Below are 57,671 nucleotides of genomic sequence, written 5' to 3'. Positions count from 1 at the left end.
AGTCGGCCGAGGAACTCGAGTCGGTGATGGAAAAAGCACTGAACACCGTCGGTCCGTCGCTTGTGGACGTCCAGACGGCGCAGGCCTTTTTCCCGGAGACGGAATAAAAAAAGTTGAAGGGGATCAAATGCCCCTTCAACTTTTTCTGCCTTGTGACAACCCAACATCCCCGGCATATGTATAGGGAGACCAAACGAATAAAGGAAGTGAACGGCATGCCGAGTCAGTCGGTGCATTCGCTGATCACCCAGACGCCCGAGGAAGGATTTGCGTTAGCGGTGATGCTTGCACAAAAAGGGGTCACCGTCACACAGCCATCGGAAGAAGTTCGGAAAGTACTGCGGCCCGCCTACTCCACCAACCCCGACAGTCTGATCAACGTCTCCCAAGTCATCGCCGTCCACTTCCAAACGGTTGCCGCCGCCAATAATTATTGGCGCCAGTGGACGCCTTATTATCAGTAAGATTGTTTGGGTTAAAAAAATCACTTTGCACAAATTCACAAAGACCCCCGTGCTGTTCGTCCGGGGGCATAGAATTCATTTCACTATTCACTTCAATTCTATCAACGCAACGGCTTCCACATGACTCGATTGCGGGAACATATCCACCGGCTGAACTTCTTTCGTCTTGTACCCGCCGTCTTCCAGAATCCGCAGGTCGCGGGCCAAGGTTGCCGGGTTGCAGCTGACGTAGACGATGCGCTTCGGCCGGTATTCGAGGATGGTACGGAGCAGGTGCTCGTCGCAGCCTTTTCTCGGCGGGTCGACGACGAGGACGTCGAATCGCTTGCCGTCTTTGTACCAGCGCGGGATGACGTCTTCGGCGGCGCCTGCTTCAAAGTGTGTGTTCGTAAAGCCGTTGAGTTCGGCGTTGCGCTTTGCGTCTTCAATTGCCTGCGGAACGATTTCCACCCCGTACACTTCCTTCGCTTTCTTCGCGAGGAAGAGGGAGATTGTGCCGATGCCGCAGTAGGCGTCGATGACGGACTCATCGCCTGTGAGATTCGCGTATTCGAGCGCCTGGGAATAGAGCACTTCGGTCTGGTCCGGGTTGATCTGATAAAACGAGCGTGCGGAGATTTCGAACCGGACGCCGCCGATTTCGTCGGTGATGACTTCGGGGCCGTGGAGCACGATCGTTTCATCGCCCATGATGACGTTCGTTTTCCGGTCGTTGACGTTCTGGATGATCGACGTCACGTCCGGCAGCACGCCCTGAATGAGCGAGACGACGGCGTCTTTCTGCGGGAACTTGCTCTTGCGCGTGACGAGGACGACCATCGTTTCCCCGGTCGCCTTCCCTGTGCGGATGACAACGTGGCGAAGGAAGCCTTTGTCCTTGTTCTCGTCGTACGCCTTGATGCCGAGTTCATGGAGGCCATGCTTGATCGTGCGCATGACGACATCCGCCTCGGTTGACTGGATGAGGCACGTTTCGGTGTCCATGATCGAGTGCGTCCCGCTCCGGAAGAATCCGGCTACGACCTTTCCGTCCCGCTCGGCGAACGGGATCTGTGATTTATTGCGGTAGCGCCAAGGGTGTTCCATCCCCTTCACCGGATGAACCGGGACCTCCGGCAATTTGGCGATCCGGTCCATCACGTCGCGGACCATCTTGCGCTTCCGCTCGAGCTGGCCTTCATACGACAAATGCTGGATCTGACAGCCGCCGCACTCCGGGAACACAGGGCAAGGCGGCTCGGCCCGTTCTTCGGATGCTTCAATGATGTTCAGGAGCTTGCCGAAGCCGTATTTCTTGAGTGTTTTTGTCACTTTGAATTCGACGGTCTCTCCCGGCAGGGCACCGGGAATGAAGAGCGGATAGCCGTCGATTTTCGCGACCCCCGCCCCGTCGTGTGTGAGGTCAACGACTTCGGCGGTGAGCCGGTCGTTCTGCTGGACTGCATAAGTCATGGATGAGTTCCTCCGTCGTATGTCTGTTGCCTTCATTTTACCAGAAAAGCGGAGGAAAGCAGAGCAGATGTGACGGCAATTAAATTGAAATGGGTTTAAGCTCGGAGTTGTGCTTCTACGGACAGAGGTTCACTGGTTCCACGGAAGCAGAAAAAGACGCAGTGACTGAGGGCTCGGTCACTGCGTCATATATTTAGGCAAGGTCTAATAGTACGGGTAGGGCTGTGTACCACCCTTTATTTTTTTTGCACCAACCAAATAATCATGACAAAAAACAACGCGAAGACGGTTCTGGCAAGTAAATTAAAAAGGATATTATATTGATTAAAAAAGTCGCTAAAAAAAGTGATTAGAAATCCGATCAAGAAAACAATTATATACCGCAATAAAACGTCACCTCAAATTTGTCCCGCTTCACTGTTCGCCGGAGAGTTCGTCAATTTGCCGGTCCATTTCCGCTCCGGTTTGATCAATCTTCTCTTGAAGCTCCATGTTTTCCTCATTCAGTTTTTCAGCTTTATGGTACGTTTCTTCGGTTACCGATTCAAGTTCGAGTGCCGATAACTCCGTGGTCTTATGAAGTGAAGCGAGATTCAGATCCACATACTTGATAGTCGTCTCGTTCAGTTCCCTAATCTCTTCATTCACCAGTCCATCACGGGCTTCAGAAGCGATTTTCTTGGTTTCTTCCATAAACGGAATTACTTCTTCCTTCAGATAGCGGTGGGCTTCCTCAGGTTGATCGATGATGGATGCAGAGTGGTTGAACATTTCTGCGAACTTGAATGATCGCTCATCCAGAGGCTCGAGGACATTCTCTCTATATTCATCAAATTCTTTTTCCACACTGATATTCTTTGATTCTGCTTCGTTGCCACTGTTGCAGGCAGCGAGTAATCCTATCAATAACACCATGAGAGTTAATTTCATGTATGAAGATTGTTTATCCATGATCAGCCTTCCCTCTGCAGTTTCCCATTAAATTTTTCCCAGCCGTTTCACTTCAAGACCCATATTTAGATTCAAGTTCCTTAACTTTTGTATCATACTCAGCTGTTTTTTCATCGATTTGTTCTTGCAGTTCCATGACTTCAGCATACACTTCTTCGGACTTGGCGTAGGATTCATCGCTGACAGGATGAATATGGAGTTCTAAAAATTCCGCTTGTTTGTGGAACGACTCAATCGTCAAATCCAGTTGATCGATCGTGACTTTATTTACATCTTGAATTTCTTTAGTAACCAGCTCATCCTGCAAACTCTCCGCGAGTTCCTTTGTTTCTTCAGCATATGGAATCATCTCATCCATAATATAGGTTCGGGCGTTTTCCGTTTCGGCGATCATGGAATTAAAATGCCCGCCCATTTCAGCAAGCTTCCACGATCGCTCATAAAGCGGTTCGATTCCTTCTGTCTTATAGTCCTCAAACTCATCTGCCGGATCAATGCCGCTCCCGCTTTCCGGACTGTTGCAAGCAGCCAAAAAGATCATCACCAGCAACAGCAGATTGACCGATACACTCTTTTTCTTCATCATTCCACTCTCCGATTCAAAACAAGCAGACAAACCTGATGCCCGCACGAAATTTCCTTTTCCTGCCGCAGCTTTAATCATACCAAATTGAAAGAGCTGGAAGTTCAGGAATAACGGCATGCGTCGAAAGACACCCCCATCCCGGCAGGAACCACTCCCAAGACTTTTGCCCCGCTAAACGCCTAAGAGACCGATTCTCGCTGCTAAGAGTCCGATTCCACTCTTTAAGAGACCGATTCTCCTCGCTAAGAGTCCGATTCCGCTCTTTAAGAGTCCGACTTTCCGCACACCCGCACACCCAAAAACCGCCCCGGCACAATCACCGGGGCGGTTCGCTTCGCCTTTATTTTTTCTTCCGTTCCTTCGGTCCTTTCGTCACCGCGTCATCAAATGGCGCCACGATAAAGGCCACTAAGATCACGCCGATCAGGACGATGAACGGGGCGTAGAAGATGAGAAAATCGTTCATTTAGGTTCCTCCTTCATTTCCTTCAGGCGTGCTCGTCGCTCTTTTTGCCTTTTACGTAGTCTTTGTTGAACAGGAACATGCGCAGCAGCAGGTAAAGCGACGGGATGAGCAGGCAGAGGCCGAGGATGAATGCCACGACGAGCGCGGTCGCCATCGCCGGGTTCGTAAAGCTGTCGTAGATCGTCAGGTGCGGGTACAGCAGGTACGGATAGTGCGAGAAGCCGTAGCCGTAGAAGGCGAACGCGAACTGGCCGAACAGCATCCAGAAGGCGAGCCCGTAGTTGCGGCGCTTCCAGAGCAGCCAGACCGTGCCGGCAAACAGAAGAGCCGAGACGGCGAACATCCATCCGAAGTCGAGCAGGCGCGCGTAGTGTTCCGGGTTATGCGCACGCAGCTCCCAGATGATGCCGCCGGCGGTGATGATCGTCGGCAGTGACCAGATGAGCGCGTACTTCCGGAGCAGGTCGGTCGCTTCCCGGTCGCCGGCTTTATTGGCGTACCAGGTGAGGAACACGGCGGATATATACAGCACGGCGGCGAGGCTCAGGACGACGATCGACCAGGTGAGCGGACTCGTGAACAGCGCATGGTAATCCAGCACCGGATTACCGTCGACGAGGTCGACAAAGCCGCCTTCGGAAATCGTGAGCACGATCGACATCGAGGCCGGCAGCAGGAGCCCGGCCGCACCGTACATGAATGAATAACCTTTATGTCCGCGGGCGCCGTACGTTTCAAACGCATAGTACGAGCCGCGGATGGCGAGCAGGATGATCGCCAGGCTCGCCGGCACGAGCAGCGTCGTCCCGTAGTAGAACGCAGAGGACGGGAAGAAGCCGACCATGCCGACGAAGAAGAACACGAGGAACACGTTCGTCACTTCCCAGACCGGGGACAGGTAGCGCTGGATGACGTTCGTCAGGATGCGCTCTTTGCCGGTGAGCACGCTGTAGGCGTTGAAGAAGCCCGCCCCGAAGTCGATTGAAGCGACGATCAGGTAACCGAACAGGAACGTCCAGAGCACCGAAATACCGAGGATCTCCAGGGTCATGACGGATCAACCCCTTTCGCTTTTTCCTCTGCAATCCGCTCTGCTTCACGGTCCGCGATTTCACGCTCGACCGGGTTGCGGCGGAACATTCTGCGGAGTACGACGACGCTGCCGACGCCGAGGACCAGATAGAGAAGCGCGAACAAGTACAGCATCAGATCAACCTGCCCGCTTGTTGTCGCTCCTTCCGGCGTCTTCATGATGCCCCGAAGAATCCACGGTTGGCGGCCGACTTCCGCATACCACCAGCCCGCTTCAATGGCGAGCACCGAGAGCGGGCCTCCGGCGACGATGAGCCAGCGGAACCAGCGCGAGCGGACAAACGCCCAGCCGAGGCGGCTGCCGAGCCAGTACAGGCCGGAAACGGCGATCATGAGCATCCCGATCGAGACCATCGTGTCAAACAAGTAATGAATGTAAAGCGGCGGGATTTCATCATCCGGAAATTCGTTCAGACCGGTGACTTCCGCTTTCGGGTTGGAGTGTGCCAGGATGCTCAGTGCGAATGGAATTTTAATCGCATACTTCACTTCTTCCCCGTCGAGCACCCCGTACAGCATGAGCGGGGCTTCCCCTTCGGTTTCAAAGTGCCACTCTGCGGCGGCCAGCTTCTCCGGCTGATATTCGGCCAGGTACTTGCCGGATAGGTCGCCGATGAGGAGTGCCCCGAGCGAGAAGACGAGGCCGAGCTTGACAGTCAGGTGCAGGGCCTTTTTGTGATAAATGTGATCCGAGCCCTTCAAAAGCCGGAATGCGGCAATCGCGGCCAGGACAAATGCCGAGGTCATGTAGGCCGTCACCACGACGTGCGCCACTTTCGTCGGCATCGCCGGGTTGAACATGGCGAGGATCGGCTGGATGTTGATGAGCTTTCCGTCGACAATGTCGAATCCTTGCGGTGCGTTCATGAACGCGTTCACGATCGTGATGAACACAGCCGAGAACGACGCGCCGAGCGCAACCGGGACAAGCAGCAACAGGTGCTTTTTCTGGTTGTCGAACCGGTCCCAGGTGTACAGGTAAATTCCGAGGAAAATCGCTTCAAAGAAGAACGCGAACGTCTCCATGAAGAGCGGCAGTGCGATGACCTGCCCGGCGAGTTCCATAAAGTTCGGCCATAAAAGCGAGAGCTGAAGACCGATCGCGGTCCCCGTCACGACACCGACGGCCACCGTAATGACAAACCCGCGTGCCCACCGGCGTGCGAGCAGGATGTAATGTTCATCGTTTTTCTTGATGCCCACCCATTGTGCAATCATGATCATGAGCGGGACGCCGACACCGATCGTCGCATAGATGATATGGAAGCTCAGCGTCAGCTCGGTGAGTGCCCGTGAAAAAAACACGGCTTCTTCATTGCCCATGCAGGTTTCCCTCCTTCAAAAGTGGAACGCATGTGAGTGTGTTTTCAAGTCCTCAAGGACGGGTATATATACTGGCAGTTCCGGCGTCATCCGCCGAAGATCCTGCCGACAATTGACAGCAGCATGATGGCGCCCACGATGAACGCGAGCCACATCAGCCACCGTTCCTGTTTCTTGTACATCGGCGCTCCTCCTTTGCATCTGCCACTATTATACCCCGGGGCGGATGTCCGCTAACGCGTAATCATGACGGAATGGTGGAAACGGCATGACAAATCCGTGGATGTCCAGTGACGGAATTTTGACACCGGTATTGAGAATGTTCGGACCATTTGGTATACTGAAAGAATCAACTATACAGGAGGTGCCGGCCATGGAACTCAGAAGAAAAGTACTGGCATATATCACACGCGGAGAAGGGCCGGACCAGCAGCTGCTCGTTTATACCGAGAAGAACCATCCCGAGTCCGGCGCACAAGTGCCCGGCGGGACGATTGATCGCGGAGAACTGCTGATGGACGCCCTTTACCGGGAGATTGAGGAAGAGACGGGCATTTCAAAACACGATCTCGTCCTCGTCGGCAAACTGGCAAAAAACACATTTTTCCCGAGACACCGCGACCGTAAATACGAACGAAACATTTTCCATCTTGCCTACACCGGCAATGGACCGGAGGAGTGGGGCCACACCGTCACCGGAAGCGGCAAGGACCGCGGAAAGTCACTGATCCTTCACTGGACGCCGGTCGACCACATTCCCGAACTAGCGGGCAAACAGGACATGGCGCTGGACGCGCTTTGACCGCAATACAAATGAAGGAGAGGCAGTGCCCGGGAATTCCGCGGGCACTGCCTCTTTTGAGTTGCCGGGTGACGAGTGTCCGAAGTCGCCGGGAAACACCCGCCGACTTATAGCCGTAAACGTAAAAAACGGGCTGCGGTGAAGCCGCACAGCCCGTTCTCAACCATCACTTTTCTTTTTTCACGACTTCCTCCCAGCTCACCTCGCCATTTTTCAGCTGCTCGCGCTTTTCCTTGTCGATAAGGTCGTTCGGCCGGCCGCCTTTTGGCCAGTCTTTGTCCTTGCCGCCCCATTCCGGACGGTCCTGCATGAGGATGAATGCCGCCAGGTCGCTCGCCTCCTGCTCGGTCAGGGAGCCGGGATCCGTCTTCGGCATGAAATCGTGGATGAAGCCGGCCATCTTGTCATGCCGGGACAGGCCTGCACCATCATTGAACGATTCGCTGCCCCACAAGGCAGGACCCGAGATTTCTCCGGTGCCCCCGCCGTCAGCCGCATGGCATGCGATGCAGGACTGCTTGAACAGCTCCTCTCCCGCGTCCGCATCCGGAACCGGAACATCCTTCATGGCAACGGGTTTCTTCCATTCCAGCTCGCCGCCTTCCGGCATTCCTTCAGAGATGTAAGCCATGTACGCGACGATCGCCTGCAGGTCTTCGTCACCTGTTTCGAACTCCTCGCCGTTCATACTGCGGACCATGCAGCCGTTGATCCGGTCTTCAATCGTCATGACGGCATCGGCCCGTTCATTGTAACGCGGATAAGTCACCGTCGTTCCCACGAGAGACATGGAACTCTTCTCAAGCCCCGCACCGGCATGGCAGCTCGCGCAGCTGAGCCCGTTCACTTTCGCTTCTCCCTCTTCCGCAGAGGCGGCTTCCTTCCTCAGTTCCGTCGAAGTCATATTCACCAGATCATATCCATGCTGGATCACTTCACCGTGCGGACCCTCCGGAAGGTCGTCCATCGACGGCGGCTGGAACGATGCGCTCTTCACGCCGGATTCTCCGGCCGTTTCCTCTTGATCGCCTGACGTCTCCGCCGACCCGTCGGCCTCCTGCTTGTCCTGCCCAAGACGGATGCCAAGAAAACCGATGGTCGCCAGCGACACGACAAGCAGGAAGATAAGTGTAATTCCCGTCGTTCTCTGCATTCACTTTCTTTCCTTTCCCTATGTATGCTCATCCCCTCTCTACCCTTTAACTAAATGGCAAAACACAACAGACTGCTCACAGGCGCAGTCTGCCGCAAGTTTATTTCTCCGCCTTCCTCAATACTTCTTCCCAGTCGACCGTTCCGTTCCGGATTTGCTCACGGAGTTCATTTGTAATGATGTCATTCGGACGCCCGCCATTCGGCCAGTCTTTGTCGTGGCCTTTCCACTCCGGACGGTCATGCATCAGCACGTAGGCGGCCAGGTCTGCGGACTCCTGATCAGACAAAGTTCCCTCGCCGCCTTTTGGCATATTGTTCTGGATGTAGCCGGCCATTTTCGTAATCCGGCCCATGCCCGCACCGTCGTTGAACGAGTCTTCTCCCCAGAGAGCGGGACCCGAGTTCGAACCGATGCCCGACCCGTCTTCCGCATGACAGGCGATGCAGGACTGCTGATAAAGCAATTCGCCGTCCTCCACGTTCGGCACCGGCATGTTGTCCATGCTGTTTGTGTGGCGCCACGGCATTTCGGCACCGACCGGCACGCCTTCGGAAATGTACTTGAAGTAAGCGACCATCGCATCAAGATCCTCGTCATCTTCGGCAAATTTCTCACCATCCATGCTCCGGACCATGCAGCCGTTGATGCGCTCTTCGATCGTGACGATCTGTCCTGAACGGCCAATGTACATTGGATAGGCGGCCGTCATTCCGACAAGCGACGAGGAGTCCTTCTCAAGCCCCGCCCCCGCATGACAGCTCGTGCAGCTCAATCCATTCACCCGCTCACGGCCGTCCTCCGCAGTTGCCGCTTCGCTCCAAAGAACTTCGGATGTATTGTTCACCAGCTCAAAGCCCCGTTTGATCGCGTCGCCGTCAGGTCCGTCGGGCACGTCTTCCATCGAGGGCGGATTATAGGCGATCTCTGCGGCATTGCCCGGATCCTCCGACGTTTCGTTGTCCTGAGCAGCGTCTTGGCCGGCAGCCGACATCTCCGAAGACAGCCGGATTCCCAAGAAGCCGATGATGAGCAGTGCCCCCAGAAACAGAGCCCCAAAAGTCAGTCCCGTTGATCTCTTCATCACGATCTCTCCTTTCAACTTTTGTCTGTCTTAAACCTACCTGAAACCGGCTCCCCGTGCGTTGACAATCCGGTGAGCATTCAGACAAAGCTTTGAAAGTGGATGAAAAAGGAAAACCTTATCAAACCGGCATTCTTCACATTCATTACCGGCCAAGGGCACAACTTCGGTGAAGAATCTGTGAGCTTTCTCACAATCCGACTCCTTTCCCCTGTTATCGACACAGACCGACAAGTGCCATCGCCGCTCCCTGCATCCGCCGGACAATAAAAAAACGCCCCCAAACGGGAGCGCATCCGGAATTTATTCGGTTCCCATCAACAGGTCCGCCGCCTGCGTCCGGTCTTTTTCCGGAATGCGTTCAAGCGGCACGAACATGCGGATATGCCTTGGCAGGTTCGTGAACTCGGCCGGCAGGAGCCCGCCGAACTCACCATCCAGGTTCAGCTGGACCTTTTCATCGGAAGACACGATGATCTTTGACGGTTTGGCAGAAATAACGAGTGGATCGTTCATATGCTCACCGCGCAGCGCCAGCGACACAACGCGGATGAACTCCGCAATGTTGCACTTCTTCAGGATGAACATGCTGAACTTCCCGTCGTTGATGCTGGCGTCTGGCGCGAGCTTCTCGAACCCGCCGACTGAGTTCGTCAACCCGACGAGGAACAGCATCGCCTCATCGTCGAACACTTCCCCGTCGTACTCCACCCGGAGCTGGGACGCCCGGATTGACGGCAGCATCTCGATCCCCTTCAAATAGTAGGCAAGCTGGCCGAGCACCGTCTTCAGCTTGCTCGGCACTTCATACGTCAGCTCGGTGATCTTGCCGCCGCCCGCGATGTTGATGAAATGACGGTCATTGACCACCCCGACATCGACCGGGATCGTCTCCCCGGCAATGATGATATCAAGCGCCTCGTCGATGTCACGCGGAATATGCACGGCCCGGGCAAAATCATTTGTCGTCCCGGTCGGAATGAGCCCGACGACCGGCCGCTGTGCCTCATCGTAGCCGCTGATCCCCGCAACCACCTCGTTCAGCGTCCCGTCGCCGCCAACCGCGATCACCGTGTCAAACTTCCGCTCAACTGCGGCCCTTGCCGCCTCGGTCGCATCCCCTTCGCACGTCGTCGCATGACAAGACGTCTCATATCCCGCCTCTTCAAGACGAACCAGCACCTCCGGCAGATGCTTCCGAAAAATTTCCCGCCCCGATGTCGGGTTATAAATGATCCGTGCACGTTTCATCTGGACTGTCCTCTCGCTTTGCAAAATTCTCTGTTAACTCATATGACGCCCCGGAGCCGCGGATGTTCCGCTGCCCCGCGAAAAGGAGCCGACACATTTCCGGCTCCCCCTGCTCTCCATCTTATTCCTGACTGCCCGGATGTGCAACCCGGAATGCCCGTTCAAGAAAGGCCGTGCACCGCCGCGCCGGATCCATTCCTTGCCGGATCAGAAATCTCACGCACGGATCCGCCAGGGCCCCGACGGTCAGTCCTGCTTCTGCAGCGCCGCCATGAACGTCTTGCGGATGTCTTCATACACCCATAGCCAGAAATCACCGTTCGTCGTATTCTGCTCCATCATGGAAGCGTACATACTCTTTTGCTTTTCTTCAAACGAAGGATCTTCCTTCGGCGGAAGGGAATTTTTCTGTTCCATGACAAATTCCTGGAGCTGCGGCGCACGGGGTCCCCATTTAACCAGCACCTCACCGGCTTCATCCAAAAGCAGATACACCGGGATCGAGCGGCCGCCGTTTGTCAGCCAGCGGTCGATCAATTCTGTGTCCGCATCCCGGTACACAACCCGCGCCTCAAGATCCGCCGCCTCCGCAATATGAAGCAAGATCGGATTGTTCATCATTGCGTCCCCGCACCAGTCCTCCGTAATCACGAGGATATGCGGCTTCTTCTCCTTGAGCAGTTCGATGAACTCATCGCCCTGCGGCAGTTTGAATCCTTCATACACCTTCCGGCTGTTTTCTTTGTGGGTCTCCATGCCGTCCAGGTACTTCCCGAGCGGAATCCCCTCTTCAAAATACTGCTGTTCCGTCTTCATCTGCATCCCCTCCTGCCTAAATTGTACGGATTGCCAAAGCGTTAGGCAAATAGAAGGACTGCAGAGGAAAGCGGGATTCGCTTTCCTCTGCAGTCCGATTTGCCGGATTTATTTTTCGATGACCCCGCAGGCGATGCGGTCGCCCGCGTCGCCGGACGGCTGGGACTTGTAGTCGTCTTCGTCCGCGTGGATGACGAGGGCCGTGCCTTCGTCGGTAAAGACACTGTTGTCCTCGCCTTCTTTCAGAGTGACCTGGTCGGTGTCAAACTGCACATTGGCGGTGCCGTCTTCACCGACTTCGATGTTGTCGAAGTCACCGGCATGGCTGCCGTTCTCACTGTCTTTCCCGTGTTCCTTGTCTTCCGGATTGTAATGCCCGCCGGCCGATTCGAAGTCCGGTGCCTCACACATTCCTTTTTCGTGGATATGGAACGCATGCTTGCCGGGAGGGAGGTTCTTGACCGCCAGATCCACATGAACGGTCCCATCTTCGTTTTCGCTGAGGACGGCGTTCGCCACCTCTGCCCCGTCTGCGTCTTTGAGCGGAACATTCACTTCCTCGGCGCCGTCGACTGCCGCGTCCGTCTCAGTTCCTTCGTCCGTTGCATCCGTTTCACCGGTTCCTTCATCCGTTGTCTGTTCGTCGGTCACAGCCGGATCCTCTTTCGCCGGATCGTCCGCCGTCCCTGCATCCTTATCGCCGCAGCCGGCCAGCAGCGCCGCCAACAGGCCGCCTGCCATCAATATCTTCCATTTGCTCATGGTCATTTCCCCTTTCCTATGTATCACCCTGTGTATTCACTTTCCGCCATGATTTAAACTGAGCGGGATGGCCTGTTTTTAATCCTGCCGCAGGGGGGCGGAAAGTCACCGGATTTAAAAGGCCGCCGGCGTATCCCCTTCACCGCCCAGGTTCATCTGTCGGATAATCCACCCGCTTTTATCCATTGTGGGCAGCAGACGGGACGACCATCCGTCCGGTTCAACCCCGGATCCGTACGGTTCAACCCTCGATCCGTACGACTCGGCGCCCGATCCGTCCGACTCACCCGCGACCGCCTCCATCCGTACGACTCAGCCCCGGATCCGTACGGTTCAACCCTCGATCCGTACGACTCGGAGCCCGATCCGTACGACTCACCCGCGACCGCCTCCATCCGTACGACTCAGCCCCGGATCCGTACGGTTCAGCCCTCGATCCGTACGACTCGGCGCCCGATCCGTACGTCTCACTCATGACAGCCACCATCCGTACGACTCGGGGCCCGATCCGTACGACTCACTCGCGACCGCCTCCATCCGTACGACTCAACCTCGGATCCGTACGGTTCAGCCCTCGATCCGTACGACTCGGGGCCCGATCCGTACGACTCAACCCCGACTGCCTCCATCCGTACGACTCAGCCCCGGATCCGTACGGTTCAACCCTCAATCCGTACGACTCGGAGCCCGATCCGTACGACTCACTCGCGACCGCCTCCATCCGTACGACTCAACCCCGGATCCGTACGGTTCAACCCTCGATCCGTACGACTCGGCGCCCGATCCGTCCGACTCACCCGCGACCGCCTCCATCCGTACGACTCAACCCCGGATCCGTACGGTTCAACCCTCGATCCGTACGACTCGGCGCCCGATCCGTCCGACTCACCCGCGACCGCCTCCATCCGTACGACTCAACACCGGATCCGTACGGTTCAACCCTCAATCCGTACGACTCGGCGCCCGATCCGTCCGGCTCACCCGCGACCGCCTCCATCCGTACGACTCAACCCCGCATCCGTACGGTTCAACCCTCGTTCCGTACGACTCGGCGCCCGATTCGTACGACTCAACCCCGACCGCCTCCATCCGTACGACTCAGCCCCGGATCCGTACGGCTCACCCCTCGATCCGTACGACTCGGCGCCCGATCCGTCCGACTCACCCGCGACCGCCTCCAGCCGTACGACTCACCCGCGACCGCCTCCACCCGTACGACTCAACCCCGCATCCGTACGGTTCAACCCTCGATCCGTACGACTCGGCGCCCGATCCGTACGACTCAACCCCTCACCTGATCAAGAACCGTCTTCTCCCACACAAAAAGACCGCCCGAGGGCGGCCGTTATTCCGGAATCAGCGTTTCCGGATTTCTTCGTTGATGAGTTTGTTGACGAGCGGCGGGTTGGCCTGGCCTTTCGTCGCTTTCATGACCTGGCCGACGAGGAAGCCGATGGCACGGTCCTTCCCGGCTTTGAAGTCTTCGATCGACTGCTCGTTTTTGTCGAGGATGTCGGTGACGACCTTCAGGAGTTCGCCTTCGTCGGAAATCTGGACGAGGCCCTTCTCCTTGACGATCTTCTCCGGATCTCCGCCGTTGTCGGCCAGTTCCTTGAATACTTTCTTCGCGATCTTCGAGGAGATGGTCCCCTTCTCGATCAGGGCGATCATGCCGGCGAGATTTTCCGGAGTCAAACCGGTCTCCCCGAGTTCCTTCTGGTTCGTGTTCAGATAAGCCGATACTTCGCCCATGAGCCAGTTGGATGCAAGCTTCGCGTCCGCTCCAGCCCCGACCGTCGCGTCGAAGAAGTCGGACATGTCCTTCGTGAGCGTCAGGACCATCGCGTCGTACGGCGGAAGGCCGAGATCGTTCACATAGCGCTCTTTCCGGGCGTCCGGAAGTTCCGGGATTTCGGCACGGACGCGCTCCATCCATTCGTCGTCGATGGAGAGGTCGGTCAGATCCGGTTCCGGGAAATACCGGTAGTCGTCGGAGCCTTCCTTGACGCGCATGAGGATCGTCTTGCCGGTGGATTCGTCGAAGCGCCGGGTCTCCTGCTCGATGATGCCGCCGGAAAGCAGCACTTCCGCCTGGCGCTTTTGTTCATGCTCCAACCCTCTGCGGACGAAGTTGAACGAGTTCAGGTTTTTCAGCTCGGCTTTCGTGCCGAATTCTTCCTGGCCATATGGGCGCAGGGAGATGTTCGCATCGCAGCGGAGCGAGCCTTCCTCCATCTTCACATCGGACACGCCGGTGTACTGGATGATGGACTTGAGCTTCTCCAAATACGCATATGCCTCTTCCGGCGTGCGGATATCCGGCTCGGACACGATCTCAATGAGCGGCGTCCCCTGGCGGTTGTAATCGACGAGCGAGTAGCCCTTGTCGGTGTGGTTCAGCTTGCCGGCATCTTCTTCAAGATGAAGGCGCGTGATGCCGATGCGTTTTTTCTTGCCTTCAACTTCGATTTCAATCCAGCCGTGCTCGCCGATCGGCTTGTCGAACTGGGAAATCTGATAGGCTTTCGGATTGTCCGGATAAAAGTAGTTCTTTCGGTCGAACTTCGTTTCCTGGTTGATCTGGCAGTTCAGTGCCATGGCCGCCTTCATGCCAAATTCCACGGCCCGCTTGTTGAGAACAGGAAGGACGCCCGGATACCCAAGGTCGATCACATGTGTATTGGTGTTCGGGCCGGCACCGAAATGCGCAGGCGCCGGGGAAAAGATCTTCGAATCGGTTTTCAGTTCAACGTGGACTTCAAGTCCGATGACGGTTTCAAAGTTCGTCATGCTTGCACCTCCCGGATTTCCGGCATCCGCTTGTGGTGGTCCGTCGCCTGTTCAAACGCATGGGCCACGCGGTATACCGTCGACTCGTCAAAGTGGCGGCCGATGATCTGCAGGCCGAGCGGCAGGCCTTCAGTGAAGCCGCATGGAACGGAGATCGCCGGGACGCCCGCCAGGTTGACGGGGATCGTCAGGATGTCGTTTGCGTACATCGTGAGCGGGTCGTCGATCTGCGTGCCGAGCTTGAATGCCGGTGTCGGCGTCGTCGGTCCGATGATGACGTCATAGTCTTCAAACGCATTCATGAAGTCCCCCTGGACGAGCGTGCGGACTTTCTGCGCTTTTTTATAGTACGCGTCGTAAAAGCCGGAGCTGAGCGCGAACGTGCCGAGCATGATCCGGGTTTTCACTTCGTCGCCGAACCCTTCGGCACGCGTGTTTTTGTACAAGTCTTCAAGTGTACGGACATCATCCGCACGGAACCCGTAACGGATGCCGTCAAAGCGGGCCAGGTTCGACGATGCTTCAGACGAGCTGAGCAGGTAATATGCAGGAAGCGCGTATTTCGTGTTCGGCAGCGACACTTCGGACACTTCCGCACCGAGCGACTCCAGCACGCGGGCAGCTTCGCGGACCGCGTTCTTCGATGCCTCGCCGACGCCTTCGCCGAGATACTCGGACGCGATGCCGATCTTCAGACCTTTGACGTCGCCGGTGAGCGCCGCGGCGAAATCCGGAACTTCCACGTCAAACGAAGTGGAGTCGTACGGATCATGGCCGGAAACGGCGGACAGGAGGAATGCGTTGTCCTCGACCGTGCGTGTGACCGGGCCGATCTGGTCGAGGGATGAAGCGAATGCCACAAGGCCGTAGCGGGACACACGGCCGTATGTCGGCTTCATGCCGACCACGCCGCAGTAGGCTGCCGGCTGGCGGATCGAACCGCCCGTGTCGGAGCCGAGCGAGAATGGCACTTCGCCCGCTGCGACGGCTGCGGCCGAGCCGCCCGACGAGCCGCCCGGAACATATTCCAGGTTCCAGGGGTTGGCCGTCTTTTTATAGAAGGAGTTCTCGGTCGAACCGCCCATTGCGAATTCGTCCATGTTCAGCTTGCCGACGGTGATGAGGCCGGCCTGGTCAAGCTTCGTGGCCGCCGTCGCGTTGTAGATCGGATCGAACCCGCCGAGCATGCGGCTGGCGCAGGTCGTCTCGAGCCCTTCCGTCACGATGTTGTCCTTCACGCCGATCGGCAGGCCGTGGAGCGGGCCGCGGTTTTCCGCAGGCGTTTCGTCAAGCTCTTTTGCACGCGCCGTCGCCCGTTCTTCGTCCAGGGCGAGGAACGCCTTGACGTCGCCGTCGACCGCTCCGATGCGCCGGAACGATTCCGCCGTCAGTTCCGCGGCGGACAGTTCTTTGTTATGTATCAGCGACTGGAGCTCCTTCGCGGATTTGTTGAATAGGGTCATCTGTTTCTCCTCCTCAGTGCGTCAGTCCAGGATCGATGGCACTTTGACCATGCCGTCTTCATGTTCGGGTACGTTTTTCATCATGAGATCACGGTCAAGCCCGGGAACCGGCTTGTCTTCGCGCAGCACATTGATGAGCGGCACCGGGTGGGTCGTCGGCGCGACGCCCTCCGTGTCGACTTCGTTCAGCTGTTCGGCGAATTCAATGATCGCGCCGAGCTTTTCGGCATAATAGTCGGCCTCTTCCTCGGTGATTGCAAGCCGCGCGAGATTGGCCACGTGCTTCACCTGGTCTTTCGTGATGTCCGCCATGTCGTTTCCTCCATTCTCTTAACTGTCTGTCTGTTCAAGCCTTGTTTATCATATCACGGACCGCCCGTTACCGGCAGTCCGATCAGTTCCCATAGATGTGAGTGTAAGGTTCGTCGGTGCCCGGTTCTTTGACGATCAGGGCGACGGGGCCGTTGACGGAGGTGATGCTCACTTCCACGCTGATCGCCGGGAAGTGGTCGACGACGAGCCCGGACAGGTACTGGGAGAAGCCGATCACTTCGGCCTCGCCGTAGAACTCGATCGGCACGTTGATCTTCAGCGAGGCGATCGTCCCGTTCTGATAAAACCCGGTGCCGATCACGTTGACGAAGCTGCTGAAGTACTTGTCCACGTCCTGCTTGAAGTTGCTGAAGCTCGTGTTCACGTCGCGGTACTTGTCGGCATTGGATGAAGTCGGGAAGATGATGTATTCCTCGTCGATTGCATCCCAGCCGGACAGGACGTCCTTGCCCTTCTCCGCCGTCGAGACGGCGAAGTAGGAGCCGGGGGAGATGTCGTTCTGCGGGCTCTGCTTGTACAGGCCAACCATGATAGGGACCTGCGACAGCCCTTCGATCTTGCGCATCCGCTTCACGATCTCGGCGGCGGCTTTCTTGCCTTCTTCCTCGATCTTCTCCTGAGGAATGGCGCCGCCCCCTTCCGTCGTATTGACGGAATTGAGCGCAACCCCGATCGAAACGCCCTCCAGGCGGATCTTATCCTCCGACGTCCGCTTCAGATAATTCTGCTCAATGATGTGCGCAACATATACCGGAACATCCCGGCGGGTTTCTTCGGCCGTGCCGGCAGCCGCCGGATTCAGGCCTTCCGGATTGTCCTCGGATTTATGGGCCAGCCAGGAACGGACCGTCTTTTCATCGAGGTACTGGCCTTCCTGGAAAAAGTGATCGTCCGTCGGGAACTTCCGGTGGGACAGGCGCATGAGCCCGCTCTCCGCCTCGACGACATTGTACTTGGAGTTCAGTTTGTTGACGACGAGGCCCCGTGACGCGCTTTTCTTGTACGGAAGAAGCGTCCGGTAATATTCGTCGCTGAGCTGCATATTCGGAATGATGACTCGCTGCTCCGCTTCCTGTTTGGGATCTTTCACGACATCCGGCTCTTCTTTCGCCGGCAGGCAACCGGAAAGCAGCACGGCAGTCAGTGCCGCCGCAGTGATTATCTTGATTTTCAACGAAGTAGAACCCCTTTATTCACGGATTGCCCGAAGAAGTGCCGCCTCGTCCCAAATTTCGATGCCGAGGCTTTCCGCCTTCTCGAGCTTGGAACCGGCGTCTTCTCCGGCGACGACGAGATCTGTCTTTTTGCTGACGCTGCCGGTGACCGAGGCCCCGAGCGATTCAAGGGCGGCCTTCGCCTCGTTGCGTGTCAGCTCCTCCAGCTTTCCGGTGAGCACGACCGTCTTGCCGGCGAGCGGGCCGTCCGACGGGATGTCCTGCTTGCGCGGACCGGTGTATTCGGTGTTGACGCCCGCGGACTCCAGCTTGCCGAGCACTTTCAGGACGTCTTCATTGCCAAAATACGTCACAACCGAATCGGCGACCTTTTCGCCGATTTCATGGATGGCGGTGAGCTGCTCCTCGTTCGCCCGGCGAAGTGCATCGAGCGTGCCGAATTCCATGGCAAGAATATGCGCAACTTTCTGCCCGACGTGGCGGATGCCGAGGCCGAACAGCAGCTTCTCCAGCGAATTTTGTTTGGACTGGGCGATGGCGGCAACCAGATTCGACGCCGACTTCTCCCCCATCCGGTCCAGCCCGATCAGCTGCTCCCCGGTGAGACTGTAGAGATCCGCGGCGTCCTTGATCAGCCCTTCAGCAAACAGCTGGGCGACGACTTTCTCGCCGACCCCCTCGATGTTCATCGCATTGCGCGAGACAAAGTGGATCACCGCTTCCTGAAGCTGCGCCGGGCACTGCGGGTTCACGCAGCGCAGTGCCACCTCTTCCTCGAGATGGACAAGCTCCGAGTCGCAAGCCGGGCAGTGGGTCGGCATCTCGAATGCTTCTTCCTCGCCCGTGCGCCGCTCCGCGAGCGCCATGACGATCTCGGGGATGATGTCGCCCGCTTTGCGGACGACGACTTCATCGCCGATCCGGATGTCTTTTTCGCGGATCAGGTCGCCGTTATGAAGAGACGCACGGGAAACGGTCGTCCCGGCAACGCGGACCGGTTCGAGGATCGCGGTCGGCGTCACAACCCCCGTACGGCCGACGGTGAGCTCAATATCGGTGAGCTTCGTCACGACTTCCTCCGCCGGGAACTTGTAGGCCGTCGCCCAGCGCGGGCTTTTCGCCGTGAAGCCGAGCTCTTCCTGCTTGTGAAACAGGTCGACTTTGATCACGATGCCGTCGATTTCATACGGGAGGTCCGGCCGGCGGTCCTGCCACGAATCGACGAATGCCAGCACTTCCTCGATGTCTTGGCAGCGCTTTGTTTCCGGGTTCGTCCGGAAGCCGAGCTTCGCCAAGTATTCAAGGGAGTCGGAGTGGGCGGAAAGTCCATAGTCCGCTCCGCTGCCGCCCATGCCGTACATGAAGACGGACAGGTTCCGGCTGGCCGCGATTCTCGGATCCAGCTGGCGGAGCGAGCCGGCCGCCGCGTTTCTTGGGTTGGCGAACACATCCTGTCCTTCTTCTTCGCGGGCTTCGTTGAGCTTCATGAAGCTCTTTTTCGGCATGTACGCCTCGCCGCGCGCCTCGATGTCGACCGGTTCGGAGAGGGTGAGCGGGATGGCGCGGATCGTGCGCAGGTTCGTCGTGATGTCCTCGCCGACCGTGCCGTCGCCGCGCGTCGAGCCCTGCGCGAACTTCCCATTTTCATATTTCAATGAGATGGCGAGCCCGTCGATCTTCAGTTCGCACACGTAGGTGACGTCGCCGGCATCCGCCCGCACCCGGCGGTCAAACTCCCGGATGTCTTCTTCGTTGAAGACGTTCGAGAGGCTGAGCATCGGGGTGTCGTGCACGACTTTGCTGAAGCCGGGGAGCACTTCCCCGCCGACCCGCTGCGTCGGGGAGTCCGGCATGATCAGGTCGGGATGGTGCTCTTCGATGTCGATCAGTTCGTTCATGCGCGCGTCGTATTCGGAGTCCGGCACGATCGGCCGGTCGAGCACATAGTAGGCGTGCCCGTATTCGTGGAGGAGCTTGTGCAGTTCCTTGACGCGCTGTTCAAGTGCCAGTTTATCTTCCATTCGGATCCCTCCGGATCGGTCGCTATTTGGTGTGAGTCAGCCTGTCAAAGAAAGGATACATAATTGATTTCCGCTTCAGGCCCTCGCTTTCCGCGGGCATGGCCTCAGCCTCCTCGCCGCTGCGCGGCTGCGGGGTCTTCGGCTCATGCTATTCCCGCAGGAGTCTCGGTCCTTCCGCTGCAATCAAACCCACAGAAAGCGATCAAGTTCTTTTTAACCCACGCGTGAGCGCCAGGTCATTATTTCAACTTGCCCCGACGAGCCGTTAGGCTTTTTCGATTGGGGCGAATTTGGCGAGGAGGCGTTTGATGCCGACGGGGTCCGGGAAGGCGATGTCGAGTTCTTTGTCTTCGCCGTTTCCGCGGACGCTGACGACCATGCCTTCGCCCCATTTTTTGTGTGTGGCTTTGTCGCCGACTTTCCAGCCGACCGATTCTCCGCCGGTTGTCTGCTGGACCGGGCGTCTGACGGCCTGGCGGACCGGGCGTCGGCTGCCGAAGCTGCTGCCGGAAATCGGCGTGCGTCCGGAGTCCGAAGAAGTGCCCCCTGTTCCGACGAACTGGGTGACGTCATCGGATATTTCGGAGATGAAGCGGGACGGGCTGTTGTAGTTTGTCCGTCCGTACAGCGTGCGATACTGCGCGCTCGTCAGGAACAGCTTTTCCTCGGCGCGGGTGATGCCGACGTAGGCGAGCCGACGTTCTTCTTCCATTTCTTCTTCGTCGCCGATCGAGCGGGAGTGCGGAAAGACGTTTTCCTCCATCCCGATGATGAAGACGACCGGGAACTCGAGGCCTTTTGCCGAGTGCATCGTCATAAGGACGACCTGTTCGGCGGATGTGTTTTCTTCCTTGTCGAGCGAGTCGATGTCCGCGATGAGCGCCAGGTCGGTGAGGAACGCAACGAGGGATTTGTCCCCGTCCGCTTCTTCCGCGTGCTTCTCGAACGATTCCGTAACGGACAGGAATTCCTCAATGTTCTCAAGCCGGCTTTCCGATTCGATCGTCTTTTCATTGCGGAGCATGTCGCGGTAGCCCGACTTGTCGAGCACTTCGCCGACGAGCTCGGTGACGCTCAGGTACTCCTGCATCTGCGTGAAGCCGGTGATGAGGTCGCGGAAAGCGGCCGCCTGGTTGATCGCCCTCGGCTGAAGGCCCTGGATAAAGTCGATTTCCTTCAGCGCCTCGAAAATCGACATGTCGTTGATGATCGCATGGGAGGCGATCTTTTCGAAGGTCGTTGCCCCGATGCTGCGCTTCGGCTCGTTGATAACGCGGGCGAGCGACAGGTCGTCATCATTGTTCGAGATGAGCCGCAAATAGGCAAGCAGGTCCTTGATCTCTTTGCGGTCATAGAACTTTGTGCCGCCGACGATCGTGTAGTCGAGGTTCGACTTAACGAGGTATTCCTCCATCATCCGCGACTGCGCGTTCGTCCGGTAGAGGATCGCGAAATCGGACAGCTTGCGGTTTTCCGTTTTCATGAGCTCGAGAATCTTCGAGACGACGAACTGGGACTCGTCTTTCTCGTCGGACGCCTTGTAGATATAGATGTGCTCCCCTTCGCTGTTGTCGGTGCGGAGGTTCTTTTCGTAGCGGCTGGCGTTGTTTTTGATGACGTCATTGGCCGCCTTCAGGATGCGCTGTGTCGAGCGGTAGTTCTGCTCGAGCAGGATGACTTCCGCGTTCGGGTAGTCTTTCTCGAACGACAGGATGTTCTGGATGTCCGCGCCCCGCCAGCGGTAGATCGACTGGTCGGAGTCGCCGACGACGCACAGGTTCTTGAACTTGCCCGCGAGCATGTTGACGAGCCGGTACTGGGCGTTGTTCGTATCCTGATACTCGTCGACGTGGATGTATTGGAATTTGTTCTGGTAGAATTCGAGCACTTCCGGAACCTGCTCGAACAGCTTGAGCGTCACCATGATCAGGTCATCGAAGTCGAGCGACTGGTTTTTACGGAGCCGTCTTTCGTATGCCTGGTATACGTCCGCAACGATTTTCTCGAACGGATTGAACGGGTTCACCGACTCTGCGAATGACTTGGCGTCGATGCACTCGTTTTTCGCGTTGGAGATCTGGTTCAGGAGCGAGCGCGGTTCGTATTGTTTCGGGTCGAGGTTCAGTTCTTTCAAGACGTTTTTCACGACCGTGAGCTGGTCGGAGCCGTCGAGGATCGAGAACGTCTTCGAGTAGCCGATCCGGTCGATTTCGCGGCGCAGGATGCGCACGCACATCGAGTGGAACGTCGACACCCACATCCGCTCGCCGGTGCCCGGTCCGAGCAGTCCGTCGATCCGCTCGCGCATTTCGCGTGCGGCTTTGTTCGTGAACGTGATCGCGAGGATCTTCGACGGGTACACTTGCTTTTCGACGATGAGGTAGGCGATCCGGTGCGTCAGGACGCGTGTTTTTCCGGAGCCGGCGCCGGCCATGATGAGCAGCGGGCCCTCCGTCGTCCGTACGGCTTTTGCCTGTTCCGGGTTCATGCCGTTGAGAAGGTTATTTGAAATGGTTTCCATGTTGGCTCCTTTCGTTGTTGGCGCGTGTTGATTTTCGTTCCGGGCGCTTGCTTTCCGCGGGCGTTGCTTTAGCCTCCTCGACGCTGGCGCGTCTGCGGGGTCTGCAGCTAACGCTTTTCCAGCAGGAGTCGCGCGCCCTTCACTCCGATCAACTTGTCTAAATGAATCATTCACCCTATATCAAATAAGTCAGACCATCGTCTTCCAAGTCAGGCCATTTTATCGGTTTCTTTCACCGCACGCACGGTTTTGAGGGCGGCGGGGAGGTTGTGGTAGAGGGCGTTGCCGACGATGATGAGGTCGGCGAACCGGGCCATTTCGGCGGCCTGTTCGGGACCCCGGATGCCGCCGCCGTAAACGAGGCGGGTCCGGTCGAGGACGCGGGACGCCGCACGGACGGTTTCCGGACCGCCGTATGTACCGCTGTACTCCAGATACAGGACGGGCAGGCGGAAGAAATGCTCCGCCATCCGCGCATAGGCGAGGACGTCTTCCTCGTCGATTCCGGCGTCCGCTCCGGTGAGTTTCGCCGCCTTGCAGTCCGGGTTGAGAATGACATAGCCCTCCGGAATGACTTCTTCAAAGTCCATGAGCTCCCCGAATTCCCGGATTGCCGCGTGCTGGTGGCCTTTGATCCAACGGGCGTCGTCGGTGTTCAGCACCGACGGGATGAGAAACCCGTCAAAGCCCGGCGTGATGGCGTCCGGCTCCGATACTTCGAGCATGACCGGCACCGAAAAACGCCGGATGCGCATCAGGATGGCCAGAACATTGTCGAGCGTGACCCCGTCGGTTCCCCCGACGATGATCCCGTCCGTCCCCGACTCGCACACCCGCTCCAGCGCCTCATCATCCAACTTTTTGGCAGGGTCCAGCTTGAACGCATGCCGCCATTCCAGAAAGTCCTTCATCTTGCACCCACCTGTCTTTGTTTGCGTCCCTCCATTATAACAAAAAAACGGCCGCACCGGCCGCTCAAAAGGAGGGATTGCGGAAAGACATGCCGTCCGCTTCTCTGAATGATTTAGCTTTTTAGAAGTTTATCCAGCCCAAGGAGAAACTTATCCAGCTTAAGTTGAAACTTATCCAACTCAAACGGAATCTTTTCCAACTCAAGCGGAAACTCATCCAACTCAAGCTCAAACTTATCCAACTCACACTCGAGGAAGTCGAGGTTCGATCGTTTCTGTCCCTTCGTGGAAGCTTTCGATCTATTCACGATGTCTTTCGGACTATTGGCGACGCCTTTCGGACTATTCGTGATGTCTATCGGACTATTCACCCGGCAACCGCATGCCGTTCCGACTTCAACGCATTTGGGATTCCCGGCCTTTCCGAATATCCGCCGACATGACGTCTTCCGGCACCATGCCTCCGCCGGTCGCCCAGGCAATGTGGACGGCTTCCGGCGTCGGGTTGAATCCGGACCGGGCGACCCGGACGGCTCCGGGGACGCCGGCGAGCGCGGACGGCTCGAGCCGGATGTTTTCGAGTTCGCTCATCTTTGTGAGCAGGCGGTACAACTCTTCATCACGGACGGTGAAGGAACCGGCGAGCAGCTTGCCGACTTCCCTGCCGACAAATCCGGACGGGCGGCCGACTGCGAGACCGTCTGCATCGGTTTTATTGTCCAGTCCGAAATCCCTGACCGACACTTCGTCGTGCTTGCCGGTGACGAGGCCGAGCAGCATGCACGGGGCGTGCGTCGGTTCTGCGAAGAAGCAGTGCGCATGGTCGCCGAACACCTGCTTGAGCCCGAACGCAATGCCGCCTGGTCCTCCGCCGACTCCGCAAGGAAGATATACAAACAGCGGATGTTCGGCATCGACTTGGATTCCCTGTTCTTCGAGCTGATCCTTCAGCCGCAGCGCCGCTACCGAGTAGCCGAAAAACAGCGTCCGGGAGTTCTCGTCATCGACAAAGTGGTCGTTCGGATCCGCTTCAGACTGGCGCCGTCCTTCCTCGACCGCCTTGCTGTAGTCGTCTGGATGCTCGACAACCTGCACGCCTTTTTCCCGCAGCAAGTTCTTCTTCCATTCCTTCGCATCCGCCGACATATGGACCGTGACGCGAAAGCCCATTTTCGCGCTCATGATGCCGATGGAAAGCCCGAGATTGCCGGTCGAGCCGACGGTGATCGAGTATCCGGAAAAGAAATCCCGGAACCGGGGTTCGGTGAGACTGGTGTAGTCATCGGTTTCTTTCAACAAACCCTTTGAAATCGCCAAGTCTTCCGCGTGCTTCAGCACTTCGTAAATTCCGCCCCGCGCCTTGACGGAACCGGAGATCGGCAGTTGGTTGTCGCACTTCAGCATCAGCCGGCCCGGAATCTCGGTGCCGGATTCCTGCTCCAGCCATTCTTTCATGGCGGGGATCTCCTTAAGCGGCGATTCGATGATCCCTCCGGCCGCTTCCGTCTCCGGGAACACCTTTGCGATATAAGGCGCAAACCGCTTGAGCCGGGCTTCGGCATCCCGTATATCGGCCATCGACAGGCCGTTATTGGAGATCGCTTCGTTCATCTGGGCGTAGTCCGGGTTTTCCCAGAACACTTCCTCCGCCGCCATGATTTCTTTGATGACCGGATGGGCTTCGGTCCATTCGTCGATTGTCTTTCCTGCAACCTCCACTGTTCAGTCCCCCTTCGAGTAGTCTGTCTCTATTAAAACAGGATTCCGTCTCGAAAACTAAAAAAACCGGCAATCCGCCGGTTTTTTAGCTCGCTGATTGGACATCTGCATCAACGAAATCAAAGCCGGATGCCGAAGTCCCGTTCAAGAATCGCGGCCCGTTCCTCGTCCGTGATCGAGACCGTGTCCTTTTCCCCGTTCCGGCTGATCGTCAGAGAATTGCCCGACAGAGTCAGCCGCCCATCAGGCGTCGCAATGGTCACAATCTCTTTCTGTGTGAAATTCGAATCAGGCGACGTTTGGTTGAACCGGCACGCCGCTTCGAAATCCGGCAAAGCTTTCGCAGACAAATCAAACCGGAGCAGCGTCCGCCAACTGGCTTCCTCTTTCCGCTGCAGTTCGTAAAGGCCCTCTTCCGTCTCAAGTGCCCGGTACGTCCCGCTGACATCCTCTTTCTCTTCACCGGTCAGCGGAAGCGGCACGCGGGCCGAATCTCCGAAACCGACATCGACCAGGTACGGCCCGTCCAGCTCAACGATCTGTGCTGCATGGCTTCTTTCCATCGCCCAAGTTCCATCCGGCCGCATCACCGTCGCCGAGATCAGGCGCGTTTGGTAGCCAATTTCGGTCAACAGCCAATGGAACAGGCCGTTCAGCTCATAGCAAAAACCACCGCGATGATTCCCGATGATCTTTTCGTAATAACCGGCGGGATCCAGCCCGATCGGCACTTTGCGCATCACGTCGAGGTTTTCGAAAGGAATGTGGAGCAGGTGCTGTTCCTGGAGTCGACTAAGCAGTTCCAAGTCTCCAGTCCCGGAGTCTTTTACACCAATCCGTTTTAAATATTGATCTACGTTCATGCAAGAGACCTCCTTTTTATTATGTTAGTGACTATTGCTGAAATGAGTAGCAGGCAACTTCACTTAAACCCCGCCAATTTCATTTTACAATGCTAACATCGTCTCTCCACTCTCGAGAGATCACATCCCCGGTCGTCATACATATGAAAAATCGTCCGCTTTGTCTCATTCAACACAAACACATCCGGCGGGTACACACTGCCGGCTTTGCGCAGTTGCGGATGCCGGCCAAAGTCTTGGCCGGATATCGCAAGCAGGAGCGGGCGCCAGCGGATGTCTTCCGCCCTGCACGGAAGGATGAGCCGGGTGACCGGAATTCGATCCTCACCGTCGGGCCAGATGGTTTGCCGGGAGTCCATGCGGTATTTCAGTTCGGGGTGTTTCAGGTATTTTGGGATCACGCCTGGACGTCCGGGGTAGCCGTTCAGGACGAGGAGGAGTTCGTCTTCCGGTCCCATTTCTTTTTCGAGCACTCGGACGGCTCGCCGGGACACTTCCTCAAAGTATTCCGGATCGGTCCTGCCGTCCTCCCTGAACGGGTCCAGTCCTTGGTTGAGCGGAATGTGAACCGTTTCCGGCCAGTGAACGTGAAAACCCGGGAGCAGGTCCACTCCCGGGAATTGTGTCATGAAGGCGGCCAGCCGTTTTGCTGCGGGGAAGTTCAATCCCCTTCCTCCTCGCCCATCCGGCTCAGGATCTCGTTGTAGCCGCCAGAGCCGTAGTCGAAGCAGCGGCGGACGCGGGAGATGGTGGCGGTGGAGGCGCCGGTTTCGTTTTTGATGTTTTCGTACGTGTAGCCTTTTTTGAGCATGCGGGCGACGTTGAGCCGCTGGGAAAGCGACTGGATCTCGCTGATCGTCGCGAGGTCGTCGAAGAACCGGTAGCATTCATCGAGATCGCGCAGTTCCAGTATGGCTTCAAACAGGGCATCGGTCTGCGGTCCGCGTAGTTTTTCGAGTGCCACGGGCGGTCCCTCCTTTATTTTTGGATGAAATTATGGTGTGTAGCTGACGCTGTCCTCCATGCCCGGCGAGTCCGGCACGATGTGGATCCACGTCTTGCCGGGTGCAAGCGGGAACGGGAGGCTGCCGTCCATGACGGTCGGCACGCCGTCCCGGCTCTGCCATTCCGTTTCGAATACCTGTCCTCCGCGGAAGACGGCGGCCGCTCCGCCGGCGCCGAAGTCGATCGCCCGGCGGCCTTTATCGTCGATGATCCGGTGCGGGGCTTCGAGAACGAGGATGTTAGCCAGCGCCGGTTCCTCGCCTGATTCGGCATCTGCCGTGGCGGTGCCTCCGGTCGAACGGGAGTACGTTCCTGCGTGCGGGTCGAATGAGTAATGGCTTTCAAACGCCGGATCACGTCCGTACGAAACCTCGATCGTTCCGGCGGACCCGGCCGACACTGCCGGCTCCTCGCCGAACCGCCAGCCGGGGTCAGACCCGATCTTCATCCGGAATCCGTTCTGGTCCGCGCCGTTCCGTACGGCGTCTTTGGATATATAGGAGTTGTGCGGCGCCACCCGGTCGGATGAGCGCTTGAACAGTGTACCGTCGTACCTCATGCCGTTCAGGTGGTCGACCGCCCCGGTCTCGAGCATCGCCTGGGCATCGGGGCTGTAGCCGTGCGCGATGTAGAGTGCATCGTGCGCGCCGGCCAGCCCGACGAAGTAGTCCCGTGCACTGCGGACCGGGCCGATTTTCTCGGGCAGTTTCGACTGATACAGTGCGAGCAGACGAGTGATCTCCCCTTCGGCGAGCATCTCATACACGACGTCTGCTTCGGCTAGACCCGACTGAGGACGGGCTTTCGGGTGGTTGTTGATCGTCACGAGCACGGGGCGCATGTCCGGACTTTCCGCCATGCCGAGCCCCGTGTACGGTGCGGTATAGGCGTGTTCCTTGATGACGCCGGCGGATTCAAGTTCCGGCCGGTCCAGATCCGATGACTCGGCGGCCGTTTCCCCCGGTGCCGCGGGACTTCCGGGATCCGCCGCCTCCCCGCCTTTGTCCTGGCACCCCGCCAGGAGGACCAGCGCGGCAAGCGCCGGCATCCAGCGTGTTCTCATTGTATTCATATCCCCCTAAATGCTTCTCTCTCTAAGTCTATGTCCTCGTCCGGTCAGCGCATGAGCGACGGGAACAGGACTTTTCGGTTCATGACGTCGTAGATCCCTTTTTGGGTGATGCGGACGTACGGAAGGTGCGTCGACATGAGGAACAGGAGCGTGTAGACCGCGTCGCCGTGCTTGTAGCCGCGCGCCCGCAGTTCAGTCTTGATCGAGCTCTCTTCTTCCATGAGTTCCCTCATCGGCTTGGCCGACAGGACACCGCCCAGGCCGAGCGGAAGTTCCGCGACGACTTCCCCGTTTTCCGCAAGCACGAGGCCGCCCCCGATTTCCTTCATCCGGTCGAATGCGAGTTTCATGTCTGCGGCGTTTTTTCCGATCATGATGATGTCGCCGGTGCTTGAATAAGACGAGGCGAATCCCTGAACATTGTCGGCAAATCCTTTGATGAGCGTGTTCACCCGCCATTTGCCGTTCCGGTCGATCAGGATGAGGAAACTTTGGTCTTGCCCGGCCGGAAGCCGCTGGTCGGACGGATCGACGTCGACGCTGTACGGTTTCGTGATGACGTCGTTCACCATCTCGATGCCGAACGGGAAGGAGAACTGGAAATCACCGTCGTCGAGTTCATACGGCACATTGAATGGCTCCAGCCATGACCAGTCGATATTCTCGAACGGTTCGGTGTCCTGCCCGTCCCGGCGCAGCCAGACGCCCTTTGAGAGAACATCGGTCGGCACCGGGTTTTCCGGGCTTTCCAGGAAGTTCAAGTTCGCATATCGGCCGGTCGCAATGAGTCCGTGCAGGTCGTCCATGTCGTAATAACGGGCAATATTGTATGTAGCCATCGCGTACGCATCTTCCGGCTTCACGCCCGCTTGGAGCGCCACCCGGATGCATTTGTCCATGACGCCGTCCTCGTGGAAGCCGGGTGTTGAGCCGTCGGTCGTCATCATGAGCTGGTCGAACACGTCGAGTTCCCGCTCAAGGATCCCTTTCAGGAGATCCGGCAGGTCGGGACGGATCGATGAATACCGGAGCGTCACCGCATAACCGTGCAGGAGCCGGTTTTCGACTTCTTCGATCGTCATCGCTTCGTGATCGCCGTCTGCACCGAGCAGCTTGAGCCGGGCGAGCGTCCGGGCTGAAGCGCCCGGGAAATGGCCTTCCACTTTCATGCCGGATTCCTTTGCCTGCTGGATCCAGAGAAGCATCTGATCGTCGCCCGCGACCAGTCGCGGCCACGCGGTCAGTTCCCCGCCCATGAGGACATCCGGGCGGGCGATCCATTCGCCGACCGACTGGTTCGTGTACAATTCCTCTTCCCGGTCGAGCTGGGTCTGCGAATCAAACCTCGCCCACCAGTAGAAGGAAAACGGCAATTCCTTGAGCTGGTCGAGGATTGCAAACGCTTTCCAGTTTTCCATCGACAAAAACAGCACGCTGTTGTCTGCGATGAACGTCGTCGTTCCCCGTCTTGCCGCATAATCCGCAAACGTGAGGGGATTATAAAGCTGGAACGGGTGGACATGCGGCTCGATATAGCCCGGCACAATCACTTTTCCGGAGGCGTCCATGAATTCCGTGCCGTCTGTGTTTTTCGGAAGGTCGGGACCGGCGTAGATGATCCGTTCGCCCGATACCCAGATGTTGCCCTCGATCCACTTTTTCAGGATCCCGTGGAGGTACGTCGCGTTTTGAATGACGAGTTCCGGTGCCCGCTTGCCGTCGATGACCTCGGCCTGTCTGCGGAGCTCGTGGATTTTCCATGGTGAATGAGCCATCGTTCGTTCCCCCTGTCTCTCTGCTTGCTTTATCTTATCACAGTGTGAAAGCGAAAAAAAGACGCGCAGTCCCTCTGCGCGTACGGAAAGGTGAATGAATGATGAACGACCAAACGATCAACATCGGCACGAAAAGCGCGTACATGCGGTTCGGCTCGGGGATGGCGATGCTCGCCTGGGGCACCGTGCGCATGATCCGCAGACCCGATGAAACGGCCGGTCCGCTCCTCGTCCTGTTCGGCGCCTGCAAAGCGGCGGAAGGCATCGCCCGCTACTGCCCGATGAAAGAGATGATGAACGGCGGCGCCGAATCTCTCATGCGGCCCGAAGTGAGCGGCGGCGCGCTCCCGGAAGCGTCGGTTTCCGAAAGCTCGGACGGCGGATCCTCATCGGGCGACTCCGGCTCAATGATCCAGGCATTTCTGCACGGCGGCAACGACGGGGCAACCGGGCAGAGTTCCGGACAAAACAGCCCGTCTTCTTCCTCAGAAAAGAAAAAAGACCCGATGCAATCGATCTGAATCAAAGCTTCGCACCTGAACGGACGGCCTCTAGCCGTCCGTTTTCCGATGGGCTCCGGCACGCCGTCTGTCCAGGAACAGCCATCCGAAGAAAAGCACCTGCCACCCGGCCATCATGGCGAACGCCGGACCGGGCCTTGATTGCAAGTAAAGCAAGATCATCAATAGGGCTGCCGGAATCGCAGTATAGACGTACACCCGAACTTTCGGGTTCCGGAAACTGAGTTCAATCATGGCACCCACTCCCTTTCCATCATCTTAACATATCTTTTCATTGATCTGTTAGAATATTTCAGACAAATGAGGGCGGGAGGAGCAGTTCGTGATCAGCGGGGGTCGGCCCCCTCCCAGGATCTATCGAACAGCCATGAATGCTCTATGGATACTCCAGGTTTAGGATTTTTGGTGGAGCGTTGATGAAACGTTGTGGATCTCGTCAATTCCGCGGATAAAGATAACGCTCGGCCCGATAAAAGCAACGCTTCTCCGGATAAAGATAACGTTTTGCCTGATAAAGATAACGCTCACTCTGATAAAAGCAATGCTTCGCTCCTGGGGAGACATTGGGTGGCGTTACACCCGTAAAAAGAATAAAGAGACGGGAATGCGGCCTGCTCAAAGGCGCACTCCCGTCCCTCCTTTACATGTTTTCAGTCGATTGCCCGGCGGCCGATGTCGGAAAGCCAGAACACTCTCCGTCATTCAATCAATTTTGTTTAACTTGTTCACTCTTCACTGAACCCCGATAATCTTCTCTGCCTTCCCATCCCTCACATAAATCTGATCCTCTGCTCGTTCGGCGAGAGACGGGTCGTGTGTGATAAGCACGATCGTCGCGCCGTCATCTCTGTGGATTTCCTCCAGCAGGCTGATGATCCGGCTGCCGGTTTCCGTATCAAGGTTTCCGGTCGGTTCATCGGCCAGGATGATTTTCGGCTGCGTGATCAGCGCGCGGGCAATGGCGGTGCGCTGCTGTTCGCCGCCTGACATCCGGGACGGCAGGTGGCTGGCACGGTGGGCGAGCCCCACACGATCGAGCGCCTGTTTTGCCCGGACTTTCAAGTCTTTCGGAGGCTTGGTTGCCAAGAGCGGCATCATGACGTTTTCCAGCGCGGTTGCTGTCGGCAGAAGCTGAAACTGCTGAAAAACATAACCGACGTCTTCAAGCCGGAGCCGGGCCAGTTCCGTATCGTTCATTTGGTGCACAGGCTTTCCGGCGACCCTGATCTCCCCAGTATCCGCAGGCTCGAGCCCGCCGATCAGGTGAAGCAGCGTCGATTTGCCAGAACCCGACGGACCGGTGATGGCGGCATAGCGTCCCTTGCCGATTTCAAAGGAAACGTCATGCAGCACTTCGACCCGGCTGTTGCCGTCCGGATAGCTCTTCCTTACATTCTTCAGTTCAATCATTCAACTCTCTCCTTATGCGGCCGGTTTTCCTTTCGTGATGCCCCGTCCCCTCAGAGCGGCCAGGACGGGAACGGGCCAGACGGCAAGCACTAAGGCCGGGATGAGAAACGCGGCGAGATACGTCCAGGCCGGCAGGGACAGATCGGACAGGGCATTCACGGCCAGCCAGGCGGCCAAGGTGCCGGTCCCGGCGCCAAAAAGCCCGATGGCCGCGGATTCCGCGATCAGGTAATTCCGGATGCGCCGGACCGGCCAGCCGATGGCATGCAGAATATAAAATTCACTCCGGCGCTCGGAAATGTTCAGCCAGAGGAGGAGAAGGACCACGCCGGCCGTGAGGACCATGCCGGTCACGAGCAACGCCATCTGATATCCTTCCAGCGCCAGGTCGATCGTTTCCCCGAGGAAGCTCAGGAACAGGAAATCCGACAGGCTCTGCTTTGTTGCCAAAAATAAAATCGACATAAATGAAGTCAGCGCCATCACCAGCAGCAGGAGTCCGAAGCGCGCCGGACGGCGAAGCATCTGGCTCACCACATAAGACGGGATCGAACGGATCGGCACCCTTCCTCCCGCAGCCGTTCCGCCCGCTTCGCCTTCCAGTCCCGCGCGCGGCGTGCCGCCGAGCGACCGCCGTGCGCCCGCCGCGTAGCCGAGCCCCACCAGCGCGAACAAAATCAGCGGGATCGGCCAAAGCTGTTGCCATGGAACCTCGCGCGTTGCCGCGTTTACCGCAACCGGAACCGCTGTGCCGAGAAGGGTGAGCAGAACGGCTTCCAATACAAGGGACCAAACAATCCGCTTCCTCGGCCAACCGATCGACCGCAGCATCGCAAACTCGGACACCCGGCGGAGAAGACTGTGCCGGATAACCGTGAAACAAAACACAGTGCCGATTATCAGGAGGTACCCAAATAAGAAAAGATTCGACTCTTCCACTTGTTCCTCAATCGACCAGCTGACGCCTGACTTTCTCCATGCTTCTTCGATCAGACCTGGCTGGGAAGCATCGTCCGCATCCAGATCAACATGGACCTTTCCAAGTGCAGAACCCAGCATGATTTCTGCACGGTGTCCCGTCGCTTCCATAATGCGTTCCGCCGTCTCCGTAATCTTCCGCTGGCTCTCCGCCGATCGTCCGTCCACTCCGGATACTAAGACGCGGATCGAAGAGATCGGAGGACGATCCCCGTAGAAGAATTCCGCTGCATCCAGCGTAGTGATGGCATCCGGCGCACCTGTGTAGTAAGTGTTCTTATATGGCACCGGAACAAGCGGTGTCGGATCAATCGGCTCGCCCGCGCCATTTTCGATGATCATCGCCTGGTGGGGGGTATAGAGATCGAGAAGGTCTCCGGGTTGCCAACTGTCCTGGTAGGTTGGAATAAGCCGGTCAGTATCATAAAGATCAATGATTCTTAAACCATAAGGTTGGGTTTCTTTTATTTCTTCCATCGCTCGGTATCGGAGAAGGCCTGCGCTTTTACCAGAATGGAGAATATTTGTTTCACCAATGACTTTTTTAGTATGGACAGTTGGTATGGTGCCCCCTATCGTGTCGGCTTCCGTATATTGAATGGGAGAATATCGGTACAATTCCATTTCCCCCACACTCGGGCTTTTCTCTTCAAATGAAAAGTTGCTGTCCCCTTGCAAAACTAGTTGAATATCTTGATTGCGCCACTCCTCCGAAAACGGCTCGATTGAAAGATCCACCAGTATTTCATGGGGGAGATTCGCAAGGTATCGGCGTGGCCCGCCAAGAAATGCTTCCTCATCTACGTCACTCGGCAAATTGATTTTATATACTTGCAAAGACTCCGACACTTGATATTTCTGGTCCTTCAACACGATAAGAGGAATAATCGGATCACCAAGCTGATATTCTAAACGCACATTTTGAAGATCCGTTCCATTCTCCAAACTATTTGATAATGAATACAAACCCTCCTCGGAAGCCGGATCGACTCCTATCAACATATATTCATTTGGATGACGAAATGTGGTGCCGGGAGGCATGAAATTTTTAAGTCCGCCCTCCTCTGCAAAGGCATCAGATAAAATGTCCTCTTCTTTTTCTCCATATTGATTGTACTGGGTGAAATAGCGGTTATTAGAAGTAATTCTTTCTGATAACCCATCATAAACTCTGGTTTCATGATCGACTCGAAAGAAATCCCCAAATTGTGCAGATTCATAATATCCATCAATTGTATCCATCGGCACATAACCAATCAATGAAACCGGAGCCGCGAGCTCCACTCCCGGAAGTTCACGGACTTTTTGAAGATCATCTAGTGAAATTCCGCCGTAACCTCCCAATGTTGATTGTGGAGCGACCCATCCCTCACCCAGTCCTTCAATTTTTGGTGACTGCTCGGGTAATACAAGAATGTCATATTGATAGCGCCAATTGTCCTGAAGGTCTTCTCTTGTCTTTAGTATGATCCGGTCTGTCATCGAGCGGCTTGCCATAAATCCCGAACTGATCAATCCGAGCACAAGAACTACAAGCAGAAAAAGCGGCCAACGTTCCCGCAAAATTGTTTTTAAATAGGTCAGCAACCCCTATCCCCCCCTTAAGGATAGGCCGGCATCCTTTTACTCTTGAGGAGTTGAACCTATTATTCGGCAGCCACTGCGGTAAAAGTCTGTTCGTGTACGCGTTTCTTGTTGCCCATTAACATGACGATGTTGCTGCTTTACCAAATACGTGTTATTGTCAATACATTTTGTATAGGAGTAATGGGTTACCCAATTGGAACCCCCATGATCCGCGCTAACACTTACTGGAAAAAACAAGCGCCAAAGCCAATGCTACACAGGATAGCGTTCTTTTCTTCTTCATACCTTCCCCTCCACTTTTAATGACTTTTTGAATGCCGGCCTTAACTAATTGTCTCTTAAATAAGGACTAATGTAAATACTAAAATTTTGATGTTTTCAATATTTTCTAATAATATTGTGCGAAAAGTCTTTTGATACGCGGGACTGCTTTCATCGTAATAAGCGAAAACCGCCCCGTAATGGGACGGTCTTGTCATGATTTCATTCCGCGGTTCCCGATGTCGGACCGGTAGAAGAATCCCGGCCATTCCATCGAGTCGAGGGCGGCGTATGCTTTTTGGCTTGCTTCCTGCAGAGAATCCGCAGTGGCAGAGACGAGGATCACGCGGCCGCCGTTGCCGGCGAAGCGTTCGCCTTCGGCTTTCGTGCCGGCGTGGAACACATCGAGACCCGCTTCTTCAAGGCGGCTCAGTTCCGGAAGAAGGGCGCCTTTCTGCACGTTGCCCGGATAGCCGTCAGCAGCGATGACGACGCCGAGACAGGCGCCTTCTTCCCACTCCGGTTCTTCCGGGCTGCCGTCGAGCAGGCCGGTGAGGAATTCGGCGAGGTCCGACCGGAGCTGCGGCAGGACGACCTGGGTTTCCGGATCGCCGAAGCGCGCGTTGAATTCGATCGTCTTCGGCCCGTTCTCGGTAAGGATCAGGCCGACGTACAGGATGCCGGTGAACGGCGAGCCCTCCGCTTCCATCGCCCGGACGGTGCGTTCGACGATCTGGTCGTATGCGGCGCTCACCGCTTTTTCCGGAATGTGCGGCACCGGCGAATAGGCGCCCATGCCGCCCGTATTCGGTCCTTCATCCCCGTCGAATGCCCGCTTGTGGTCCTGCGACAGCGGCATCGGGAAGATCCGGCCGCCGTGGACGAATGACATAAAGCTGAACTCTTCCCCGTCGAGGAACTCCTCGATGACGATGCGGGACGACGAGTCGCCGAACTTGCGGTTCCCGATCATGTCGTCGACGGCTTCGAGGGCTTCATTGAGCGTCATGGCGACGACGACGCCCTTGCCGGCGGCGAGTCCGTCCGCCTTGATGACGATCGGCGCGCCCTGTTCGCGGATGTATGCCTTGGCTTCGCCCGCATCGGTGAACGTTTCGTACTTGGCCGTCGGGATGTCGTATTTCTTCATGAGTTCTTTTGCAAAAGCCTTCGATCCTTCGAGCTGCGCGGCCGCCTTGTCCGGCCCGAACACGCGGAGGCCCCGTTCTTTGAAGTGATCGACGATGCCGCCGGCGAGCGGCTGCTCGGGGCCGACGAATGTCAGGCCGATTTGATGGTCTTTGGCGAAGTCCGAGAGCTTGTCGAATTCCATGACGCCGATCGGCACGAGTTCGGCATCGTTTTTCATGCCGTCGTTTCCGGGCGCCACGTATACGCTGCCTACCGACGGAGATTTGGCGAACTGCCGCACGAGCGCATGCTCCCGGCCGCCGCTTCCGATTACGAGTACATCCATTTTGTCGCTCCTTGCGAAAACAACCTGCTTGTCGGCAGGTTGTCTTCAGTGATGGTGGGACCGCTAAGCGGTTTGCTTAACATTCACGGCCGTTTGCTTAACATTCAACAGCATTTGCTTAACATTCAGCGCCCGTTGCTTAACATTCAACGGCGTTTGCTTAACATTCAGCGCCCGTTGCTTAACATTCGGCAAATCCCGATCAATGCTTGAAGTGGCGGATGCCGGTGAAGACCATCGCGATGCCGTATTCGTCGGCTTTCTTGATCGAGTCTTCGTCTTTTTTCGAGCCGCCGGGCTGGATGATCGCCGTGATGCCGGCTTTGGCGGCGGCTTCGACGGTGTCGTCCATCGGGAAGAACGCATCCGATGCGAGGGCGGCGCCGTTTGCACGGTCGCCGGCCTGCTCGAGGGCGATTTTCGCCGCGCCGACACGGTTCATCTGGCCGGCACCGACGCCGAGCGTGCGGTGTGCGTCCGAAACGACGATTGCGTTCGACTTCACGTGCTTGACGACTTTCCAGCCGAGCTTGAGCGCTTCCCATTCTTCTGCTGTCGGCTCGCGCTTCGTGGCGACGCGGACTTCCGCATCATCAAGCGAAGCCGTGTCCGGGTTCTGCATGAGCAGTCCGCCTTCGACGGTGACGGATGTCCACTCGTCGCGCTTGCCTTCCGTACCGCCGAGCTTCAGCAGGCGGATGTTCTTTTTCTTCGTGAGGATCTCAAACGCCTCGTCGGTGTAACCCGGCGCAATGATGATTTCCAGGAAGATGCCGGCCAGCTGCCCGGCTGTTTCCGCGTCCACTTCCCGGTTGAGGGCGACGATGCCGCCGAAGATCGAGACCGGATCTGCTTCGTATGCGGCCTTGAACGCATCGGAAAGCGTGTCCGCCGTTCCGACGCCGCATGGATTCATGTGCTTCACCGCGACGGCCGCCGGTTCGCTGAATTCGCGGACGATGCCGATGGCGGCGTTCGCGTCCTGGATGTTATTGTAGGAAAGTTCTTTCCCGTGGAGCTGCTCCGCGCGGGCGATCGAGAACTCGCCGCCGAGCGGCTTGCTGTAGAACGCGGCTTGCTGGTGCGGGTTCTCCCCGTAGCGGAGCGGCTGCTTCAGCTCAAATGTCTGCGTGACGCTTTCCGGGAATGCCTCGCCGGTCAGGTCGGTCAGATAACCGGAGATGAGCGCATCGTAGGCGGCCGTATGGCGGAACACTTTCGCGGCGAGGCGGCGGCGCGTTTCGGGCGTTGTCTCGCCGTCCGTTTTTAATTCCTCGAGTACGGCCGGGTAGTCCCTAGAGTCGACGAGCACCGTGATGTACCGGTGGTTTTTCGCGGAAGCGCGCAGCATCGTCGGCCCGCCGATATCGATGTTTTCGATGGCGTCCTCGACTGTGACGTCCGGCTTCGAGATTGTCGCCTTGAACGGATACAGGTTCACGCAGACGATGTGGATCGGAAGGATGCCGTGCTCCTCCAGCTCGGCCTGATGGTCCGGGTCGTCTTGCTTGGCGAGCAGGCCGCCGTGGACGAACGGATGGAGCGTCTTCACGCGGCCGCCGAGGATTTCCGGGAAGCCGGTCACTTCACCGACCGCCGTGACGGCGACGCCGTTTTCCTTCAGATGGTTCATCGTCCCGCCGGTCGACAGGATTTCATAGCCGAGCGACTCCAGTTCCTTCGCGAACTCCAGAATGCCGGTCTTGTCCGATACGCTGAGCAGTGCTCTCTTTTTCACGGGTAGGGCCTCCTTATGTATGAGGAAAATAAATGCAGGGAGCCGGCGGATTGGGCGGCGCCCCGGAACAGTCAAACCCTCGACTGTTCCTCCGCCAGCAGTTTCTGCAAAGCTTCTTTATATAGCTCGTGTTCGATGGCATGGATGGCGGCTTCGGTCTTTTCGCGGTCGCCCGGAACGACCGGGACTTCCCGCTGCAGGATGACCGGGCCGGTGTCCATGCCTTCGTCGACGAAGTGGACCGTAACGCCGGTCGTCTCCACTCCTGCCGCCAACGCCTGTCCGACCGCGTCCTTGCCCGGGAATGCCGGAAGGAGCGACGGGTGAATGTTGACGATCCGGTTCGGGAACGCCCCGAGCAGTGTCGGTCCGATGAGGCGCATGTAGCCGGCCAGCACAATCCAGTCGATCTCCTCGTCGCGGAGCCGCGCGAGGACCGTCCGTTCGAACGCGGCCTTGTCCGGGAACGCTTTCGGATTGACGGCCGCGGCCGGGATGCCGAGCCGCTCTGCGCGTGTGATCACGGGTGCGAGCGGCTTGTCCGTGATGAGGACCGGGATATCGGCACCGAGTTCCCCCGATTGGATCGCTTCCGCAATCGCCTCGAAGTTCGAGCCGCTGCCGGAGGCGAACACCGCAATGCGGGGTTTTCGCCTCATGCCTCACCGCCCCTTTCCGGATCGAGCGTCCCGTCATGATCTCCGTTGAAGCCCACGCCGGCACCGCGGACGACGCGGCCGATGACCGACGCATCTTCCCCGTGCTCCGCCGCCAGCCGGACGGCTTCCTTCGCATCTGTTTCCGGTAGCGCAAGAATGAATCCGATGCCCATGTTGAAGACGCTGTACAGGTCGCGGTCGGCGAGACGGCCTTTCTCCTTCAGCATGCGGAACACGGGCGGAACCGTCCATGAGCCGAGATCAATCTCGGCAGCGAGTCCTTCCGGCAGCATGCGCGGCACGTTTTCATAGAAGCCGCCGCCCGTCACATGCGCCATGCCATGGACGTCGAGCTTGCGGTTCATTTCCAATACCGGCTTGGCGTAGATCTTGGTCGGGACGAGCAGCGCTTCCGCCGCCGTTCCGAGTTCCTCGTAGCCTGCGATGCGTTCGTCCGGACGGTAGCCTTCCTGTTCGAAGACGATCTTGCGGACGAGCGAGTAGCCGTTGGAATGAATGCCGCTTGAGGCGATGCCGACGAGCACGTCGCCTTCGCGGATCGCCTGCCCTGTTATGATGTTTTTCTTCTCGGCGGCGCCGACCGCGAATCCGGCGAGGTCGTATTCGTCTTCATCGTACAACCCCGGCATCTCGGCCGTCTCGCCGCCGATCAGTGCGGCGCCTGCCTGGACGCAGCCATCGGCGACGCCTTTGACGATCGCCTCGACACGTGCGGGAACGGCTTTGCCGAGCGCCACATAATCAAGAAAATACAGCGGCTCCGCGCCCTGCGCGACGATGTCGTTCACGCACATCGCGACGCAGTCGATGCCGATCGTGTCATGCTTGTCCGCCATGAAGGCGACTTTCAGCTTCGTGCCGACGCCGTCCGTCCCCGAGACGAGGACCGGTTCCTGCAGGCCGAGCGCGGACAGGTCGAACATCCCGCCGAAGCCGCCGAACGCACCCATGACGCCTTTTCGTTCCGTGCGCGCGACATGGGATTTCATGCGCTCGACCGATTCGTATCCGGCTTCGATGTTCACGCCGGCCTGTTCGTATGCTTTTGACATGTGTACGGTCCCCCTTAGACGAGTTCCTTCTCATGCGGCAGTTTCGTGTCCGCGTAAATGTCGGTCGGATATTTCCCGGTGAAGCAGCCGAGGCAGTGGCCGCAGTCCGGGTCGGTGTCCGGGCGGCCGACTGCTTCGACGAGCCCTTCAGTCGACAGGAACGACAGCGAGTCGGCGCCGATCAGTTCCCGGATTTCATCGACGGAACGGCCGGTCGCGATCAGTTCGGAGTCGGTGCTGATGTCGACGCCGTAGAAGCACGGGGCGATGAGCGGCGGTGCACTGATCGCGACATGGACTTCTTTCGCGCCGGCGTCACGGAGCATCTTCACGATCCTCTTCGACGTCGTGCCGCGGACGATCGAGTCGTCGATCATGACGACGCGCTTGCCCTCGACGACCTGGCGGACCGGCGACAGCTTCATCTTGACGCCGCGCTCGCGCAGTTCCTGCGACGGCTGGATGAACGTCCGGCCGACGTAGCGGTTTTTGATCAGGCCCATTTCATACGGGATGCCGCTTTCTTCGGCGTAGCCGATGGCGGCCGAGATGCTGGAGTCCGGCACGCCGGTCACGACGTCCGCATCGATCGTCACTTCCTGGGCGAGCCGCTTGCCGAGACGCTTGCGGGCCATATGGATGTTAATGCCGTCGATGTCGGAATCCGGGCGGGAAAAGTAGATATATTCCATCGAGCAGATGCCGCGGCGCGCTTTCGGTGCAAACCGCTCGCTCTTCAGTCCTTCATCATTGATGATCAGCAGTTCGCCCGGCTCGACCGACCGGACCGTTTCCGCGCCGATCAGGTCAAATGCCGAGGTTTCGGAAGCGACGACCCACGCGTCCCCGAGCCGGCCAAGCGAAAGCGGCCGGATGCCGCTCGGGTCCTGGGCGACGATGAGCGCGTCCTCCGTCACCATGACGAATGCGAATGCCCCCTGCAGGAGGGAAAGCGCCTTTTTAATGCGCTCCGTCTGCGGGTAGCTGCCGCTTTTCTTGATGAGATGGGCGAGGACTTCCGTGTCGGACGTCGTCTGGAAGATGCTGCCCTGTTTTTCAAGATGGCGTTTCAATTCGGTTGCATTGATGACGTTGCCGTTCATCGCGAGGGCGAGGCTGCCCGTCGTCGAGCGGAAGACGAGCGGCTGGATGTTCTCGAACGCCCGGCCGCCTTCCGTCGTGTAGCGGACGTGGCCGATCGCGCCGCGTCCCGGCAGCTTACCGAGCCGGTCACCGGGGAACACGTCATTGACGAGCCCTTCCCCTTTTTCGATGAGGAGATGGCCATCGTTCACCGTGCAGATGCCGGCTCCTTCCTGCCCCCGGTGCTGCAGGGCATGGAGGCCGTAGTAGGCGAGCTGGGCGGCATTGTCATGTCCCCATATTCCAAATACGCCGCATTCTTCGTTCAGTCCGCTGAGTTCAGCAAGCATGGGATGGCCCCTTTCCAGGCGGTTTCGAGTCGGTTGATGTCTTCTTCGATGAGAGTGCCTGCGTCCGCGCTTCTGATGACAAGGCGGGCGTCATCCGTGATGGTGCCGATGTTGTGTGCGTCTTTCACTTTCGCCTCAAACTGCTCCGCGTCTTCCGGCTTCACCGTGACAAGGAAGCGGGACTGCGTTTCGCTGAACAGAGCCGTGACCGGGGAGCCGGTGATTGCCACGTCTGCCCCAAGACCGTCCGTTCCGAACAGCTTTTCTGCAAGCGCAACGGCGAATCCGCCTTCTGCCAGGTCGTGCGCCGAACGGACGAGTCCGCCTTGGATCGCCGACAGGAGGGCTTCCTGGCGAGCCGACTCGACTTCAAGGTCGATTGCCGGAGACTTGCCGGAAATCTTGCCGTCGATCATTTTCTGCAATTCGCTGCCGCCGAATTCAGTGTGCGTTTCACCGATGAGATAAACGAGATCGCCGGCTTCCTTCGCATGCTGGGTCGTGACATGTTCGATGTTTTCGACGAGGCCGACCATGCCGATCGTCGGCGTCGGGTACACCGCTTCACCGCTCCGTTCGTTGTAAAGGGACACGTTGCCGCCGATGACCGGCGCGTCGAGTGCGCGGCAGGCGTCGCTGATGCCGTCTGCGGACTTCTCGATCTGCCAGAAGATGTCCGTGCGTTCCGGCGAGCCGAAGTTCAGGCAGTCGGTGATTGCAAGCGGCTTGCCGCCCGAGCAGACGATGTTGCGGGCCGCTTCTGCAACGGCGATCTTGCCGCCGGTTTCCGGATCCAGGTAGATGTAGCGGGAGTTGCAGTCCGCCGTCATGGCGAGCGCTTTTTGAGTGCCGCGCACGCGGACGACCGCCGCGTCGGAGCCCGGCTTGACGACCGTGCTCGTGCGCACCTGGTGGTCGTACTGGTCATACACCCATTCCTTTGAAGCGATCGTCGGCTGCTTCAGCAGGGACACGAGTGTGTCCCCGAGGCAGGCCACTTCCGGCTCCGCCGCGTCCATCGCCTGGAAGTCGCGGAAGTACTGAGGCTCAGCGGACGGCTTGTGGTAAACCGGCGCTTCTTCCGCCAGGGCATCCGCCGGCACTTCGGCGACGACTTCCCCGTTGTGGAACAGTCGGAGCATCTTGTCGTCGGTGACCCGGCCGATCGCGACCGCGTCAAGCCCGTATTTATGGAACAGTTCGTTGATCTCTTCTTCGCGGCCTTTCTTCACGACGATGAGCATCCGCTCCTGAGACTCGGACAGCATCATTTCATACGCCGTCATCCCTGTCTCGCGCTGAGGGACGAAGTCGAGGTTCATCTCGACGCCGTATCCCGCCTTCGACGCCATTTCGGCGGAAGATGAAGTGAGGCCGGCCGCACCCATGTCCTGGATGCCGACGAGCGCATCGGATTTCACGAGCTCGATGCAGGCGTCCATGAGGAGCTTCTCCATGAACGGGTCGCCGACCTGGACCGCCGGGCGCTTCTCGTCCGAGTCCTCGGTCAGCTCTTCGGAAGCGAACGTGGCACCGTGGATGCCGTCGCGGCCGGTTTTCGCGCCGACATACATGACTGTGTTGCCGACGCCCGACGCGATGCCGCGCTGGATGTCTTCATGATTGATGAGGCCGACCGCCATCGCGTTGACGAGCGGGTTGCCCGCATAGCACGGGTCGAACTGGACTTCACCGCCGACCGTCGGGATGCCGATGCAGTTGCCGTAGCCGGCGATGCCCGCGACGACTTCCTCGAACAGGTAGCGCGTGCGCGGATGGTCGAGTTCGCCGAAGCGGAGCGAGTTCAGGAGCGCGATCGGCTGAGCGCCCATCGAGAACACGTCGCGCAGGATGCCGCCGACGCCGGTCGCCGCACCTTGATACGGTTCGATCGCGGACGGGTGGTTGTGGGATTCCATCTTGAAGACGACGGCCTGGTTGTCGCCGATGTCGACGATCCCGGCGCCCTCGCCCGGCCCCTGGAGAACCTGCGGGCCTTCCGTCGGGAACTTCCGGAGAACCGGCTTCGAGTTTTTGTAGGAGCAGTGCTCGGACCACATGACAGAGAACAGGCCGATTTCGGTGTAGTTCGGCAGGCGGCCGAGGATGTTCTCGACCATCCCGAATTCCTCGTCGGTCATGCCCATCTGTTGGTAGAGCTTCTCGTCACGGATCTGTTCGGCGGTCGGTTCAAGCATAGTTGGCATGGGATTCCCTCCACTCTTTCACGATCGATTGGAACAATTTGAGCCCGTCATCGGAGCCGAGCAGCTTCTCGACCGCGCGTTCCGGGTGCGGCATCATGCCGAGCACGTTGCCTTTTTCATTGAGGATGCCGGCGATGTCGCCGATGGAACCGTTTGGATTGTCGCCCGAATAAGTGAAGACGATGCGCCCGTTTTCTTTGAGTTCACTGTACGTCTCTTCGTCGCAGTAGTAGTTCCCTTCGCCGTGCGCGATCGGGATATTGAGCTCTTCCCCTTCGGCATAGCCGTTCGTGAACATCGTGTTTGTATTTTCCACTTTGAGGGTCACATTGCGGCACATGAACTTCAGGTCCCGGTTGCGCAGGAGCGCACCGGGCAGGAGGCCGGCTTCGGTGAGCACCTGGAAGCCGTTGCAGACGCCGAGGACCGGCTTTCCGGCTTCGGCTGCCTTGACGACTTCCTTCATGATGTTCGAGAAGCGCGCGATCGCCCCGCATCGGAGGTAGTCGCCGAATGAGAAGCCGCCGGGTACGAGGACGCCGTCAAAGCCCGACAGGTCCGCTTCGTCATGCCAGACGTATTCCGCTTCTTCGCCGAGCACGTCTTTTACGGCGTGGTACATATCGAGGTCGCAGTTGGAGCCCGGAAACTGGATGACGGCGAATTTCATGCCCGCTCTTCCTCCTTGATCTCATAACGGTAGTCTTCAATGACGGTGTTCGCGAGGAGCTTTTCGCACATTTCGCGGACGGCGGTGTCGAGGTCACGTTCCGATTCGTCAATCGTCAGTTCCAGAAACTTGCCGATGCGGACATCCGCCACTTCGGCGTAGCCCATCGAGTGGAGCGCATCTTTCACGGCGACCCCCTGCGGGTCAAGAACACTTTCACGCAGCGTTACGAACACATTCACTTTAGTCATTTTCGGTTGGCCTCCCAATCGGTTCTTGTGCTTTTCGGGTGAATCAAATCGGTTTGTGGGCATTGCGGGTGATCATATGGCGCCAGACTTCGTTTTCCGTGATCGGTATGTGAGCGGGTATGGTTGATTTCCGCTGCAGGCGGACGCTTTCCGCAGGCATGGCTTGAGCCTCCTCACTCGCTGGCGCTCCCTGCGGGGTCTCAAGACTCATGCTTATCCCGCAGGAGTCGCCGCCTTCCGCTCCAATCAACAAATCACATTGTGTGTAGTTGATTGCAGTGCAGGGCACGAGACACCTGCGGGAAAAGCGTTAGGCGAAGACCCCGCAGGCGTGAAACGCCGAGGAGGCTGAGGCAACGCCCGCGGTAAGCGAGTGCCCGGAACGGAAATCAACTACCTGCTTTCTAATCAGTCATTCAACCCACAGCGGTCGAAGATGTCGTCGATGCGCTGGAGGTGGTGGCGGTAGTCGAAGCAGTCGTCGAGTTCGGCGGGGGTGAGTTTCTCCGAGATGATTGGGTCGGCTTCGACAAGTCCGCGGAACGGGATTTGTTTTTCCCATGCCTGCATGGCGAGCGGCTGGACCGTGTCGTAGGCGGCTTCCCTGGCCATGCCGTTGTCGATCAGGGCGAGCAGGACGCGCTGGGAATAGATGAGCCCGAGCGTCTTGTCCATGTTGCGCTTCATGTTTTCCGGGAACACGGTCAGGTTTTTCACGATGTTGCCGAAACGGTTCAGCATGTAGTTGATGATGATCGTCGCATCCGGGATGATCACGCGTTCCGCGCTCGAGTGCGAGATGTCGCGTTCATGCCAGAGCGGCACGTTTTCGAAAGCGGTGACCATGTAGCCGCGCATGAGGCGCGACATGCCGGTCATGTTTTCCGATCCGATCGGGTTGCGCTTGTGCGGCATCGCCGATGAGCCCTTCTGCCCTTTTGCGAAAAACTCTTCGACTTCGCGGGTTTCCGACTTCTGGAGACCGCGGATCTCAATCGCGAACTTCTCGATCGACGTGGCGATCAGGGCAAGCGTCGAAATGTACTGAGCGTGGCGGTCGCGCTGCAGGGTCTGGGTGGACACCGGTGCGGCGGCGAGGCCGAGCTTGCTGCACACATACTCCTCGACGAACGGCGGGATGTTGGCGAATGTGCCGACCGCACCGGACATCTTGCCGGTCTCGATCACCTTCGCTGCCGCTTCGAAGCGCTCGAGGTTGCGCTTCATTTCCTCGTGCCAGAGGGCCATCTTCACACCGAACGTCGTCGGCTCCGCGTGCACGCCGTGCGTGCGGCCCATCATCACGGTGAATTTATGTTCTTTTGCCTTGTCGGCAAGGATCTGGATAAAGTTCTTGATGTCTTTGCGGATGATGATGTTCGCCTGCTTGATGAGGTAGGACAAAGCCGTGTCGACCACGTCGGTCGATGTCAGTCCGTAGTGGACCCATTTGCGTTCTTCACCGAGTGTTTCAGAAACAGCGCGCGTGAAGGCGACGACATCGTGGCGGGTTTCCGCTTCGATCTCCTGGATGCGCTCCACGGAGAAGGTGGCGTTGTCCCAGAGCTTTTTCACGTCTTCTTTCGGGATGTCCCCGAGTTCCGCCCATGCTTCACAGGCGAGCAGCTCGACGTCGAGCCAGGCGTTGTATTTATTTTCTTCCGTCCAGACATTGCCCATTTCCGGGCGTGTATATCGTTCGATCATTTAACTTGTCATCCTTCCCAAATACCGGATTCGTCGATCCGGCGCAGCGTCTCTTCATTGTTTGCGGACAGGATCGTCACATGTCCCATTTTGCGGTTGTGTTTCGCATCGGCCTTTCCGTACAGATGGACCGACCAGTCCGGGTGATCCGGAACCGCCTTGAGCAGCGGATCCACATGCTGGCCGAGCACGTTCACCATGACCGCCGGCCGGAGCAGTTCCGGCTTGCGCAGCGGCCACCCGCAGATGGCGCGGATATGCTGGCCGAACTGCGAAATCGTGCACGCCTCGATCGAGTAGTGGCCCGAGTTGTGCGGACGCGGCGCGAGTTCGTTGATGAGCACGCGGCCGTCTGCAAGGACGAACATCTCGACCGCGAGTGTTCCGATGAGCTGCAGGTGGTCGGCGATCTGCCGGGCGGCTTCGAGCGCGGCCTGTTCTGTGCTGTCTCCGATCCGCGCCGGCACGATCGTTTCATGGAGAATGTGGTTTTTGTGGATGTTCTCCTGGACAGGCAGGCATTCGGAGGAGCCGTCCGTGCCGCGCTGGATGATGACCGAGATTTCCTTTTCAAACGGAACGAACGCTTCGGCCACGCAGGCGGAATGTTCGAAGAGCCCCTCGGCTTCAGCAAGTGCCGACTCTTCCTTCACGATCACCTGGCCCTTGCCGTCGTACCCGCCGCGGGCCGTCTTCACGACGCACGGGAATCCGATCTCCCCGATGCGGGATTGCAGCTCATCGAAACGGGTTGCTTCTATATAAGGAGCGACCGGTGCACCGGCTTCCCGGATGGCGGCTTTCTCCGCGATCCGGTCTTGGGTGATGCGGATCAGTTCCGCACCCTGCGGCACGTAAGCGCGCTTCGTGAGTTCTTTGAGCCCCTCGTAGTCGATATTTTCGAATTCGTACGTAATGACGTCGCTCACTTCTGCAAGCTGCTCAAGGGCTGACTCATCGTCATAGGCGGCGACAATCTTCGTGTCCGCCACCTGGCCGCACGGCGAGTCTTCCGCCGGGTCGAGCACTGCGATGCGAAAACCCGCCTCTTTCGCGGAAAGGGCCATCATCCGGCCGAGCTGGCCGCCGCCGATGATGCCGATCGTCTGTCCGGGTTGAATCATCGTCATGAGAGATCACCTGTGCTTTCGATGGATTGCTGTGCGAGCCGGCTGCGCCTTTCTTCGATGCGTGCGCGCAAGCGTTCATCATGCACGGCGAGCATCTGAGCGGCGAACAGGCCGGCATTCGTTGCACCGGAGTCGCCGATCGCCATCGTTGCGACCGGCACGCCGCCCGGCATCTGGACGATCGACAAGAGAGAATCCAGCCCATTCAGCGCTCGCGATTTCACCGGCACGCCGATGACCGGCACGAGTGTTTTGGCGGCGACCATGCCCGGCAGGTGGGCGGCGCCCCCCGCTCCGGCGATGATCACTTCGATGCCCCGCTCCTGTGCCTCTTCGGCGTAGCGGAACATTTCATCCGGCGTCCGGTGGGCCGACACGACCTTTTTTTCAAAGCCGATTTCCAGCTCCCCGAGGATGTCGCACGCTTTCTTCATCGTTTCCCAGTCGCTTTTGCTTCCCATGATGACGCCCACTTTCACGTCCATTCCGATCCGCTCCTTCCGGCTCTTCCCTCAAAAATAAACAGGTCCCCGAATAGACTGCTTCCATTAAAGGAAAGCAATCGATCCGGGGACCCGAACATGTTCGAACAAGATGTTTGTGCACATAGATGCCCACACCTTTCGTTCCGATTCCTTGATCCGCTTTCCCTCATAGTCCTGGCATTTCCGGTGCCGGGGTAGAGACGCCGAGGCCGATTCCTCAGCATATATGGGGACATTTCTTAACCTTTTCCATTTTAACAGCGGCTGTGCGGGAAGTCAACGGAATAAACGAACGTTGAATTTTATTAAAGGTTAAATGTTCGTCTTTCGGTCGTCGCAGGAAGCCGATTGAGCGCTAAGAGACCGATTTCGCTGTTTAAGAGTCCGATTCCGGCTGCTAAGAGTCCGATTCTCCCCGCTAAGAGATCGATTCTCCCACGGAGTTTGTGCGCGAGGGGTTTTTGCCGGCAGAAAGCAAAGCGTACTCCATCAGTCGAAGAAATCCGCTCGCTTACCGCGGGCGTCGCCTTAGCCTCCTCGAGCTGCACTCTGCGGGGTCTTCGACGGACGCTGTTCCCGCAGGTGTCTCGCGGATTTCTTCTCCTTCTGACTGGAATGAAACAGTGAGTAGACCGACTCTCTCCCTAATAGACCAATTCCGCTCCGGTACACCCGCCAGAGATTCAAAAAGCCGGAGGAGCCGCAGCCCTTCCGGTTTTCATTCTTCTCTTAATACACCCTTGAAGCGGATGCGCTGGCGGACGGGGACGGGTTCGCCGTTGCGCTCCTCGAAGATCGGCTCCTCTTTCCTGCCGGCGGCCATATAGCCTTCCTGCTCCATGCGTGCGAGGCAGTCTCCGATCGTCTCGCCTTCTTCCACTTCGAACCAGACTGTTTTTTTCTTGGTCATCGGAACAATTTTCCTTTCCGGACTTGTTTCACCCAGAAGCCGCCGTGGATGTTGCGCGCCTCATAGGTGATGATGAACGCCTTTGGATCAAGCTCTTTGATGAGTGTGTACAGCTTCAGCTCGGATTTCTTTGGCGTCAGGATCTGCATCGCGTGCCGGGATCCGTCGCGGCCGTTCGCCTCCCAGTCGGTGATGCCGAAGCCATTTTCGCGGATGACCCGAACCATCTTCCGTTCGATGTCCTCGGTGATCACATTCACCATGATATAGCCGAGTGCGAGCTTTTCTTCGATCATCGATCCGATGATGACGCCGGTTCCATAGCCGACGGCGTAGGCGACAAGGTTCTGAATTTCATTGAGATTATCGAGCACCAGCCCAAGGCCGACCACGTAAATCACAATTTCAACCATGCTGAGACCGGCTGCGATCCAGCGGTAGCCCTTCATCGTCAAAATCAGCCGGACCGTGTAAAACGTGACATACACGAGGTTGATGGCAAAGATAATGAGCACCATTGTCATCGGCAAAACCTCCCTCCAGATTGCGGCGGCGGACCGCGCTTCTTCCATGGTATCGGACTTCCGCCGGTAAAAACAAGGGAACAAAACAAATCCGCTCCCGCCGGCTTACAGGCAGGAGCGGCTGTATTCATCATTTACCCTGAACGAATACGAAATACGCAATGAAGATCAAGAACAGGCCATACATGATCGGATGGACTTCCCGGCGGCGTCCGGCGAGGATCATCGTAATCGGATAGAAGATAAAGCCGATTGCAATCCCTGTCGCGATTGAGTAACCGAGCGGCATCATGATGACCGTCAGGAATGCCGGCACGGCAATCTCGAAGCGATTCCACTCAATGAGGCCGAGCGCAGACACCATGAGCACACCGACGATGATGAGCGCCGGGGCCGTGACTGCCGATGTAATGACCGACAAAAGCGGATAAAACAACAGCGAGACGAGGAACATCACACCGGTGACGACGGCTGCGAATCCGGTGCGGGCGCCCGCCGCCACCCCCGCGGTCGATTCAACGTAGGAAGTGGTCGTCGAAGTGCCGAAAATCGCACCGGTCACGGTGGCGAGGGAGTCGGCTAGAAGCGCCTTGCCTGCACGCGGCAGTTTGTCTCCCTTCATGATGCCGGCTTTCTGGGCGACGGCAATCAAGGTTCCCGCCGTATCGAAAAAGTCGACGAACAGGAAAGTGAGGACGATGACGAGAAACTGGATCGTCATGAGCGAGCCCGGATCGTTCATGAGCGGATGGAACGCCGCGCCGAATGTCGGGCTCACGTCCGGAATGGATCCGATCACACCGTCAGGAAGCGGAACGACCTTGAAAATCATGCCGACAACCGCTGTGGTCAGCATTCCGAAGAAGATGGCCCCCTTCACATTCAGCACCATGAGAATGACGGTCAGAACCAGGCCGAAGATTGCGAGCAGCGTAGCCGGCTGCGACAGATCGCCGAGCCCGGTGAGCGTCGCGTCATGGTTCGCAATGATTCCGGAGTTCTGGAAACCGAGGTAGGCAATAAAAAGTCCGATCCCCGCACCGACCGCGTATTTCAGTTGGGCAGGAATGGCATTGATGATCTTTTCGCGCAGCCCGGACAAGGAAAGAAGAATGAAGATGACTCCCGAAAACAGAACGCCCGTGAGCGCCGTCTGCCAGGGGATGCCGTACGTGAGAACGACCGTGTAGGCGAAGAAGGCATTGAGCCCCATCCCCGGTGCGAGCCCGATCGGATATTTGGCGATGAGCCCCATGAACAGGGAACCGACGGCAGCCGCAAGCGCGGTGGCGACAAAGACTGCTCCTGCATCCATGCGCATGTCAGCCGGAAGATCCGGCACAGACTCAAGCGACAGCGTGAGCGGATTGACGACGAGAATATACGCCATCGACAGGAACGTGGTCAGGCCGCCGATGATCTCACGGCGATAATTCGTGCCGAGCTCATCGAAATTGAAATAGTTTTTCATGATTTCCTCCGTTTTACCCGTCTCTCCCGGAAAAAGAAAAAGGACATGGGCCGAAAAGCCGCATGTCCTGACGAATGGGAGCGCCCGAAAAAATGAAGAACGCCCCCGATCGTAGTCGAGCCATTTACGGCAGCTCGGTAGAAACTTCCGGACCTTATCTCCGGGGATATACGACGGGATGTTATATGAATGAAGTTCAGTGATAGTATAGCGGAATAGCGTACGATATGCAAGATAAATACGAACAATGGAAGGTATTTTCAGTTTAATGTTCGGCACATAACAATTAAAAGCTCCCTCTTTTGGAGGAAGCTTCGGGAATCTCTCTATTCTTGTTCAGTCGCCAGGCAGCAAAGTTAACGCAGCCGCCCTCCGCTTTTGGTTCATCCAGCTCCGGGCGGCAGGGGCTCGGGGTCGTATGTCAGGTCGCGACGCGAAGCAGGCTTCGCGCCGCCGGCTGTCTTATGCCTGTCGAGTCTGAACGGCCCGCTCCGCTTTAGTTATTCCCACTCAATCGTTGCAGGTGGCTTGCTCGTGACATCGTACAGCACGCGGTTGATGTGTTCGACTTCGTTCACGAGGCGGGTGCTGATTTTCTCCAGGACGTCCCACGGGATGCGGGCCCAGTCGGAGGTCATGCCGTCGATCGAGGTGACGGCGCGGATGCCGATGGCGTAGTCGTAGGTGCGTTCGTCGCCCATGACGCCGACGCTGCGGATGTCCGGGAGCACCGTGAAATATTGCCAGATGTCGCGGTCGAGGCCGGCTTTGGCGATTTCTTCGCGCAGGATAAAGTCGGATTCGCGGACGATTTCCAGCTTTTCTTCGGTGATTTCGCCGAGGACGCGGATGCCGAGGCCCGGGCCCGGGAACGGCTGGCGCCAGACGATTTCGTCCGGCAGGCCGAGCTGGGAACCGAGTTCGCGGACTTCATCCTTGAACAGGGTGTTCAGCGGCTCGATGAGCTTGAACGTCATGTCTTCCGGCAGGCCGCCGACGTTGTGGTGGGACTTGATCGTCTGGGCGGTCGCAGTGCCGCTTTCAATGATGTCCGTGTAGAGCGTGCCCTGGGCGAGGAAGTCCATGTCCGTCAGCTTAGAGGCTTCTTCATCGAACACGTAGATGAACTCGTTGCCGATGATCTTGCGCTTTTTCTCAGGGTCCGAAACGCCGGCGAGCTTCGTGAGGAAGCGTTCGCGCGCGTCGATCTTGACGACCTTCATGTCGAACTTGCCGACGAAAGTTTCCATGACGCTGTCTGCTTCGCCTTTGCGGAGCAGGCCGTGGTCGACGAACATGCAGGTGAGCTGATCGCCGATTGCCCGGTGGATGAGCGCCGCGACAACCGAGGAGTCCACACCGCCGCTCAGTGCGCAGAGGACGTTTTTGTTTCCAACTTCGTTGCGGATCTTCTCGATTTCAAGATCGATGAAGTTCTCGATCGTCCAGCCGCCCTTCGCTCCGCAGATGCCGAAAACGAATTCGCGGAGGAGTTCGTTTCCGTTGATCGAGTGGCGGACTTCCGGGTGGTACTGGACCGCATACATGCCGAGTTCCGTGTTTTCCATCGCGGCGATCTTGCAAGACGGGCTCGTCGCCGTCAGTTCAAAGCCTTCCGGAACGGCCGTCACATGGTCGCCGTGGCTCATCCAGACGATCTGGGACTGCGGCTGGCCTTCAAACAGGCGGCTGCCTTCCACTGCGTTCATCTCGGCCTTGCCGTATTCGCGGCGGGACGAGCGCTCAACTTTGCCGCCGAAGTGATGGGCCATGAGCTGCATGCCGTAGCAGATCCCGAGGACGGGGATGCCGAGGTCGAAGATGGCGGGATCCGGGCGGAATGATCCTTCCCCGTAGACGGAGTTCGGGCCGCCGGAGAAGATCACGCCGACCGCGTTCATCTTCTTGATGTCTTCCGCGGTGACGGTGTGCGGGTGAAGCTCGCTGTATACGCCGAACTCCCGGATGCGCCGGGTGATGAGCTGGTTGTACTGGCTGCCGAAGTCAAGGACGACGATTTTTTCCTCTTCCATTAAGAGTGAATCTGCGGACACGATGATTCCACCTTTTCCATTGAAGACCGGGTCAAATGAAAAACGCGCAGAAACAAGCTTCCGCGCGTTCTCATCTCTCCATAAAGGCGGGCGTCCCTGCATGCACAAGAACACCCGCCTTCATAGACAAGCCGTTTAAGGTGGCTTGGTAGAGACATCCGGACCATATTTCCGGACTTATATGAGGGGCGACCCGGTCTATCCGATTTTAAGTCAGTGTACCGTTTCGGCCGCCGAAAATCAACCGCCAGTCCTGTAGATTAAATTTTCCCAACTTTCCCGGAGCGAATCCGCGCGCGGTGCGGTGTCACGGGCGCCGTAGAGGCTGTCCTCATAGGCACCCGTGAGGCGGCGCATGTCGCTTCCGCCGAAGTGGGCGTCCACCTCTGCTGCATAATCGGACAAAGTTTTCCCTTCCGCCCGGCCGAGCCCATAATGGCGAAGCCGGCGGAGCAGCCGTCCGTACGCCCGCTCAAATCCTTCCCGGTCAAACGGTTTTCGGCGGTACCGGGCAACAAGATATTTCGGCAGCCATTTCGGGCGGGTCATCCAGGCGATCAGCGCCAGGGCCAGCAACACCGCCGCCCCTCCGTAGAGCAAGCCCTGGTGCCGGGAGAAGAAGTCTCCAACGGACTTCCAGAAGCCGGGCCCGGCCGCTGCCGCCTTTTCTTCCTTCTCTTTCTTCTGTTCCGGCGTTTCGGCCTTTTCCTGTGCTTCCTGCTGCTCCTCAGGGGTTTCATCGAGGTTCAGGTCGTAGTCGATGCCGCCTGCGCCGCTGAAGCCGACGGTCGGTTCAAACGGCATCCAGCCGACGCCCGGCATGTAGGCCTCCACCCAGGAGTGCGCATTGTTGTTCGTGATTTCAAAATGCCGTCCTTCGCCTTCGCGCCCGACGTCGTCGCCTTCATTGAACCCTTTCGCCCAGCGTGCAGGAATCCCGGCAGAGCGGAGAAGGACGACCATCGATGTGGAGAAGTTGTCGCAGTAGCCGCGCTTCGTGTCAAACAGGAAGTGGTCGACATAGTCTTCGCCGGCACCCGGAGATGCAACATTCACCTGGTCGTACACATAGCCGTTCTGCGAAAAGTACCGCTCGACGGCACGCGCTTTCCCGTACAGCGTCGCCTCGCCTGAAGTGAGATCCGCCGCCAGGTCGCGCACCCGCTGCGGCAGTTCGTCCGGCAGCTGCAAGTACTTCTCAAACCCGCCGGCCGGCAGCTTGTCGGGCGTCGTCTGACGGAGAGCGGACAGGCTGTAGGCCGGCTCGCTGTAGGTGACCGAGTACTGATCAAGCGATACGGGCGCCCGGTCGCGGAACGGGATGACCTTCCCCGTCGAGCTTTCCTGCAGGTACTCCACGCCTTCCGCCGGCGACGGCTCCTTCGCCCCGTACGGCTGGACGATGAATTCAAAGTCAAGCTTCATCGTCAGGTCGGCCGTGTCTTCGTCGCGCTGCTTGCCGGCAAGCAGCGGGTCGCTGATCGGCAACCCGTTGCCGACGGGGATCAGCTCCTGTTCCTCAGAAGAATTCACCCAGCCGCGCGTCGTGTATGTGTCTTTCGTTTCCACTTTCCAGTATTGGCCGCTTCGTGTGTTCGCTTCAAAGACGACCGTATTGTCGCCGATGAACGGACCGCCGAGCATGGAATCATCTTCCCCGTAGCCGATCTTGCCCGCTTCTCCCGGCCCGGATCCAGCCCCGTCTGCAAGCGAGCGGAGGAACGGAACCGGATCCGGCCACGCCGGTTCAGACTTCGGCATCATCTGGCTCAGTGCGCCCGAGGCACCGATGAACAGCACGAGCGGGGTGGCCATCAAGAGGACCGACTGGATGGACGGACGCTTCGTCTGGCCGGATGCGAGCTTTGCCAGGGCCAGCAGGCCGATCAGCAGGAGGCCGATGACAAGGATTCTTAAAATGGCTTCATCCGCCCGGTATGGACTGAATGTGTCAAGCACCGTGATGAAAATCAGCGTCATCCCGTAAAACAGCAAAACCGACATGCGGATGGAGATCCAGTACTGGATCAGATAAGACGCCATCCAGATGAGCGCGAGGAACAGCACCGTCCGGAACGCATCCGTGATGCCGGCGAACTCTCCCGTCAGCAGGGCATGGGCGTTCTGCCTGAACTCTTCCGCAAAGAACCTGAACACCGCCTCCAGACCGTGCGGACCGTCGAGATAGGCGCGCGTGATGAGCCATGCGGAAAACACGACTTTCACCGACGCCGATGCCCAGCGCGGAATTCCGGTGAGCGGCAGCGCGAAACAAAGCCCGACGAACAAAAGAAACAGGCCAAGATGCCCGGTGCCGGTCAGTTCCGCGATGGGAATGAGCCACTCCCGGATCAGCAGGAACACCAGCCCGTAAACAACGGCCAGAAACAGCCGGTTCCGCCATTTATCGTTCATGATGCCCTCCCTTCCGGTCTCATCGCTGTGAAATCACGTTCCGATACGAACCGGACGTCCAGTCCTCGGGCGGAAGCTTTTTTGGCCGCGGCCCGCGCCTGTTCATCCGGACGTCCGTCCGGCTCCAGGACAGACAACAGCAGGCCGCCGCGCAGCCCCGTGCACTCAGTTAAAAGGGCATCCATCCAATTCAGGGACAGCCGGCCGGTGATCAGCGTCACCGTGGCGGCCGTCGCCAGCAGACGGCGCCCCTCAAACGGGACGGAGCCCCCCTCTGCGGAAGGCTGAAGACGCGCAAGATGGCGAAGCACTTCGTGGTGTCCATCCAGGCCTTCCACGCGGGGAAACGCAGCGCCGGCAGGACCGAGCGTCACGAACCCAGCAGTCGCCCGGTCGGATGCGGTCATTCTCAAAATCGAGGCGGCCAGGCTGACCTGCTCTTCGAACGTGGCGCTCTTGCTCCCGTCGAGGACGAGAAGCAGATCCTGCGAACGGCGATCCTCGAATTCCTTCGTATGGAGGTGGCCCGTGCGCGCAAACGACGGCCAGTGGATCCTCGACATCCGGTCCCCCGGCTCGTATTCGCGGACCCCCGAAGCGGAAGCCGGGTCCCTTACCGCCGAGGCGGAAGAAGCGGCCGCGCCGCGGTCATCTGCCGCCGCGACAGGGAGCTGCCGGATATCCAGCATCTTCGGAAGTACGATCACCGACTCCCTGCCCGGCAGAAAAACGCTCTTTTTCATCCAGCCGAAAAAGTCGGACACCTCGACAGTGAGGCCTCCCAGGGCATGTTCGCCCCTTTGCAGAGGAGCCGTTTCATACGTCCATACTTTCTTCTTCCCCATCCCCCAGAGGAACAGGCCGGCCGGCTTCGCGGATTGTCCGGCGCTTTCCAGTTCCTCCCTGACGGATACATACAGCAGCGGAAACGGAAAGCGGCGTGCCAGCGACACTTCGGCTTTGATCGCCCCGCCGAACGGCAATTCCCTGCGGGGGAGATCCCGCTTGAACGCCAGATCACGCAGCGGATAAAGGAACAGCAGGATGCCGTAGACGAGAAACGGCAGGAGCATATAAAAGACGGTCCAGCTCACCCGCCCGCCCTGGAATTTTGCGTAGGCGAACGTCCCGGCAAGCAAAAGGAGAAGAAAGACCAGCCGAAGCGCCGGCACCGCTTTTTTCAGCTGCTTCATCGCATTCCCGCTCTTCTCACCGGCACTTTCGTCTTGATCACGATCCGCTCGATCAGCTCTTCCGCCGTGATGCCCTCATAGCGGGTTTCCGGCTGCAGGATCATCCGGTGGCCGAACACATACGGCACGAGAAACTGGACGTCATCCGGCGTCACATAGCCGCGGCCGCGCAAAAACGCATAGGAGCGGGCCGCCTTCATGAGGGCGATCGATCCGCGCGGACTCACGCCGAGCCGGACATCCGGACTGGTCCGGGTCGCTTCGGCAAGATCGACGATGTAGCCCTTGACGGTGTCATCGATCAGCACCTCGTCCGCCCTGCTGCGGATTTCAAGAAGTTCCGCGAGCGTCAGGACAGGCTCGATGCGTTCGATCGGCGCCTGGCTTTCCGAGCGCCTCAGCACTTCCAGCTCTTCTTCCCGTGACGGATAGCCCATCCGGATCTTGAATAAAAACCGGTCAAGCTGCGCTTCAGGCAACGGGTAGGTGCCTTCGTATTCAATCGGGTTCTGCGTCGCCATGACGAAAAACGGATCCGGGAGCGGCAACGTCCGGCCGTCGATCGTCACCGAGGCCTCCTCCATTCCCTCAAGCAGCGCAGACTGCGTTTTCGGGGACGTCCGGTTGATCTCGTCGGCCAGGACAATGTTGCCCATGACCGGACCCGGGCGGAATTCAAATTCCATGCTTTTCGGATTGTAAATCGACACCCCGACCACATCGGACGGCAGAAGATCCGGCGTGAACTGGATGCGCTTAAATTCCGCCCCGACCGACTTCGCCAGCGACCGGACCATCATCGTTTTGCCGACACCCGGCACGTCTTCCAGCAGAACGTGACCGCCGGAAAGCAGGGCCGTCACGCTCAATTCGGCGACTTCCCGCTTCCCGATCATAACTTTTTCAATATTGTCAATGACCCGCAGTAATTTTTGCTGTTCATCCATCAGGCTGCACCTGTCTTCCTGCCGTTTCCCGGCCGTCCTTTTTGGAAAATTTATATGATAGATACAGTCTAAAGGAAGGAGTGGCAGCCGGTCAATCAGGGGAAATGCGGAGGTGTCGGAAAAGTGGAGAAACTTCTCAAGGGCAGCATAAAGGCGGGATGGCGGTTGACTTCTGTGGGATTGGAACCGGGACTGGGGGATGTCGGGATAGCGCCGCCGAATGTCGGGATAGAAACTGCGGCGGGGTGAATGTCGGGATAACGGCGCCGAATGTCGGGATACACGCTGTGAATGTCGGGATAGCTCTCTCGAATGTCGGGATAGAAACTGCGGCGGGGTGAATGTCGGGATAACGGCGCCGAATGTCGGGATACGCACTGTGAATGTCGGGATAGCTCTCTCGAATGTCGGGATAGAAACTGCGGCGGGGTGGATGTCGGGATACACGCTGTGAATGTCGGGATAGCTCTCTCGAATGTCGGGATAGAAACCGCGGCGGGGTGAATGTCGGGATAACGGCGCCGAATGTCGGGATACGCACTGTGAATGTCGGGATAACGCTCCTGAATGTCGGGATAGAAACCGCGGCGGGATGACTTTTGTGAAGCATGCGCGCACCGCAAAAAAGAGCCGACACAATGTGAGTGTCGGCTCAGACTGTAGACAAAACGGACCCAAAAGAAATCTTTTGGGGTCGTTTTGTCATTTTCGTGGATATTT

The 57,671-nt window shown here is 58.0% G+C and carries 50 protein-coding genes and 3 riboswitches (1 of these 53 running past the window's edge); of the genes, 4 read left to right on the top strand and 46 right to left on the bottom strand.

Annotated features, from left to right (window positions below; all coding sequences use genetic code 11):
- Both ACFFIY_RS06090 and ACFFIY_RS06085 read left to right on the top strand, forming a co-directional pair.
- On the top strand, positions 1–107 hold the final stretch of the coding sequence (locus ACFFIY_RS06090) for a thiamine pyrophosphate-binding protein (RefSeq protein WP_354196893.1). The gene continues 1,510 nt to the left of window position 1, outside the view; 107 of the gene's 1,617 nt are visible here — the last part of the coding sequence; its start codon lies off the left edge, out of view; its stop codon occupies positions 105–107.
- Positions 108–215: 108 nt separating this feature from the next.
- Positions 216–464: a hexameric tyrosine-coordinated heme protein gene (locus ACFFIY_RS06085; RefSeq protein ID WP_354196891.1), complete on the top strand. Its 249-nt coding sequence runs from the start codon at positions 216–218 to the stop codon at positions 462–464.
- 87 nt (positions 465–551) lie between these two features.
- Here ACFFIY_RS06085 and rlmD read toward each other — a convergent pair whose 3' ends face one another.
- The 6 genes from rlmD to ACFFIY_RS06055 form a co-directional block, all read right to left on the bottom strand.
- Complete coding sequence (gene rlmD / locus ACFFIY_RS06080; protein WP_354196889.1) at positions 552–1,916, bottom strand: 23S rRNA (uracil(1939)-C(5))-methyltransferase RlmD; 1,365 nt, start codon at positions 1,914–1,916, stop codon at positions 552–554.
- A 414-nt stretch (positions 1,917–2,330) separates the two neighbouring features.
- Entirely contained in the window at positions 2,331–2,867 is a 537-nt protein-coding gene (locus tag ACFFIY_RS06075) for a hypothetical protein (protein ID WP_354196888.1), read from the bottom strand.
- 52 nt (positions 2,868–2,919) lie between these two features.
- On the bottom strand, positions 2,920–3,570 hold the full coding sequence (locus ACFFIY_RS06070) for a hypothetical protein (RefSeq protein WP_354196886.1): 651 nt from the start codon (positions 3,568–3,570) through the stop codon (positions 2,920–2,922).
- A 223-nt stretch (positions 3,571–3,793) separates the two neighbouring features.
- Complete coding sequence (gene cydS / locus ACFFIY_RS06065; protein ID WP_354196884.1) at positions 3,794–3,919, bottom strand: cytochrome bd oxidase small subunit CydS family protein; 126 nt, start codon at positions 3,917–3,919, stop codon at positions 3,794–3,796.
- A gap of 22 nt (positions 3,920–3,941) precedes the next feature.
- Positions 3,942–4,970 (bottom strand): cytochrome d ubiquinol oxidase subunit II, encoded by a 1,029-nt coding sequence (locus tag ACFFIY_RS06060; RefSeq protein WP_354196882.1) that lies wholly within the window; start codon positions 4,968–4,970, stop codon positions 3,942–3,944.
- Positions 4,967–6,334, bottom strand: coding sequence for a cytochrome ubiquinol oxidase subunit I (locus ACFFIY_RS06055; RefSeq protein ID WP_354196880.1), 1,368 nt, complete (start codon positions 6,332–6,334; stop codon positions 4,967–4,969). Before ACFFIY_RS06055 ends, ACFFIY_RS06060 begins: the two co-directional genes overlap by 4 nt.
- A 373-nt stretch (positions 6,335–6,707) precedes the next feature.
- Here ACFFIY_RS06055 and ACFFIY_RS06050 point away from each other — a divergent pair, with 373 nt between their 5' ends.
- Positions 6,708–7,136 (top strand): NUDIX hydrolase, encoded by a 429-nt coding sequence (locus ACFFIY_RS06050; RefSeq protein WP_354196878.1) that lies wholly within the window; start codon positions 6,708–6,710, stop codon positions 7,134–7,136.
- Between the two features lie 166 nt (positions 7,137–7,302).
- On the opposite strand, the gene ACFFIY_RS06045 is transcribed toward ACFFIY_RS06050, so the two are convergent.
- The 19 genes from ACFFIY_RS06045 to ACFFIY_RS05955 form a co-directional block, all read right to left on the bottom strand.
- Positions 7,303–8,289 carry a c-type cytochrome gene (locus ACFFIY_RS06045; protein WP_354196876.1) on the bottom strand — a complete coding sequence of 329 codons (987 nt, stop codon included), beginning with the start codon at positions 8,287–8,289 and terminating at the stop codon, positions 7,303–7,305.
- Between the two features lie 100 nt (positions 8,290–8,389).
- Positions 8,390–9,373: a c-type cytochrome gene (locus ACFFIY_RS06040; RefSeq protein WP_354196874.1), complete on the bottom strand. Its 984-nt coding sequence runs from the start codon at positions 9,371–9,373 to the stop codon at positions 8,390–8,392.
- A 303-nt stretch (positions 9,374–9,676) separates the two neighbouring features.
- A complete protein-coding gene (locus ACFFIY_RS06035; RefSeq protein ID WP_354196872.1) occupies positions 9,677–10,624 on the bottom strand; it encodes a diacylglycerol kinase in 948 nt (315 codons plus the stop codon).
- A 246-nt stretch (positions 10,625–10,870) separates the two neighbouring features.
- A complete protein-coding gene (locus tag ACFFIY_RS06030; protein ID WP_354196870.1) occupies positions 10,871–11,440 on the bottom strand; it encodes a thioredoxin family protein in 570 nt (189 codons plus the stop codon).
- A 108-nt stretch (positions 11,441–11,548) separates the two neighbouring features.
- Positions 11,549–12,202, bottom strand: coding sequence for a superoxide dismutase family protein (locus ACFFIY_RS06025; protein ID WP_354196868.1), 654 nt, complete (start codon positions 12,200–12,202; stop codon positions 11,549–11,551).
- A 1,356-nt stretch (positions 12,203–13,558) separates the two neighbouring features.
- A complete protein-coding gene (gene gatB / locus ACFFIY_RS06020) occupies positions 13,559–14,992 on the bottom strand; it encodes an Asp-tRNA(Asn)/Glu-tRNA(Gln) amidotransferase subunit GatB (RefSeq protein ID WP_354196867.1) in 1,434 nt (477 codons plus the stop codon).
- Positions 14,989–16,455 (bottom strand): Asp-tRNA(Asn)/Glu-tRNA(Gln) amidotransferase subunit GatA, encoded by a 1,467-nt coding sequence (gene gatA / locus ACFFIY_RS06015; RefSeq protein WP_354196865.1) that lies wholly within the window; start codon positions 16,453–16,455, stop codon positions 14,989–14,991. Before gatA ends, gatB begins: the two co-directional genes overlap by 4 nt.
- 21 nt (positions 16,456–16,476) lie before the next feature.
- Positions 16,477–16,767 (bottom strand): Asp-tRNA(Asn)/Glu-tRNA(Gln) amidotransferase subunit GatC, encoded by a 291-nt coding sequence (gatC, locus tag ACFFIY_RS06010; protein WP_354196863.1) that lies wholly within the window; start codon positions 16,765–16,767, stop codon positions 16,477–16,479.
- A gap of 82 nt (positions 16,768–16,849) precedes the next feature.
- A complete protein-coding gene (locus ACFFIY_RS06005) occupies positions 16,850–17,962 on the bottom strand; it encodes a CamS family sex pheromone protein (RefSeq protein WP_354196861.1) in 1,113 nt (370 codons plus the stop codon).
- A 15-nt stretch (positions 17,963–17,977) separates the two neighbouring features.
- A complete protein-coding gene (gene ligA, locus ACFFIY_RS06000; protein WP_354196859.1) occupies positions 17,978–19,984 on the bottom strand; it encodes an NAD-dependent DNA ligase LigA in 2,007 nt (668 codons plus the stop codon).
- A gap of 265 nt (positions 19,985–20,249) precedes the next feature.
- Positions 20,250–22,505, bottom strand: coding sequence for a DNA helicase PcrA (pcrA, locus tag ACFFIY_RS05995; RefSeq protein WP_354196857.1), 2,256 nt, complete (start codon positions 22,503–22,505; stop codon positions 20,250–20,252).
- Positions 22,506–22,714: 209 nt separating this feature from the next.
- Positions 22,715–23,416, bottom strand: coding sequence for a heptaprenylglyceryl phosphate synthase (gene pcrB / locus ACFFIY_RS05990; protein WP_354196855.1), 702 nt, complete (start codon positions 23,414–23,416; stop codon positions 22,715–22,717).
- A 113-nt stretch (positions 23,417–23,529) separates the two neighbouring features.
- Positions 23,530–23,658, bottom strand: a complete 129-nt coding sequence (locus ACFFIY_RS05985; RefSeq protein WP_354196853.1) for a hypothetical protein — start codon at positions 23,656–23,658, stop codon at positions 23,530–23,532.
- Positions 23,659–23,812: 154 nt separating this feature from the next.
- Entirely contained in the window at positions 23,813–25,135 is a 1,323-nt protein-coding gene (gene dsdA / locus ACFFIY_RS05980; protein WP_354196851.1) for a D-serine ammonia-lyase, read from the bottom strand.
- A gap of 119 nt (positions 25,136–25,254) precedes the next feature.
- A complete protein-coding gene (locus ACFFIY_RS05975) occupies positions 25,255–25,998 on the bottom strand; it encodes an arylamine N-acetyltransferase family protein (RefSeq protein WP_354196849.1) in 744 nt (247 codons plus the stop codon).
- A gap of 92 nt (positions 25,999–26,090) precedes the next feature.
- Complete coding sequence (locus tag ACFFIY_RS05970; RefSeq protein WP_354196847.1) at positions 26,091–26,663, bottom strand: DUF3885 domain-containing protein; 573 nt, start codon at positions 26,661–26,663, stop codon at positions 26,091–26,093.
- A complete protein-coding gene (locus tag ACFFIY_RS05965) occupies positions 26,660–26,962 on the bottom strand; it encodes a YerC/YecD family TrpR-related protein (RefSeq protein ID WP_354196845.1) in 303 nt (100 codons plus the stop codon). Before ACFFIY_RS05965 ends, ACFFIY_RS05970 begins: the two co-directional genes overlap by 4 nt.
- 30 nt (positions 26,963–26,992) lie before the next feature.
- Complete coding sequence (locus tag ACFFIY_RS05960) at positions 26,993–28,066, bottom strand: DUF3048 domain-containing protein (protein WP_354196843.1); 1,074 nt, start codon at positions 28,064–28,066, stop codon at positions 26,993–26,995.
- Between the two features lie 53 nt (positions 28,067–28,119).
- Positions 28,120–29,850 (bottom strand): adenine deaminase C-terminal domain-containing protein, encoded by a 1,731-nt coding sequence (locus tag ACFFIY_RS05955; protein WP_354196841.1) that lies wholly within the window; start codon positions 29,848–29,850, stop codon positions 28,120–28,122.
- Between the two features lie 98 nt (positions 29,851–29,948).
- Between ACFFIY_RS05955 and ACFFIY_RS05950 the strand changes: the two genes are divergently transcribed.
- A complete protein-coding gene (locus tag ACFFIY_RS05950) occupies positions 29,949–30,371 on the top strand; it encodes a YgaP-like transmembrane domain (RefSeq protein ID WP_354196839.1) in 423 nt (140 codons plus the stop codon).
- Between the two features lie 30 nt (positions 30,372–30,401).
- On the opposite strand, the gene ACFFIY_RS05945 is transcribed toward ACFFIY_RS05950, so the two are convergent.
- The 21 genes from ACFFIY_RS05945 to ACFFIY_RS05845 form a co-directional block, all read right to left on the bottom strand.
- Positions 30,402–30,605: a hypothetical protein gene (locus ACFFIY_RS05945; RefSeq protein ID WP_040225027.1), complete on the bottom strand. Its 204-nt coding sequence runs from the start codon at positions 30,603–30,605 to the stop codon at positions 30,402–30,404.
- Between the two features lie 498 nt (positions 30,606–31,103).
- Complete coding sequence (locus ACFFIY_RS05940) at positions 31,104–31,781, bottom strand: ABC transporter ATP-binding protein (protein WP_354196837.1); 678 nt, start codon at positions 31,779–31,781, stop codon at positions 31,104–31,106.
- A gap of 12 nt (positions 31,782–31,793) precedes the next feature.
- A complete protein-coding gene (locus ACFFIY_RS05935) occupies positions 31,794–34,346 on the bottom strand; it encodes an FtsX-like permease family protein (protein WP_354196835.1) in 2,553 nt (850 codons plus the stop codon).
- A 475-nt stretch (positions 34,347–34,821) separates the two neighbouring features.
- Positions 34,822–36,084 (bottom strand): phosphoribosylamine--glycine ligase, encoded by a 1,263-nt coding sequence (gene purD, locus ACFFIY_RS05930; protein ID WP_354196833.1) that lies wholly within the window; start codon positions 36,082–36,084, stop codon positions 34,822–34,824.
- A gap of 202 nt (positions 36,085–36,286) precedes the next feature.
- Entirely contained in the window at positions 36,287–37,822 is a 1,536-nt protein-coding gene (gene purH / locus ACFFIY_RS05925; protein WP_354196831.1) for a bifunctional phosphoribosylaminoimidazolecarboxamide formyltransferase/IMP cyclohydrolase, read from the bottom strand.
- Between the two features lie 71 nt (positions 37,823–37,893).
- Complete coding sequence (gene purN / locus ACFFIY_RS05920; protein WP_354196829.1) at positions 37,894–38,481, bottom strand: phosphoribosylglycinamide formyltransferase; 588 nt, start codon at positions 38,479–38,481, stop codon at positions 37,894–37,896.
- Complete coding sequence (purM, locus tag ACFFIY_RS05915; protein ID WP_354196827.1) at positions 38,478–39,554, bottom strand: phosphoribosylformylglycinamidine cyclo-ligase; 1,077 nt, start codon at positions 39,552–39,554, stop codon at positions 38,478–38,480. The genes purN and purM overlap by 4 nt, the downstream gene beginning before the upstream one ends.
- A 14-nt stretch (positions 39,555–39,568) precedes the next feature.
- Positions 39,569–40,987, bottom strand: a complete 1,419-nt coding sequence (gene purF, locus ACFFIY_RS05910; RefSeq protein ID WP_354196825.1) for an amidophosphoribosyltransferase — start codon at positions 40,985–40,987, stop codon at positions 39,569–39,571.
- Complete coding sequence (gene purL, locus ACFFIY_RS05905; protein ID WP_354196823.1) at positions 40,963–43,194, bottom strand: phosphoribosylformylglycinamidine synthase subunit PurL; 2,232 nt, start codon at positions 43,192–43,194, stop codon at positions 40,963–40,965. Before purL ends, purF begins: the two co-directional genes overlap by 25 nt.
- Positions 43,178–43,864, bottom strand: coding sequence for a phosphoribosylformylglycinamidine synthase subunit PurQ (purQ, locus tag ACFFIY_RS05900; protein ID WP_354196821.1), 687 nt, complete (start codon positions 43,862–43,864; stop codon positions 43,178–43,180). The genes purL and purQ overlap by 17 nt, the downstream gene beginning before the upstream one ends.
- Entirely contained in the window at positions 43,861–44,115 is a 255-nt protein-coding gene (purS, locus tag ACFFIY_RS05895; RefSeq protein ID WP_354196819.1) for a phosphoribosylformylglycinamidine synthase subunit PurS, read from the bottom strand. The genes purQ and purS overlap by 4 nt, the downstream gene beginning before the upstream one ends.
- 408 nt (positions 44,116–44,523) lie before the next feature.
- The gene (gene purB, locus ACFFIY_RS05890) at positions 44,524–45,822 is read right to left on the bottom strand and encodes an adenylosuccinate lyase (protein WP_354196817.1); all 1,299 of its coding nucleotides are present in this window, start codon (positions 45,820–45,822) and stop codon (positions 44,524–44,526) included.
- Positions 45,823–45,830: 8 nt separating this feature from the next.
- Positions 45,831–46,952, bottom strand: a complete 1,122-nt coding sequence (gene purK, locus ACFFIY_RS05885; RefSeq protein WP_354196815.1) for a 5-(carboxyamino)imidazole ribonucleotide synthase — start codon at positions 46,950–46,952, stop codon at positions 45,831–45,833.
- Positions 46,949–47,437: a 5-(carboxyamino)imidazole ribonucleotide mutase gene (gene purE / locus ACFFIY_RS05880; protein ID WP_354196813.1), complete on the bottom strand. Its 489-nt coding sequence runs from the start codon at positions 47,435–47,437 to the stop codon at positions 46,949–46,951. Before purE ends, purK begins: the two co-directional genes overlap by 4 nt.
- A gap of 149 nt (positions 47,438–47,586) precedes the next feature.
- A riboswitch (purine riboswitch) is annotated at positions 47,587–47,687 on the bottom strand.
- 468 nt (positions 47,688–48,155) lie between these two features.
- Positions 48,156–48,347 (bottom strand): NETI motif-containing protein, encoded by a 192-nt coding sequence (locus tag ACFFIY_RS05875; RefSeq protein WP_354196811.1) that lies wholly within the window; start codon positions 48,345–48,347, stop codon positions 48,156–48,158.
- Positions 48,344–48,871, bottom strand: a complete 528-nt coding sequence (locus ACFFIY_RS05870; protein WP_354196809.1) for a DUF2179 domain-containing protein — start codon at positions 48,869–48,871, stop codon at positions 48,344–48,346. Before ACFFIY_RS05870 ends, ACFFIY_RS05875 begins: the two co-directional genes overlap by 4 nt.
- Before the next feature lie 130 nt (positions 48,872–49,001).
- Entirely contained in the window at positions 49,002–50,342 is a 1,341-nt protein-coding gene (locus tag ACFFIY_RS05865; protein WP_354196807.1) for an NCS2 family permease, read from the bottom strand.
- A gap of 92 nt (positions 50,343–50,434) precedes the next feature.
- A riboswitch (purine riboswitch) is annotated at positions 50,435–50,536 on the bottom strand.
- A gap of 306 nt (positions 50,537–50,842) precedes the next feature.
- Positions 50,843–52,375, bottom strand: coding sequence for a glutamine-hydrolyzing GMP synthase (guaA, locus tag ACFFIY_RS05860; RefSeq protein WP_376837206.1), 1,533 nt, complete (start codon positions 52,373–52,375; stop codon positions 50,843–50,845).
- A gap of 124 nt (positions 52,376–52,499) precedes the next feature.
- Positions 52,500–52,601: riboswitch (purine riboswitch) on the bottom strand.
- A 35-nt stretch (positions 52,602–52,636) separates the two neighbouring features.
- Complete coding sequence (locus ACFFIY_RS05855) at positions 52,637–54,811, bottom strand: DUF4129 domain-containing transglutaminase family protein (RefSeq protein WP_354196803.1); 2,175 nt, start codon at positions 54,809–54,811, stop codon at positions 52,637–52,639.
- Positions 54,808–56,004: a DUF58 domain-containing protein gene (locus ACFFIY_RS05850; RefSeq protein ID WP_354196801.1), complete on the bottom strand. Its 1,197-nt coding sequence runs from the start codon at positions 56,002–56,004 to the stop codon at positions 54,808–54,810. Before ACFFIY_RS05850 ends, ACFFIY_RS05855 begins: the two co-directional genes overlap by 4 nt.
- Positions 56,001–56,951: an AAA family ATPase gene (locus tag ACFFIY_RS05845; RefSeq protein ID WP_354196799.1), complete on the bottom strand. Its 951-nt coding sequence runs from the start codon at positions 56,949–56,951 to the stop codon at positions 56,001–56,003. Before ACFFIY_RS05845 ends, ACFFIY_RS05850 begins: the two co-directional genes overlap by 4 nt.
- Between the last annotated feature and the right edge of the window lie 720 nt (positions 56,952–57,671).

Origin of the sequence: Bhargavaea ullalensis (assembly GCF_042432615.1) — a bacterium.
GTDB classification, from domain to species: Bacteria; Bacillota; Bacilli; order Bacillales_A; family Planococcaceae; genus Bhargavaea; species Bhargavaea ullalensis.
The sequence above is the reverse complement of the archived record's forward strand: the minus strand, read 5'-3'. Positions and strand labels throughout refer to the sequence as shown.

Coding starts and splice junctions, on each gene's coding strand:
- ACFFIY_RS05870 (WP_354196809.1), bottom strand. CDS start 48,871: ATGACAATGGTGCTCATTATCTTTGCCATCAACCTCGTGTATGTCACG.
- purN (WP_354196829.1), bottom strand. CDS start 38,481: ATGAGGCGAAAACCCCGCATTGCGGTGTTCGCCTCCGGCAGCGGCTCG.
- purK (WP_354196815.1), bottom strand. CDS start 46,952: ATGACGATGATTCAACCCGGACAGACGATCGGCATCATCGGCGGCGGC.
- purD (WP_354196833.1), bottom strand. CDS start 36,084: ATGGATGTACTCGTAATCGGAAGCGGCGGCCGGGAGCATGCGCTCGTG.
- ACFFIY_RS05940 (WP_354196837.1), bottom strand. CDS start 31,781: ATGATTGAACTGAAGAATGTAAGGAAGAGCTATCCGGACGGCAACAGC.
- ACFFIY_RS05865 (WP_354196807.1), bottom strand. CDS start 50,342: ATGAAAAACTATTTCAATTTCGATGAGCTCGGCACGAATTATCGCCGT.
- ACFFIY_RS06075 (WP_354196888.1), bottom strand. CDS start 2,867: ATGGATAAACAATCTTCATACATGAAATTAACTCTCATGGTGTTATTG.
- ACFFIY_RS06085 (WP_354196891.1), top strand. CDS start 216: ATGCCGAGTCAGTCGGTGCATTCGCTGATCACCCAGACGCCCGAGGAA.
- ACFFIY_RS05960 (WP_354196843.1), bottom strand. CDS start 28,066: ATGAGAACACGCTGGATGCCGGCGCTTGCCGCGCTGGTCCTCCTGGCG.
- ACFFIY_RS06040 (WP_354196874.1), bottom strand. CDS start 9,373: ATGAAGAGATCAACGGGACTGACTTTTGGGGCTCTGTTTCTGGGGGCA.
- ACFFIY_RS06030 (WP_354196870.1), bottom strand. CDS start 11,440: ATGAAGACGGAACAGCAGTATTTTGAAGAGGGGATTCCGCTCGGGAAG.
- rlmD (WP_354196889.1), bottom strand. CDS start 1,916: ATGACTTATGCAGTCCAGCAGAACGACCGGCTCACCGCCGAAGTCGTT.
- purL (WP_354196823.1), bottom strand. CDS start 43,194: ATGCCAACTATGCTTGAACCGACCGCCGAACAGATCCGTGACGAGAAG.
- ACFFIY_RS06025 (WP_354196868.1), bottom strand. CDS start 12,202: ATGAGCAAATGGAAGATATTGATGGCAGGCGGCCTGTTGGCGGCGCTG.
- ACFFIY_RS05875 (WP_354196811.1), bottom strand. CDS start 48,347: ATGACCAAGAAAAAAACAGTCTGGTTCGAAGTGGAAGAAGGCGAGACG.
- ACFFIY_RS06060 (WP_354196882.1), bottom strand. CDS start 4,970: ATGACCCTGGAGATCCTCGGTATTTCGGTGCTCTGGACGTTCCTGTTC.
- ACFFIY_RS05955 (WP_354196841.1), bottom strand. CDS start 29,850: ATGGCTCATTCACCATGGAAAATCCACGAGCTCCGCAGACAGGCCGAG.
- ACFFIY_RS06055 (WP_354196880.1), bottom strand. CDS start 6,334: ATGGGCAATGAAGAAGCCGTGTTTTTTTCACGGGCACTCACCGAGCTG.
- purQ (WP_354196821.1), bottom strand. CDS start 43,864: ATGAAATTCGCCGTCATCCAGTTTCCGGGCTCCAACTGCGACCTCGAT.
- gatC (WP_354196863.1), bottom strand. CDS start 16,767: ATGGCGGACATCACGAAAGACCAGGTGAAGCACGTGGCCAATCTCGCG.
- ACFFIY_RS05945 (WP_040225027.1), bottom strand. CDS start 30,605: ATGATTGAACTCAGTTTCCGGAACCCGAAAGTTCGGGTGTACGTCTAT.
- pcrB (WP_354196855.1), bottom strand. CDS start 23,416: ATGAAGGACTTTCTGGAATGGCGGCATGCGTTCAAGCTGGACCCTGCC.
- ACFFIY_RS05855 (WP_354196803.1), bottom strand. CDS start 54,811: ATGAACGATAAATGGCGGAACCGGCTGTTTCTGGCCGTTGTTTACGGG.
- gatB (WP_354196867.1), bottom strand. CDS start 14,992: ATGACGAACTTTGAAACCGTCATCGGACTTGAAGTCCACGTTGAACTG.
- ACFFIY_RS06045 (WP_354196876.1), bottom strand. CDS start 8,289: ATGCAGAGAACGACGGGAATTACACTTATCTTCCTGCTTGTCGTGTCG.
- pcrA (WP_354196857.1), bottom strand. CDS start 22,505: ATGGAAACCATTTCAAATAACCTTCTCAACGGCATGAACCCGGAACAG.
- purE (WP_354196813.1), bottom strand. CDS start 47,437: ATGGACGTGAAAGTGGGCGTCATCATGGGAAGCAAAAGCGACTGGGAA.
- gatA (WP_354196865.1), bottom strand. CDS start 16,455: ATGACCCTATTCAACAAATCCGCGAAGGAGCTCCAGTCGCTGATACAT.
- ACFFIY_RS05850 (WP_354196801.1), bottom strand. CDS start 56,004: ATGAAGCAGCTGAAAAAAGCGGTGCCGGCGCTTCGGCTGGTCTTTCTT.
- ACFFIY_RS06050 (WP_354196878.1), top strand. CDS start 6,708: ATGGAACTCAGAAGAAAAGTACTGGCATATATCACACGCGGAGAAGGG.
- ligA (WP_354196859.1), bottom strand. CDS start 19,984: ATGGAAGATAAACTGGCACTTGAACAGCGCGTCAAGGAACTGCACAAG.
- purB (WP_354196817.1), bottom strand. CDS start 45,822: ATGATCGAACGATATACACGCCCGGAAATGGGCAATGTCTGGACGGAA.
- purM (WP_354196827.1), bottom strand. CDS start 39,554: ATGTCAAAAGCATACGAACAGGCCGGCGTGAACATCGAAGCCGGATAC.
- ACFFIY_RS05845 (WP_354196799.1), bottom strand. CDS start 56,951: ATGGATGAACAGCAAAAATTACTGCGGGTCATTGACAATATTGAAAAA.
- ACFFIY_RS05950 (WP_354196839.1), top strand. CDS start 29,949: ATGATGAACGACCAAACGATCAACATCGGCACGAAAAGCGCGTACATG.
- ACFFIY_RS05975 (WP_354196849.1), bottom strand. CDS start 25,998: ATGAACGTAGATCAATATTTAAAACGGATTGGTGTAAAAGACTCCGGG.
- ACFFIY_RS06070 (WP_354196886.1), bottom strand. CDS start 3,570: ATGCCGTTATTCCTGAACTTCCAGCTCTTTCAATTTGGTATGATTAAA.
- purF (WP_354196825.1), bottom strand. CDS start 40,987: ATGCTTGCTGAACTCAGCGGACTGAACGAAGAATGCGGCGTATTTGGA.
- guaA (WP_376837206.1), bottom strand. CDS start 52,375: ATGGAAGAGGAAAAAATCGTCGTCCTTGACTTCGGCAGCCAGTACAAC.
- ACFFIY_RS06035 (WP_354196872.1), bottom strand. CDS start 10,624: ATGAAACGTGCACGGATCATTTATAACCCGACATCGGGGCGGGAAATT.
- cydS (WP_354196884.1), bottom strand. CDS start 3,919: ATGAACGATTTTCTCATCTTCTACGCCCCGTTCATCGTCCTGATCGGC.
- purS (WP_354196819.1), bottom strand. CDS start 44,115: ATGACTAAAGTGAATGTGTTCGTAACGCTGCGTGAAAGTGTTCTTGAC.